The organism is Sphingomonas sp. (genome assembly GCF_965227385.1).
Classification (GTDB): domain Bacteria; phylum Pseudomonadota; class Alphaproteobacteria; order Sphingomonadales; family Sphingomonadaceae; genus Sphingomonas.
The window spans coordinates 752,023-807,586 of record NZ_OZ245750.1; the positions used below are offsets into that span (position 1 = coordinate 752,023).

Genomic DNA, 55,564 nt, shown 5'->3' on the forward strand with positions numbered 1-55,564 from the left:
TGGGACAAGACCGCACATCATTTTCCCGAGTCGCACGAGGGCAAGGCATGAACGCCGATGCCTTGCCCGGCCGGGGTCGGCCCTTGCGCTTTGTCGCGATCGTGGCGGTCGGCTGGGCGGCGATGCGCGTGGTACAGCTGTGGCCCGAAGGCGCGACATTGCCCGAAGCGATCAAGGCCGCGATGCCGCTGCGCCCCGCGACGGCCGCACCGGTCGTGCATGCCCCGACCCCGCCTCCTGACGGAATCGCGCCGCGCATCGCAGCATTGCGCCCGCCGGCACGGCGCCCTGCCCCCGCTGCGGCCATCGTCGCTGCGCCGCCACCACCGACCAGCCTCGCCGTGCTCAATCTGGTCTCGTTCGGCACCGAACGGACCAGCATGGGGGAGGTCGAGCAGCTGCCGCGCATCCCGGCTCCCCCCGCGATGCTTGCCCCGCGTGCGGCCCCCGGCCGCTGGCAGGCCAGCGCATGGTTCGTCACCCGGCGCGGTGCCGGAGCCGGCGGGTCGATGCTGGGCGGCGACCAGGCCGGGCTGCGCATTGCCCGGATGCTCGATCGGCGCGGGCGGTTGGCGCTTGTTGCGCGCGTCACCACGCCGCTGGCCGGAGCCGGGCGTGAGCTGGCGCTGGGCGTGGAGTGGCGTCCATGGCGCGCGCCGATGCGGTTTCTCGCCGAACAGCGGCTGGCGCTCGACGGCGGCAGATCCGGCCCCGCCGTCGCGGTTGTCGGCGGGGTCACCGGCATCGACCTGCCCTTTGCCTTCGCGCTGGAAAGCTATGCGCAGGTCGGCGCGGTCAAGCGCGCGCGGGTCGAACCGTTCGCCGACGGCGCGCTGCGGGTGACCCGCGAGATCGCCGCCGCGGGCGCGGCGCGGCTGGCGCTGGGGGCTGGTGCCTGGGGCGCGGCGCAGCGCGAGTCGGCGCGCATGGACATCGGCCCGACCGCCGTCACCACCGTGCCGATTGCCGGGCAGTCGCTGCGCATCGCGCTGGACTGGCGCGAGCGTGTCGCCGGGGACGCGCGACCGGGGTCCGGTCCGGCGCTGACGCTCGGCGCAGATTTCTAGCGCTGGAATCAGCTTCGCTCAATCGCGTCACCAGCCTTGCTGAAACAAACTATCCGCCGCGCGGCCTTCCGCAGTGCGGCGTGAGGGGCTAGGCAGGACATCCTCATGGACCTGTATCTCCCCATCGCCAGTCTCTCGGTCAACGCGCTGGTCATCGTGTTGCTGGGGCTTGGCGTCGGGATGTTGTCGGGCATGTTCGGGGTGGGCGGCGGCTTTCTGACCACCCCGTTGCTGATCGTCTATGGCATTCCGCCGACCGTCGCGGCGGCATCCGCAGCCAGCCAGGTCACGGGCGCGAGCGTGTCCGGCGTCTTCGCGCATTTCCGCCGCAACGGCGTCGATCTGCACATGGCGTGGGTGTTGATCGGCGGCGGCGTGCTCGGCTCCGGAGCCGGTGCGCTGCTGTTCCGCCTGCTTCAGGCGAGCGGCCAGATCGATACGGTGATCGCGCTGCTCTATGTGGTGATGCTCGGCTCGATCGGCTGGCTGATGCTGTCCGAATCGCTCGGCGCGATCCGCTCGGCGCGGACCGGGGTGACGACACGGGCGCGGCGGCGGCGGCATCACCCGATGGTCGCCGCGCTCCCGCTGCGCTGGCGCTTCTACCGCTCGGGGCTTTACATCTCCCCGCTCGCCCCGCTCCTGCTCGGCTTTGCCACCGGCATTCTCACCATGCTGCTCGGCGTTGGCGGCGGATTCATCCTGATCCCGGCGATGCTCTATCTGCTCGGCATGCCGGCGCAGGTCGTGGTCGGCACGTCGCTGTTCCAGATCCTGTTTGTCAGCGCCGCCGCGACCATGGTGCATTCGGTGACGACCAAGGCGGTCGACATCGTGCTCGCCGCGTTGCTGCTATTCGGGTCGGTGGTCGGCGCGCAGCTCGGCGCACGCTTCGCTGCCCGCGCGCGGCCCGAATATCTGCGCCTGGCACTCGGCGCGATGGTGCTGCTCGTCGCGCTGCGCATGGTGCTCGGCCTCGCCTGGCAGCCGGACGAGATCTATTCGGTCGAGCTGGGATGAGGCGGGCCGCGCTCCTCCTCGCGCTCGCCGCGCCGCTGTTGCTGGGTCAGGCCAAGCCCACGCTGGTCCCAGACGTGTCGCAGCGCGAGATCGAGATCATCTACTCCTTCACCGGCGCAGAGTTGCTGCTGTTCGGCGCGATCGTTCAGCCGGGCAACACCGCGCCGCGCCCGGGCGATCCGCCCACCGACATCGTGGTGGTGGTCAAGGGCCCGACCGAATCGGTGCTGGTGCGCGAAAAGCAGCGGGTCGCGGGCATCTGGGTCAATGCCGACCGCACGCGCTACCGCTCGGCACCGTCCTTCTACGCCATCGCCTCGTCGCGCCCGATCGACCGGATCGTCGATGCGCGCACCCGCGCCATCTACGAACTCGGGCTCGACAGCCTCCAGCTCTCCCCCGCATCCGGCGCCGCGCCGGCGGTCCAGTCGCGCTTCGACGCAGGATTGGTCGATCTGAAGCGTCGCGCCGGCCTCTATTACGAAGCGCCGGGCACGGTCGAGATTACCGACAATGTCCTGTATCGCGGCCGCATCCAGATCCCGGCGCGCGTGCCGGTCGGGCGCTTCACCGCCGAAACCTTCCTGATCCGCGACGGTCGCGTGCTGGCCGCCGCAGTGCGGGAGATCGACATCCGCAAATCCGGCTTCGAGCGCTGGGTCGCCCGCGCGGCGGAGCGCAACTCGATCCTGTACGGCATCGCCGCCGTCCTGCTGTCGATCGGGTTCGGCTGGGCCGCCGGGGCGATCTTCCGAAGATTCTAGCGCTTCCACCAACCACTTCTTTACCCACAGTCCGTAGAAACACCCTGTTTGCAGGGGGAGCAGCTGCGCGTGATGAGTGAAGACATGGGCGGCCAGCGCTTTGACCGCATCCGTCCGGCCAGTGAGGCCAGCAGCGCAGCGGGTGCCGCTGCCGCGCATGGCATCGGTGCGGTGTCGGCGATCGGCGGTGCCTCCAGCGAGGTCGTGTTCGACATGGCCGCGCTCGATACCCTCGCGACCAGCGCCGATCCTGCGGTGGCCGGGGCAGGCACGGTCGGCAGCCAGATCAAACTGCGCGTGGGCAGCAGCTGGCTGATCGCCAATGTCCGCACCCTGCGCCTCGATGACCGCAGCGGCGCGGTGATCGCGCAGGTCGATTTCCTCGGTGAGGGCGATGAGGAAAAGCTGACCGGCAAGCTCTACAGCTTCCGCCGCGGCGTCACCCGCTATCCCGTGCCCGGCACGCCCGTCTTCCCGGTCTCGACCGCCGACCTGAAACAGATCTACGCCGCCGACGACCGCGCGCATATCGAAGTCGGCAATGTCTATCCGACCAAGGACATCCGCGCCGCGCTCTATATCGATTCGATGCTGGGCAAGCATTTCGCGCTGCTCGGATCGACCGGTACCGGCAAGTCGACCGCCGCCGCGCTGATCCTCCACCGCATCTGCGAGCTCGCGCCGCAGGGCCATGTCGTGATGATCGATCCCCACGGCGAATATTCGGCCGCGTTCAAGACCAATGGCGCGCTGTTCGACGTGTCGAACCTTGCCATGCCGTACTGGCTGATGAACTTCGAGGAACATTGCGAAGTGTTCCTGACCACCGACGGATCGGACCGTCAGGTCGATGCCGACATCCTCGCCCGCTGCATCCTGATGGCGAAGCAAAAGAACCGGCTCGCCGCCGAATTCGGCAAGCTGACCGTCGATGCGCCGATCCCCTATCTGCTGTCGGACCTGACCCAGATCCTTCAGCTCGAAATGGGCAAGATGGACAAGGCGACCGACACCGCCCCCTATCTGCGCCTCAAGGGCAAGATCGACGAGATCAAGGCCGACCCGCGCTACGCCTTCATGTTCAGCGGCATGCTGGTGTCGGACACGATGGCGAGCTTCATCAGCCGCATCTTCCGCCTGCCCGGCGACGGCAAGCCGATTTCGATCATCGACGTGTCGGGCGTGCCGAGCGAGATTACCAGCGTGGTCGTCGCGGTGCTCAGCCGCATGGTGTTCGACTATGCGATCTGGTCGCGCGGCGAGGCGCAGCGCCCGGTCCTGCTGGTGTGCGAAGAGGCGCACCGCTACGTTCCCAACGAGCGCAACGCCGATGGATCGTCGGTCGGCCGCATCCTCAGCCGCATTGCCAAGGAAGGCCGCAAATACGGCGTATCGCTCGGCCTCATCACCCAGCGCCCGTCGGACCTGGCCGAAGGCGTGCTGTCGCAGTGCGGCACGATCATTTCGATGCGCCTCAACAACGATCGCGACCAGGCATTCGTGCGCGCGGCCATGCCCGAAGGCGCACGCGGCTTCCTCGACGCCATCCCCGCGCTGCGCAACCGCGAGTGCATCATGGTCGGCGAAGGCGTCGCCACCCCGGTGCGCGTCGCGTTCGACGCGCTCGACGAGGCAAAGCGACCGGCATCGGGCGACCCGCTCTTCTCCGAACTGTGGCGACACATGGGTGGGGAGGACCAGATCCTCGACCGCACCATCCGCCGCTGGCGCGCGCAGGGGCGGTAATCCAACGTCCGTTTGTGCTGAGATTGTCGAAGCACGAAGCGTAGCGCTTCGGCCCTTCGACAGGCTCAGGGCAAAAGGAGGTTAGGAGAGCTTCAGGACGTAGTCGCGCGGCTCCAGCGCCACCCCCCGCGTAAACGCCGCAGCGCGCACCGCCCCCCTGAATGGGCTCACCGCGTTTATCCGCATGCCCACCGACGCCACGCCCGGCGCCTGCGGCACAAAGGCCAACTCCGCCCGCGCCTGCTCCACCCCGTTGACGAAGGCGCGATAGACCCGCCCGTCATAGCTTTGCGCGACATGGTGCCAGCGCCCGACCGGCCAGCGCTTGGCGGGGTCGATCAGCGGCGCGCGGTAGCCGGGGCCGAGCAGGAAGGTGTCGAGCCACCATTCGCTGCCCTCGGTGCGGATTTCGAACAGCATCCGCTGCCCGTCCTTCGCCGTCGCGGCCGATCCGTCGCCGCTTTCCAGGTGGAGCCAGCGCTGCTCGAATGCCCCGCCATCGGGGCGGAACAGCGCCTCGCAGGTGAAGCGCGGCGTGCCGGCAAGCGGGTGGCGCGGAATCAGCAGCTGGTCGCGCACGCCGTCGAACAGCACCGCCTTGCCCAACGGACTGTCGATCAGCCGCGGCGCGCCGATCACGCGCGGCGCAAGGCCGCCGATGCGCTTGAGCGAATCGAAGGTCCAGATTTCGGTGCGGCGTTGGGCGAAGGCCGGCGCGGCGCACGCGAACGCCGCCCCGGCAATCAGCGCGCGGCGACCGATCACTCGGCGGCGTCGGTCTGCGCGGGCTTGCCCCGCGTGCCGCCGACCGGCACCGCGAGCAGCTGCGCCAGTTTCGACTTGAACGCGCGCAGATCGTTGCCGCCCAGTTGCTGGACGACCGAGAAGGAAACCGAACGCGGGTTGATCGCGACGCCGTTGCGATAAAGTTCGTAATGGAGATGCGGCCCGGTCGAGATGCCGGTCGACCCGACATAGCCGATCACCTGACCTCGGCTGACCCGCTGGCCACCACGCACCGCGATCCGGCTCATATGACCATAGCCGGTGCCCATCCCGCCGCTGTGATTGAGTCGCACGAAATTGCCATAGCCGCCATTGCGTCCGGCGAATGCCACGACCCCGTCATTGGCCGCACGGATCGGCGCGCCATGGCCGGCGGCGATGTCCAGCCCCTTGTGCATCCGGGTAAAGCGCAGCACCGGATGGCGGCGCAGGCCAAAGCCCGAGCTGATCCGGCCCGATGCCGGCATCGCCATCGTGCCCTTGCGCTCGCCCTTGCCGGCACCGTCATACCAGCTGACCTTGCCGTCCTCTTCCCACCGGACCAGCTGAACCTTGCCCGATCCGCCGCCATTCAGGCCGGCAAAGAGTAGGTTGCCCATTTGCACTTCGCCGGTCGCGGCGCGCGCCTGTTCGATGATGATGTCGAACTCTGCGTCGGACCCGACCCGGCTGATCGGCACCCGCGTGGCGATCGACCGGATATAGGCCTCGACCGCGCGCGACGGCGCACCTGCGGCGCGCGCCGAGCGGTACAGGCTCTCCCCGACCCGGCCGCGAATACGCAGCGGGGTATGATCGACCGCGATCGGAATTTCGTTGAGGGCCAGGCCAGTCGGCGTGCGCACCAGTTCCAGGCTGAGGTCGAAGCGCGCACGGAACGCCAGCTTTTCCAGCGGACGCGGTGCCGATTTGTCGACCCGGCGACCCAGCGTCAGGTCGAGCTGGGTGCCCGATTTAAGGTCGCCCAGCGCCATCGCATCGCCAATCAGGTCAGCGGCGGTCGCAGCCTCGCTCGCACCGACCCCCGCGCGGGCGAGCGCGGCCTGCAGCCCGCTGCCCGACCCCAGTGTTACGCTGTGCTGGATGATCGGCCGCTCGGGCGTGTCGGTGAGCGGCGTGACGAGCCGGCTGGCGGCAAGCTTCGTGCCGGTCGCCCCGCCCTTGTCCAGCGGCGCGATCGACTGGGCGCGCATCAGATCGGCACTGGCGGCATGCGCCGACGGTACGCTGCCAAAGATCGGTCGTTCGAAACCGGGCGACAGCAGATAGACGAAGGCGCACAGGCCTGCGCAGGTAGCGGCGCCGCGAAACCACTCGCGACTACCGATGCGCGATCCCAGATCGGGGATCAGCTCGAAATCGGGATAACGTTCGTAGAAGCGCTCGACCAAACCGGGCTTGCGCACATCGACGCCGCGGCCGAACGACAATGCCGCCGCGCCGCCCGCCTGGTCCGGTCCATGTTCGCTGCGCAGAAACAAGGCGCGCTGCCCCCAGTCACAATCGTTTGAACGAATTGCCGTTCCCCCGGCACCGGCCCGAACGGTTGTGGACAGCAGATGCTAATGTCAAATTAAGCAGGCCGGAGTCGCGATGGTCTTGCGGCGAGTCGTGCCGGTGCGGGGATGGGGCGTGTTGTTAACCGAAATCGCTAAGCAACCCCCCGCGCAGTGCCTTGCGCTGCCAGCGACTCGGGGCAATCTTGGCGGACGATGACGCGTTCCCCAACCAGTCCGGTCACTGCCGTGCTCGGCCCGACCAACACCGGCAAGACGCACCTGGCGATCGAGCGAATGGCGGCGCATTCCAGCGGCATCATCGGCTTCCCGCTGCGGCTGCTGGCGCGTGAGGTCTATGATCGGATGGTCGCGCTCAAGGGGCCGAAGGAAGTGGCTTTGGTCACGGGCGAAGAGCGCATCGTCCCGCCCGGAGCGCGCTGGTTCCTGTGCACCGCCGAATCGATGCCGCTCGACCGCGAGGTGAGCTTCGTTGCGCTCGACGAGGGGCAGCTCGGCGCCGATCCCGAACGCGGCCATGTCTTCACCGATCGCATCCTGCGCGCGCGGGGCCGCGACGAAACGATGATCCTGGGGTCGGACAGCCTGCGCCCGGTGCTGCGCAAGCTGGTGCCCGACGCGGAGATCATCACCCGCCCGCGCTTCTCGACGCTGTCCTATGCCGGCGCCAAGAAGCTCTCGCGCCTGCCCAAACGCTCGGCCATCGTCGCGTTCAGCGCGGAGGAGGTCTATGCCGTGGCCGAAGCGCTGCGGCGGTTGCGCGGCGGCGCGGCGGTGGTGATGGGGGCGCTGTCCCCCCGCACCCGCAACGCCCAGGTCGCGATGTTTCAGGCGGGCGAGGTCGATTATCTCGTCGCCACCGACGCGATCGGCATGGGCCTCAACCTCGATGTGCGCCATGTCGCCTTTGCCAGCTTCAACAAGTTCGACGGCCGCCGCCAGCGCCGCCTGACCATCGCCGAAATGGCGCAGATCGCCGGGCGCGCCGGACGGCACCAGCGCGACGGCACCTTCGGCGCCTTGGTCGAGGAAGGCCCCGGCGCGTTCACGCCCGAGGAAATCGCGGCGATCGAGGGGCATCGCGTCCCCCCGCTCGAACATCTCTACTGGCGCGAGGGCGAGCCGGACCTGTCCGGCATCGACGCGCTGATCGCCAGCCTCGAGGCCAAGCCCGACCACATGATGCTGCGCGCCGCGCCCGAGGCGACCGACCTGATGGTACTCAAGCGCCTTGCCGACGAGGATTGGGTGCGCGACCGCGTCCGCTCGCCGCGTGCCGTCGCGCGGCTGTGGGCAGCGTGCGGCCTGCCCGATTTCCGCAAGCTCGGCCTCGACCCCCACACCCGCTTCGTGTCGCGCGTGTTCCGCCATCTGAGCGAGGGCCGCGGGCATATCCCGCACATCTGGTTCGCCGACGAGATCGCTCGGCTCGACCGCATGGATGGCGATGTCGAAAGCATCGCCGGGCGGATCGCCGCCGCGCGCAGCTGGGCCTATATCGCGCACCGCGCCGACTGGCTGGAGGATCCGTCGCACTGGGCCGACCGCACCCGCGCGCTGGAGGAAAAACTGTCCGATGCGCTCCACGCCAGCCTCACCCAGCGCTTCGTCGACAAGCGCACCACCGTGCTGCTGCGCCAGATCGGCGCGGACGCCTCGCACCTGCCCGTCGTGATCGGGCCGGAGGGTGAGGTGACGGTCGAGGACCATGTGCTCGGCCAGCTCAGCGGCTTTCACTTCGCGGTGTCGCCCGATGCGCGCGCGGGGGACAAGCGCATGCTGCTCGCCGCCGCCGAGAAGGGCCTCGCCCCCGAACTGCGCCGCCGCGCCGCCGACTTGGCGTCTGCGCCCGATGACGCGCTGTCGCGGGTCGGGGCGGAGGTGCATTGGCGCGGCGCGCGCGTCGCGCATCTCGACGCCACCGCCAACCCGCTGCGGCCCACGCTGCGCCTGTGCCGCACGCTCGACAGCCTGGATCCGCCCGCGCGCAACGCCGTCCGCGCGCGCATCGCCGCGTGGCTCGAGGCGCGCATCGCCGCCGAACTGCCCGATCTCGCCGCACTCGATGCATTGAGCCGCGATGCGACTGCTGGCAGCCGCGTGCGCGCGCTCGCCGGTCAGCTGGCTCAGGCCGGCGGGCTGCTGCCGCGCCGCGCCGCGGGCGCGCTGGTCGAGGCGCTCGACGCCGATGATCGCAAGCGGCTGCGCAAGGCGGGGCTGGTCATCGGCACGCTCGACCTGTTCATGCCCGGCCTGCTCAAGCCGCGCGCCGCCTCCGCGCGCCGCGCGCTGCTGAACCTGGGCGAGGGACCGGCGGATGGCGCCAGTGTGCTTCCCCGCGCCGCGCCCGGCGCCTCGCTCGACCATGGCTATCGCCCGCTCGGGCAGCAGGCTGTGCGCATCGACCTGGCCGAGCGGATCGCCCGCGCCGCGCATGACTCCAGAAAGGGGCGCGCGCCCTTCGCGCCCGATCCCGCGCTCGCCACCTCGATGGGTCTGACCGCCGACACGCTGGCGCGGCTGATGGCGCAGCTCGGCTTTCAGGCGCTGCGCGGACGCGAAGGCCAGCCGCAGCGCTGGGTGTGGAAGGGGCTGACCCCGCTCGCCAAGCCCAAGCCCGCCCCGCGCGACAATGCCTTTGCGGCGCTTGCGGATCTGATCGATGGCTGACGCGATGCGGCTCGACCGCTTTTTGTGGTGGTCGCGCATCTCCGCCTCGCGCAATTTCGCCCGCGCGCTCGCCGAATCCGGGCATTTCCGCATCGATGGGCGCCGCGTCGAGCGCGCGCACCTGCCGGTCCGCCCCGGCAACGTGCTCGCCTTCGTCACCCATGGCGGAAAAGTGCGCGTGGTGCGGATTGAGACGCTACCGCACCGACGCGGCCCGCCCGCCGAAGCGCGCGACTGCTACACCGAACTCACGCCGGGCGCTGCCCCCGCCCAAGATTGAGAATGTATCGCAGAAAGCGCGTCTTGATTGACCTTGCCGAGAGGCTTGCATAGCAGAAGGCGATAGATCACCGCCCGCCAGGGGCGCATGAGGGGCCGTACCTGCCATGACCTATGTCGTCACCGACGCCTGCATCCGCTGCAAATATATGGACTGCGTCGAGGTGTGCCCGGTCGACTGCTTCTATGAGGGCGAGAATATGCTCGTCATCAACCCCAGCGAGTGCATCGATTGCGGCGTGTGCGAACCGGAATGCCCCGCCGAAGCGATCCTGCCCGACACCGAAAGCGGGCTGGAACAGTGGCTGGAGCTCAACAACACCTTCTCGGCGCAATGGCCCAACGTCACGCGCAACGCCGGCCAGACCCCCGAAGACGCCGACGCGCACAAGGGCGAAGAGGGCAAGTACGAGAAGTATTTCTCTCCCGAACCCGGCGCGGGCGACTGAGGGTTCAGCCGGGCCGGACTCAGGCCGGCCACGGCACCCGTCAACAAAGCTGCACCTAAAACAGACACGCCCGCGCACCCTGCAATCCCCATGGATTCCAGGGTGGTAATTTTATTGCATCTGTGTTAAACAGCGCGCCGAACGTGAGGAATCGCGTTTCGGTACTGGAGACCGTTGTTGATTTGCCCCGAACCGGCTTCACCCGCCCGGTAACCGCACCGGGCCCGTGGCGCAATCCCTTCAGGGGCGTGAGTTCAAAAGAAAGGCTTCCCGCACATGGCTGCCAAGGCGCTGTCCTTCGATGTCGGCGATTATGTCGTATACCCCAAGCACGGCGTGGGCCGTGTGATCGAACTCCAGAAACAGGAAATCGCGGGCATGCAGCTTGAGCTGTACGTGCTCCGCTTCGAAAAAGAGAAAATGACCCTGCGCGTTCCGACCAACAAGGCGGAAAGCGTCGGCATGCGCAAGCTGTCGAGCGACAAGACGCTGCGCGAAGCGCTCGACACGCTCAAGGGCAAGCCCAAGGTCAAGCGGACCATGTGGTCGCGCCGCGCCCAGGAATATGAAGCGAAGATCAACTCGGGCGACCTTGTGTCGATCGCCGAAGTGGTCCGCGACCTGTTCCGCGCCGACGACCAGCCCGAGCAGAGCTATTCCGAACGCCAGATCTTCGAAGCCGCCGCCTCGCGCCTCGCGCGCGAGCTCGCCGCGATGGAACAGATCGACGAGAAGGCTGCGCTCGAAAAGCTGCTCGACATCCTGCGCGCCTCTGCCGCGATCTACAACAAGGACAAGGCGAGCGCCTGATCGCGCGACGCCGGTCCGGTAGCGACAAGGGCGGTCCTGCGGGGCCGCCCTTTTCATTTGCCCTATGCGCGCGCAACGTGTATTATCGCACCAATACACATGGGAGAGACCCGATGACCCGCTTCCGCATCGCACTTGTCGCCACCGCCGCGCTGTCGCTGTCGGCGTGCAATTTCGCCAGCGGCATGAGCGGCGATGTCGTTCAGCCGAGTGGCCAGGGCACGACGCGGAGCTTCCAGGTCGCCGACTTCACCGGCGTGTCGCTGCGCGGCGCCGATGATGTCGAAGTACGCACCGGCGCCTTCGCTGTCACCGCCGAGGGTGACAGCGCGTTGCTCGACCGGCTCGAAATCCGCAAGGACGGCGACACGCTGCGCATCGGGCGCAAGGATGGCGATTGGAACTGGGGCGGAAACAAGGGCGCGAAGATCATCGTCACCCTCCCCGCGCTCGCCAGCGCCGACATCGCCGGATCGGGCGACATGACGATCGACCAGGCCAAGGGCGATTTCGATGGCGCCATTGCCGGGTCGGGCAACATGACCATCGCCGCGCTGGCGGGGGGCAAGGCCGATCTGGCGATTGCCGGATCGGGTGACGTGACGATCTCCGGCGGGACCAGCTCCGCGCTCGACATCTCGATCGCCGGGTCGGGCAACGTCACCGCGACCGGCCTCAAATCGGCCAAGGCCGATATCTCGATCGCCGGCTCGGGCAATGTCCGCGCGCAGGTCAACGGCCCGGCCGATATCTCGCTGATCGGATCGGGCGATGTCGAACTGACCGGCGGCGCAAAGTGCTCGGTCAGCAAGGTGGGCTCGGGCGACGCGCGCTGTAGCTGAGTCACGTCACTTGCGCGGGGCGGGCAATCGGTGCGATGCCCGCCTTATGCGCTTGCTTGCTCTCCCCATCCTGTTGCTCGCCTCGGCGGCGGCACCCGTTCCGCAGGCGTCGGAGAGCAACACCGTCATGCTCACCGGCTTCGAACGGCTGCGCGTCGATGGGCCGTTTCTGGTCAAGCTGATCGATGGCCAGCCGCCCAAGGCGGTGATCACCGGCGACCGCCGCGCGCTCGACCAGGTCAGCGTCCGCAACATGGGTGGCCAGTTGGTCATCGGCCCCCGCAACCAGACGTTCGAGGGGTGGAACGAGGCGAGCGGGCCGCTGACGATCACCGTTGGTGCACGCGGGCTGCGCGGTATCAACATCAATGGCGGCGGTTCGGTCGAGGTCGACCGGATCGCGGGGCAGCGGATCGACCTGGGCGTCAATGGCGCGGGGTCGCTCAACATCGCACAGCTCGACGCAGACCAGCTCGCGGTCACACTGACCGGCACCGGCGCGGTGCGAATCAAGGGCGGCATGACCCGCACCGCCCGCTTCGGCAGCTATGGCGCAGGATCGATCGACGCGACCGGCATGCGCGTCAACGATCTGATCATCCAGTCGCAAAGCGCCGGGGACAGCCGCTTCACCGCTCGCTACACCGCCCAGATCGCGTCGCTGGGCACCGGCGCCGTGCGCGTTACCGGCAACGCCGCCTGCCTGATCAGCGGGCCCGGGCCCGCCAGCTGCACCGGCAAGACCGAACGGCGGAGATAATGGCCATCCATCCTCTCCCTGGCGGGAGAGAATAAGATCCACTCACGCCGCAATCGGAAAGCGCAGCAGCCGGTCTTCCAGCGGCACCAGCGCCTGTGCGCCGCGCCCGACTGCGCGGACGATCTCCGGATGGTCGACATCCAGCCCGCCGGTCAGCGCACCGAATGCCGGCAGGATCAGCTTGGTCCCGCTCGCCACGAAACAGCGCCGCGCCACCGCGCGGCCGCGCGCACGAATGCGCAGCTTGGGGTGGAAATGCCCGGACAGTTCGGGCCGTAGCTCGCCCGGCTCGGCTTCGTGCCGCAGCAACAGGCCATCGACCTCGGCCTCGATCGCGACGCGCCCGCCGCAATGATCGATCGCCACCTGTTCGGCCAGCGCCGCATCGTGGTTGCCGGTGATCCACGTCCAGTCCAGCGCGTCGGTCAGCGCCCGCAGCCGCTGCTGCGCCACCTCCGGCAGGCGTTGGCACCCCGCCGAATCATGGAAACTGTCGCCCAGGCACCACAGCTCGCGAGCCTGCGTCCGCGCGACCAGCGCCGCGAGCGCGTCGAGCGTCGCCAGGCTGTCATAGGGCGGCAGCAGCTGCCCCCAGCGGGCGAACCAGCTCGCTTTCTCGAAATGCAGATCGGCGACGATCAATGCCCGCCGCGCCGGCCAGAACAGCGCCGCCTCGGGCAGCGCGCATAACTCATGGCCGGCGAACGAAAAGGGAACCATGCGCCCGCTATCGCGCGCGCGGCGCGGCGCGTCAACCGATCCGCGTGCCGGTTTGCGGCACGCTGCTGCGCGTCATCATGAAGCGCACGCGGCGCGCCGGGAAATCGATCTCGACCCGGCGGAACGCGCGCAGCGCGTCCATGCCCAACATCAATGCCGGGCGCTCCTCCAGGCCGAAATGGGCAAAGGGCGGGATATCGGCAAAGGCGACCGGTACGCCGCTCATCCGCACACCGCCGATGCGGACATCGTCGGCGATGTGATAATTGACCATCATCTTCTCGCCGGTCACGCTGGTCAGCTCGATCGGGCCTTCCATCCTGATCTTGCGCAGCCGGCGCTGCAGCGCCAGGTTGCCCATGCTGATCTGCGACCCGGTGTCCAGGACAACGGTAACGCGCTGTCCCTCGAACTCCGCCTCGGTCACGATCAGCTGGCCCATGCGGCTGCGCGCGACGACGACGATCTCATCTGCATCGCGACTATAGACGCTGGGCCGCGACACGCCGCGCGACGGACGCACCGTCATTTCCTGCCGCGTGAAGTCGATCGCGACCATATGGCCCTGCAACTGATCGACCCCCAACAGCCCATGCGCGCCAAGATGCACGGCCTCCAACGCCGGGGCGTGGAACGCGCCCCGGTCGCGCACCGGCCCGACGCTGAGCGAGGGAACGATGACGGTCGATACCCGCGCGCTCCCGGTCATCGTGGTCAGCCGTACCTGAGGCCCTGCGGCCAGCCGCAACCGCTGCGCCAGCTGGCGCGACACCACCGATCGTTCGGCACCGGTGTCGATCACGAACGGCTGGGTTGCCGCGCCCCCGATCGAAACCGGGACGGTCATGCGCGTCGCGAGCGTCCCCAGCGCGACCATCTCGCCATCCGCCTCAGCCGCCGACGGCGCAGGCGATGCCGTCTCGGGCGCAGGTTGTGCGCCAAAGACTGCAAAAAGCGGCATGAGGAGAAGTGACCGCATCGCGCGATCCTACACCTCCCGATGCTGCGCAGCAATTGCCGTTTGTCGGACCGGCGTTGGCGGGCGCGCGATGCTCAAGGCACGGCGCGAAACCCCGCTCAATCCACCCGCATCGCCTCGACCGCCAGCGCCTCCGCCTCGATCAGCATCGCGTCCTCCGCTGCGCCCTGCGCCACCGTCTCGCGCCCGATCATGATCAGCACCGGCACTGCCATCGGACTGACGCGATCGAGGTCGACATGCACCATCTGCTCCGCCGCGGTATCGAGCAGATGCGCGAGCCGCCCGACATCGGTCATCCGCGCGCGCGCATCGGCCCAGGCGGCTTTCAGCAGCAGATGATCCGGCTCATATTTGCGCAGCACGTCATAGATCAGGTCGGTCGAAAACGTGACCTGCCGCCCGGTCCTCTTCTTCCCCGGCTGCTGCCGCTCGACCAGCCCGCCGATGATCGCCACCTCGCGGAATGCGCGCTTGAGCAGCGCCGACCCCTGCACCCAGTCGACGAACTCATCCTCCAGGATATCGGGCGAAAACAGCGCCACCGGATCGGTGATCGGCTCCAGCCCGTACACCGCCAGCGCATAGTCGTTCGCGACGAACCCGATCGGCTTGAGCCCCAGCGCCTCCATCCGCCGCGTCACCAGCATGCCGAGCGACTGATGCGCATTCCACCCCTCAAAGCTGTACACCACCATATGGTGCCGCCCCTCATGCGGGAAGGTTTCGACCAGCAACCGCCCGGGCGCTGGCAGTTGCGAGCGGCGCTGCTGCACCTCCAGCCATTCGCGCACATCGTCGGGAAAGCGCGCCCACTCCGCCGGATCGGCCAGGAATCGCCGCACCCGCTCCGCCAGTGTCGAGCTGATCGACAGCCGCAGCCCGGTATAGGACACGATCCGCGCCGGTTTCGCGGTCGCGCGCACGATCACATCGGTCAGCTCGACCCGCTCGACCTCGACCGCCATTCCCGCGAAGAAGAAACTGTCACCGGGCGACAGCTGCGACCCGAAATTCTCCTCGACCTTGCCCAGCCGCCGCCCATTCTTGAACCGTACGTCCAGCATCGGCGATTCGACGATGATTCCGGCATTCAGCCGATGCTGCGCAACAAAGGCGGGCTTGGTCACCCGCCACAGCCCGTCCGGCGTGCGCGTCAGACGCTTGAACTTGTCGTATGCCCGCAGCGCATAGCCACCATCGGCAATGAAATTCAGCACGCGGTCGAACGTCTCGGCATCCAGCGCCGAATAGGGCAGCGCGCCCTGCACCTCGCGCAGCAACACCCCGGCCTCGAACGGCGCTGCGCACGCGACACCCATCACATGCTGCGCCAGCACGTCGAGCGCGCCGGGGCGGAAGATATCCGGATCCAGATCGCCCGCCTCGACCGCGTCGAGTGCCGCACGCGCCTCCAGATATTCGAAGCGATTGCCCGGCACGAGCACCGCCTCGCTCGATTCGTCCAGCCGGTGATTGGCGCGCCCGATCCGCTGCAACAGCCGCGAGCTGCCCTTGGGCGCCCCCATCTGGATCACGCAATCGACATCGCCCCAATCGACGCCCAGATCGAGGCTGGCGGTCGCGACCAGCGCGCGCAGCTTGCCGTCGGCCATCGCCTGCTCGGCCTTGCGCCGCGCCTCCAGGCTCAAACTGCCATGATGCACTCCGATCGGCAGCTGCAGATCGTTCGCCTTCCACAGATTCTGGAACACCAGTTCGCACAGGCCGCGCGTGTTGCAGAAGACGATGGTGGTGTTGTGCGTTTCGATCTCCGCCATCACCTGCGGAATGGCATAGACGCCGCTATGCCCCGACCATGGCACGCGCCCCTCTGGCAGCAGGATCGCGATATCGGGGTCCGCTCCCTTCTCGCCCACCACCAGCTCGACCGAATCGATGTCGCCATGCGGCGCGAGCCACGCGCGATAGCCGTCGGGGTCCGCCACCGTCGCCGACAGCGCCACGCGCCGCATCTCCGGCGCAATCACCTGCAACCGCGCCAGCGCCAGCGCCAGCAGGTCGCCACGCTTGCCGGTGGCAAAGGCGTGGACCTCATCCACCACCAGCGTTTTCAGCCCGGCGAACATGCGGAAACTGTCCTCATAGGACAGCAACAGGCTCAACGATTCTGGCGTGGTCAGCAGGATCTGTGGCGGCCGCGCGCGCTGGCGCACCTTCTTCTCATGCGACGTATCGCCCGTCCGCGTCTCGACCCGGATATTCAGCCCCATCTCCTCGATCGGGGTGAGCAAATTGCGCTGTACGTCCACCGCCAGCGCCTTCAACGGCGAGATATAAAGGGTGTGCAGCCCATCGGTCGGCGCTTCGATCAGTTCGCTCAGCGTCGGCAAAAACCCCGCCAGCGTCTTGCCCGCTCCCGTTGCCGCAACCAGCAGCGCATGGCTTCCCCGCCGCGCTGCCGCCAGCATCTCCAACTGATGCCGCCGCGGCGCCCATCCGCGCGCCGCGAACCAGTTCGTCAATGGCGCCGGAAGATCGCTCACGCGCAACGTCTTAGCGCAGGCTTACGGCTCGCGTCGCGTATCCTCTTCATTCTGCGCATCATACATCTCGCGCGTCGCGTCCTCGGTGCGCTGCTTCTCCCGCGCACTCGTGCGATTGTTGAGGATCGCCCACAGGATCACCGCGCCCAGGATGATCGGGCCGAGGATCGTCATTACGCCCCACAGGCCGCCGCCACTGTCCACCATGTCATCATCTCCTTCGCTGCCACCTCAACGAAAGCGGTCCGCGATTGATCCGACTGGAACCGAGCGGCACGCTCGCGCATATCGCATCCATGGCACTGGGCGACTGGATCACTCCGCATCCCGAAGGCATCCATGTCCCTGGCCCGGACATCTGGATCGACCCCTCGCAACCCAAGGCCCGCGCCTTCGTCACCCACGGCCATGCCGATCACGCACGCGGCGGGCATGGCGAGGTATGGGCGACCCCCGAAACCCTCGCGATCATGGAGGCGCGCTACGGCCCACAGACCGGCCGCCCGGTCGCCTATGGCGAAACCGTGAAGGCGGGGGACGTCGAGATCGGCTTCGTCCCCGCCGGCCATGTCCTCGGCTCGGCGCAGATCGTGCTCGACCATCGCGGCGAGCGCATCGTCGTCTCGGGCGATTACAAACGCCGCCCCGACCCGACCTGCGAACCCTTTCGTCCCGTCAAATGCGACGTGTTCGTGACCGAAGCGACCTTCGGCCTCCCCGTCTTCCGCCATCCCGAAACCACCGACGAGATCGACAAATTGCTCGCCGCATTGCGCGCCGAACCCGAACGCTGCGTGCTGGTCGGCGCCTATGCGCTGGGCAAGGCGCAGCGGGTGATCGCCGAACTGCGCGGCATGGGGTTCGACGACCCGATCTACATCCACGGCGCGCTTCAGCGGCTATGCGACCTGTACATCGACCATGGCGTCGCGCTCGGCGAACTGCGCCCCGCCACCGGCGTCGCCAAAAAGGAGCTTCAGGGCCGCATCATCCTCGCCCCGCCCGGCGCGCTCAACGACCGCTGGTCGCGCCGCCTGCCCGACCCGGTCACCGCGATGGCGAGTGGCTGGATGACCGTCCGCCAGCGCGCGCGCCAGCGCAACATCGAACTCCCGCTGATCCTGTCGGACCATGCCGACTGGGACGAACTCACCACGACCCTCCGCGAAATCGCGCCAAAGGAAGTCTGGGTCACCCACGGCCGCGAAGACGCGCTGGTCCACTGGTGCCGCAACCACCAGATCAAGGCGCGCGCCCTCGAACTTTCGGGCTATGAGGACGAGGATGACTGACATCCGCAACATCGTGATCCTCACCGGCGCCGGCATCTCCGCCGAATCCGGCGTCGCCACCTTCCGCGGCCCCGGCGGGCTGTGGGAAGGCCACCGCGTCGAGGATGTCTGCACGCCCCAAGCGCTCGCGCGCGACCCCGACCTCGTCCACCGCTTCTACGACGAGCGCCGCGCCAATCTGGCCACGGTCGAACCCAACGCCGCGCACCACGCGCTCGCCCGGCTCGACGCGCAGTGGCAAGGCGAGCTGCTGCTGGTCACCCAGAATGTCGACGACCTGCACGATCGCGCCGGATCGAAACGCATGCTCCACATGCATGGCGAGCTGAAGTCCGCCCTGTGCGCGCTGTGCGGCGTGCAGAGCGAATGGCCCGACCCGCTCCCGCCCGGCACGCCATGTCCATCCTGCGACGCCCCCGCGCTGCGCCCCGACATCGTGTTTTTCGGCGAGATGCCCTATCACATGGAGGTGATTGACGCCGCGCTGGCCCGCGCCGACCTGTTCGTGTCGATCGGCACGTCGGGCGCGGTCTATCCCGCCGCCGGCTTCGTGCGCACCGCGCGCTACCACGGCGCCGACACGCTGGAACTCAACCTCGACCGGTCGGAGGGCAGCGCGTGGTTCGCGGAAAGCCGCCTCGGCCCCGCAGGCACACTGGTACCTGAATGGGTGAACTCGCTGCTCGTCTAGTCGACCCAATCCAGCCCGATCTCGCGATACAAAGACCGATCCTCTTCCCAGCCCGGCCGCACCTTCACATGCAGGAACAGCTGGACCTTGACCCCCAGCAGGTTCGCCAGTTCGGCTCGCGCGCGCGACCCGATTTCCTTGATCTTCGACCCGCCCTGCCCCAGCACGATCGCGCGCTGCGTCGGGCGCTCGACCAGGATCTGCTGGTAGATCTCGACCGACCCGTCGGGCTTTTCGGTATAGCGCTCGGTCTCGATTGCCGTGGCATAGGGCAGTTCGGCGTGGAGCAGGTGATAGAGCTGCTCGCGCGTGATCTCCGACGCGAGCATCCGGTCGGTCGCGTCCGACACCTGATCCGCCGGGAAATGCCACGGCCCCTCCGGCATGCGCTTGGCCAGCTCCGCCTTGAGCTCCGCTACGCCGTCCCCGGTCGTCGCCGACACGAAGAACGTATCCTCGAACTCGGCCAGCTCATTCAGGCTCGCTGCATGGCCCAGCAGGCGCGGCTTGTCGGCGATATCGACCTTGTTGAGGATCAGGATCTTGCGTTCACGCCGGTCCTTCAGCCCCGCGACGACGCTGCGCACCTTCGGCCCGATCCCGCCCTTGCCGTCGACGACCAGCGCGATCAGGTCCGCGCCCTGCGATCCTTCCCAGGCGGCGGCGACCATCGCGCGGTCCAGCCGCCGCGCCGGATCGAAAATCCCCGGCGTATCGACCAGCAACAGCTGGGCATCGCCCTCAATCGCGATCCCCATCAGCCGCGCGCGCGTCGTCTGCGCCTTGGGGCTGACGATCGCCACCTTCTGCCCGACCAATGCGTTCACCAATGTCGACTTGCCCGCATTGGGCGCGCCGACCACGGCGATCAGGCCGCATTTTTGTGCTTCGCTGTCCAAAACCACTCCGTCCAAAATTCATCGTCACCCCGGCCTTGTGCCGGGGTCCACCCATCCGCGGGCGCATCCATTGACGTTATAGCACAGGCGCCGGACCCCGGAACCAGTCCGCCGAGCCACCTTATTTCTGCAGCACCGCCAGCAACGCCGCCGCCGCGGCAGTCTCGGCTTCCTGCTTGCTCGATCCCGTTCCTTCGGCCTCGGCCAGCTTGGCGATCTCCGCCTTCACGCGAAAACGCGGCGCATGGCCCGGCCCCGATCGTTCGACCAGCACATAGTCCGGCGCGCGGCGGTTGTTCGCCGCCGCCCACTCCTGCAGCGCGGACTTGGGATGCTTGGGCGCCGCCGACTGATTGTCGATCCGGCTGTCCCACAACCGCCGCACCAGCGCCCGCGCCGCGTCGAACCCCTGGTCGAGGAAGGTCGCGCCGATCAGCGCCTCCATCACGTCGCCCAGCACATTGTCGCTGTCCGACGCGCCATCGTCGCGCGCCTGCTTGCCGAGCTTCAGATGGCGCGGCACCCCGATCTCGCGCGCGACCTCGGCACACATCTGCCCGGTCACCAGCGCGTTGAAGCGCCGCGACAATTTCCCCTCGGGCTCCCCCGGAAAGCGCGCATACAGCCATTCGGCCAGCGTCAGCCCCAGCACCCGGTCGCCCAGAAATTCCAGCCGCTCGTAATTGTCCGCGCCCTGGCTGCCATGCGTCAGCGCACGGCGATAGACCGCCAGATCGTCCGGCGCATGGCCCAGCACCCCGGCCAGCCAGCCGGGCAGGTCGTCACTCAAAAGCCTTCCCCGATCCGCTCGAACCGCGCCGCGCTGAACCAGGTCCAGGGCAGCACCCAGCTGGCACTGCCATCGGTCGACCAGAAGCTGACCACCGCCTTGCCCTGGATATTCTCCATGGGCACGAACCGGATGCCGCGCTTGTTCTCGCCATCGATCATCAGCGGCTCGAACCGGCTGTCGCTCGAATTGTCTCGGTTATCGCCCATCAGGAACACATGGCCGGCCGGCACGGTGAAGATTTCGGTATTGTCGCCCTCGCTCCGCCCGGCGTCGAGCACGTCATAGCTCTTCCCGCCCGGCAGCGTCTCGCGATAGCGCGCGATGCGGCACACCGGCGTGCCGTCCGCCGCCATTTCGATCGTCGGCGCGTCGCAATCGGCGTTCGGCGTCATCGGCAGCACGAAATCCGCCACGCGCTGCTTCGGGATCGCCTGCCCGTTCAGGATCAGCTGACCGTTGCGCATCTGCACCGTGTCGCCCGGCACGCCGATCACGCGCTTGATCCAGTCGGTCTTGGCGTCGGGCGGCGCCTTGAACACCACGACATCGCCGCGCGCCGGATCCTTGGCGAACACGCGCCCCGGGATCAGCGGCAGGCTCCACGGCAGCGAATGCCTGGAATAGCCGTAATTCCACTTGGTAATGAACAGATAGTCGCCGACCAGCAGCCGCGGCAGCATCGACCCCGACGGGATGCTGAACGGCGCGAATACGAAACTGCGCACGATGAACACCAGGATTACCAGCTTCACCAGGAAGCTGATCGTATCCCGCAGCTCTGAGCGCGGCTTCAGGGTCTCGGCGGGGGCGGCGGTCTGCGCCGTGGCGGAATCGTCCATGTTGCTGCTGTGCTTTGGGTGTGTGGCATCGTCAAGGCACTCTTGCGGTGCAGTTACGTGGCGCCGTGACTTCTCCCCTCCCTGCAAGGGAGGGGTCGGGGGTGGGTCTAGCGGCGTGCGGGGCTCGACGCCCCGCACGCCGCTTGAGGCGAGCGAACGGGTCTTTTAGGCGCGCAGACGCGCGCACCCACCCCCAGCCCCTCCCTTGCAGGGAGGGGAGTTCCAACTGGCGAAGCCTAAGCCATCACGCTACACGCGCCGCGACCCAAAAGGAGACAGGCACATGGCGACCCCCGACTGGAGCGCGATCGAATCGCTGCCGCGCACCCCGCTCAATGACCTGTTCGCCACTGACGCGAACCGCCTCGCATCGTTCACCACCGATGTCGCGGGCATCCATTTCGACTTTTCCAAGACGCATCTCGACGCCACCGCGCTCGACGCCTTCACCGCGCTGGCCAAATCCGCAGGCTTTGCAGCGAAGCGCGACGCGCTGTTCGCCGGCGATGTCGTCAACGTCACCGAAGGTCGCGCGGTCGAACATACCGCCGAGCGTGGCGAAGGCAGTGAGGACAGCGTCGCGCGCGCCGCCGCCTATCACGGCCGGATGCGCGGCCTGATCGACGCGATCGAGGCGGAGGCACTCGGCCCCATCCGCCACATCCTGCACATCGGCATCGGCGGCTCCGCGCTGGGGCCGGAGCTGCTGATCGACGCGCTCGGCCGGGACATGGACCGCTACGACGTCGCCATCGTCTCCAACATCGACGGCTGCGCGCTGGAGGAGGCGATCGACGCCTTCGACCCGCACGCCACGCTGATCGCGGTCGCGTCGAAGACCTTCACCACCACCGAAACCCTGCTCAACGCCACCAGCGCGCTCGACTGGATGCGCGAACATGGGGTCGAGGATCCCTATGGCCGCGTGATCGCGCTCACCGCCGCGCCGGACAAGGCGGTCGAATGGGGCGTCGATGAAACCCGCATCCTGCCCTTCGCCGGATCGGTCGGCGGGCGCTATTCTTTGTGGTCGTCGATCGGCTTCCCCGCCGCGATCGCGCTCGGCTGGGACGCGTTCGAAGCGATGCTCGATGGCGCGGCAGAGATGGACCGCCATTTCCGCCTGACCGATCTGCGCAGCAACGCGCCGGTCCTCGCCGCCTTCGCCGACCTCTATTACACCCAGAATCGCGGCGCCCAGACGCGCGGCGTGTTCGCCTATGACGAGCGCCTGCGCCTGCTCCCCAGCTATCTGCAACAGCTCGAGATGGAATCGAACGGCAAGTCGGTCACCGCGGACGGCCAGCCCGTCGGCCGCGCCACCGCGCCGATCACCTGGGGCGGCGTCGGCACCGACGCGCAGCACGCGGTGTTCCAGCTGCTGCATCAGGGCACCCACCTGATCCCGCTCGAATTTCTGGCGGTGATCGAGGGCGGCGACACGCTGGCCGAGGATCACCACCGCGCGCTGCTGCTCAACTGCTTCGCGCAGGGTGCGGCGCTGATGGCCGGCCGCGCCAATGACGACCCCGCCCGCGCCTATGCCGGCGACCGCCCGTCGATGACGCTCCTGCTCGACGAACTCGATCCCTACACGCTCGGCGCGCTGATCGCCTTCTACGAACACCGCACCTTCGTCAGCGCGGCGCTGCTCGGCATCAACCCGTTCGACCAGTTCGGCGTCGAGCTGGGCAAGGAAATGGCCAAGGCCGCCGAGCGCGGCGGACAGGATTTCGACCCCTCCACCGAGGACCTCATCCGGCGGGCGTTCGGCTGATGTCCGACGAAGACTATGTCTATGACGAGGCGAGCGGCGAATGGGTCCCCGCCTCGCAGGCGGCTGCGGCTCCGGCGGAGGATGTGGTCGAAGTCCGCGATTCGGTCGGCAACGTGCTTGCCGACGGGGATCAGGTAACGCTGATCAAGGACCTCACCGTCAAAGGCGCAGGGCAAACCCTCAAACGCGGCACCCTGATCAAATCGATCCGACTCACCGGCGACAGCCAGGAGATCGACTGCAAGTTCGACGGCATCAAGGGCCTCGTCCTGCGCGCCGAATTCGTCCGCAAACGCTGACAATCACCCCATCGTCACCCCGGACTTGTGCCGGGGTCCACCGCGAGGCGTTGCACGAAACGCGCGGCTTGAGCGCCGGAAGCGCGGCACCGTGGACCCCGGAACAAGTCCGGGGTGACCAACGGAAGGGTGCAAACCCACCCCCTCCGTTGGCAATCCCACCCCAGCCCCCTATCTCCCGCTCCGACGACCCAACAGGAGCCCGACATGGCCGATTACGACTACGACCTCTTCGTCATCGGTGCAGGCTCGGGCGGCGTCCGCGCCAGCCGCGTTGCCGCCGCGCACGGTGCAAAGGTCGCGATTGCCGAGGAATATCGCGTCGGCGGCACCTGCGTCATTCGCGGTTGCGTGCCCAAGAAGCTGCTCGTCTATGGCGCGCATTTCGCCGAGGATCTGCACGACGCGCGCCGCTTCGGCTGGAACGTCCCCGAATGCGATTTCGACTGGGCGGTGTTGCGCGACAATGTCCTGTCGGAGGTCGACCGGCTGAACGGCGCGTACACCAACACGCTCGACAGCCACGGGGTCGAGATTGTCCACGAACGCGCCACCGTCTCCGGCCCGAACGAAGTCACGCTGGCCAGCGGTCGGAAAATCACTGCAGGCAAGATCCTGATCGCGGTCGGCGCGCGCCCGCTGGTCCCCTCCTGCCCCGGCCACGAACATGGCATCACCTCGAACGAGGTGTTCCACCTCGACGCGCTGCCCAAGCGGGTGCTGATCGCGGGCGCGGGCTATATCGCCAATGAATTTGCCGGCATCTTCAACGAATTCGGCAGCAAGGTGACGCTGATCAACCGCTCCGACGTCATCCTGCGCGGCTATGACGAACAGATCCGCGACCGGCTGCTGCAGATTTCGATGACCAAGGGCATCGATTTCCGCTTCCACGCCGAATTCCGCGGGATCGAGAAGAATGCCGACGGCAGCCTCAAGGTCAGCATGACCAACCATGACGACATGGAGGTCGACTGCGTCCTCTTCGCCACCGGCCGTGTCCCCAACACCGATGGCCTGGGCCTCGCCGAAGTCGGGGTCGAGCTGGATGCCAAGGGCGCGATCGTGGTCGGCGCGGACAACAAGTCGTCGGTCGAGTCGATCTACGCCGTCGGCGACGTCACCAACCGCGTCCAGCTGACGCCGGTGGCGATCCGCGAGGGTCAGGCGTTCGCCGACACCGTGTTCGGCAACAAGCCGACCACCGTCGACTATGGCTGCATCCCCTCGGCCGTGTTCAGCCACCCGCCGATCGCCGGCGTCGGCATGACCGAGAGCGAGGCGAAGCAGAAATTCGGCGCGGTCAAGGTCTATACCTCCGACTTCCGCGCGATGAAGAATGTGCTGGCGGGCCGCAACGAACGCGCGCTGTACAAGATGATCTGCGAGCCCAATTCGGGGAAGGTCCTCGGCCTCCACATGATCGGCCCGGACGCCCCCGAAATCCTTCAGGCGGCGGCAGTCGCGGTCAAGGCGGGCCTCACCAAGGACGATTTCGACCAGACCGTCGCGCTGCACCCGTCGATGGCGGAGGAACTGGTGTTGATGAAGTAGGCTCGACTCGGCGCGTCAGGCATAGGTCTTGTCGCCTAACGCGGCGTTGGTGATCGACTCCAGCATTGCGTGGCTCATTCCGGTGCTCCCGCCGAAATGCCACCAATTCAGCCCCGCGATCCGCCCGAAATCCCGCCAGCCTGCCAGAAACTCGTCCAGCTTCGCCTCCGCGGCCGCCTGACTGAACCCGCTCTCGCCCCAATAGGCCTGGCCCGTCAGGATCAGCGGTTTGGGCGACGTCGCCGCCAGCCGGGCCCAGCGGTCCAGGCAGAGTTCGGCATAGCCATGCGCCTTGCCGATCGGATAGTTCGTGCCGTCAGGCCGCTTGAACTGCTGCACCATCTTCGAGTTGGGATAGTTGAACCAGTAGATTTGCGGTGCGAACGCGTCGACATGGGGCAAGGCTGCGGACATCAGCTGCGGTTCGTGCCAGTCGACCAGCGCAAAGGAAGATACCGCAAAGGACCCGACGACACCCTTGCGCACCGCCGCGCAAAAGGCATCGACCTCCAGCGAGGTCCAGACCGAGTTGTTATGCCCCGGCTCGATGTCCGCGATATAGTCCTTCAGGCCATAAGTGTTCAGCGCCTTCAGCGCGATCGCCGCCTCCCCTTTAGGATCTTCGCCCTGCACCCAGCCCCATCCGGCGACTGCGATGCCTGCACTCTGCAACGCCGCAATCAGTGATTTGCTCGCGGCCTGCGTCGGCGCGGCATCGGCCTTCCGCCCGTGGATCCGCACCCAGGCGTGGGACATCCCCGCGCGCACCATGGCCGCCGCGACATTCGCCGGACTGCCATAGTCGGCGATCGTCGCGGCGGAATTGTAGATGAAGGTGCCATGTTTCCGGAACGCCTTGGCCAGCCCGCCCGCGACCGCCTCCGCCAGCGGATCCGCATCGCCGGCATCGCCCTTCAACGTCTCGATCACGCAGATATAGGGATTGGTCGCACGCTGCCTCACCAGTCCCGCCGCCGTCAGTTCGATTTCGGTGCGACCAACCGAATTGCCTTCGTTGCCACCGACCGTGACGGCATATGTCTTGCCGTTGCGCCGGACCAGATCGACGACGATCGCGCTGTGCGACGCATAATTGTCACTCGCCCGCGCATCGGCGAAGCCCTTTGTTCCGCCCATGCGGTTGGCGACGATCAGGTCGCCGATTTGCGGAGGCCGCGCGTCGATCGGTCTCCCCCGGAACACACCCGTGCCCGCATCGGCGTTCAGGATCGCGCGTTGCGTGAACACGGCGTGCCGAATCGAAAAGTCGAACTCGGCCGACGTCGCACCTGCGCGCAAGACGCACCACGATACGAATGTGGCAGACCACGCCCAGCTCGAAATGTCCTGAGACATCTTCCAGCCGAGCCTGTCGGCGGGGTCCGCGACGGCAAGGTCGGCCAGATAGGTTTTGTAGATCCGGTCGCGCAGTCGCCTGTCGGATTCAGGAACGCCGCCATAATCCTGATATTCGCGGCGCGCAACGGATGCGAGCATTTGTGCATAAGCTGTCGATGGCATCGCTTATCGTCTCCGTAAAAGACAAGATACGCATACCTAAATATCGATCAAAGAACACACGTTGCGACATTCGACAGGATCACATCCGAATCTGCCGGACTTAACGACTATTACTATAGCCGAAACGATTTTGGAAGCATTCAAGCCCCCTCGCGCAACAACGCATCCGCTTCGCTGTCCGCCTCGCCCTCACCCGCAATCGCCCGCGTCGCGCCGACATCCATCGCGACATTGCCCAGCGTGCGGAAGATGTCCGGAATCGTCTCCACCGCCACCAGCAGGCCCAGCGGCGCGATCGGCACGCCCATCGCGATCGCGATCGGCGCGATCGACGACACGAAGCTGATCGTCCCGGGCAGCCCCACCGCGCCCATCGTCGTGATCGCCGCCGCGGCCCAGCCCGCCGCGATCTGCCCCGCGGTCAGCTCGATCCCGAACCAGTGCGCGACATAGATCGCGACGGCAAAGTTCATCGCCGGCCCGGTCCAGCGGAACAGCGCGACCGCCAGCGGCAGCACCACCCCCGCACGCGCCACCGGCACGCCGAGCGACTCGGTCGAGCGCAGCATCGCGGGAAGGCTGGCAAGCGAGCTTTGCGTCGACGCCGCGACCACCTGGCTCGGCAGGATCGCGCGGATGAACCGCCCCGGCGTCACCTTCGCCACGCCCCAGGCAAAGGGCACGGCGAGCAGCCACAGCACGATGCCGACGGTGCACAGGATCGCGACATAATGGAGCAGCGCTCCGAACGCCGCCGTCCCCGCCCGCGCGCCGACGACATAGGCCAGCGCCCCGACCCCGATCGGCCCCAGCCACAACACCCAGTTGATCACGACCAGCATCGCATTGCCGATCGCCTGGAAAAACCCGGTCAGCCGCTCGCGCTCCTCGACCGGCAACCGCGTGATCGCAAAGGCGAAGACGGTGGTGAACAGGATCATCGGCAGGAACGCGTCATTGACCGCCGACGCGATCGGGTTGGACGGCACCAATGCCACGAGGAAGGCAGAGAAGGGCGGAATCTCGCCGGTCGGCGGCGCCGTGCCCAGTGCCTCACTCAACGCGGTGCCGAGATCGGCCCCCAGCGGAAACACCGACAACAGCCCCAGCGCGATCGCCCCGCCCAGTGCCGACGAAATCCACAACAGCACAATGAAGGTGATGAACGCCCGCGTCGCCAGCGTGCTCGCCCGCGCCGCCTCCGCCGTCGCGGCAATGCCGGTGATCAGCAGCGAGACGACCAGCGGCACGATCGTCATCTGCAGCGCGTGCAGCCACATTGTGCCGATCGGCTGGACCCAGTCGGCGGCGACCAGCGCGCGGTCCGGCGCAATCGCGGCGGCGCCAACCCCGATGGCAAGCGCCAGAATGAGTGCAACGAAGATACGGGTTGCTTGCGACATGCTCGCCCTTGCGAAAAAGCGGCGCTATGACCGCGCCCCGGGAATTGGCTTGTATCGAGATTCAGTTCAGGCTGAGCCGAAAGTGGTGGTTCTGTACGACCCGGAGCGCAGCGTACTCAAGGTACGTGAGCACCGGAAGCGTGCAGAGCCGCCACTTGCAGGCCAGCATGGACTGAAGGTCGATGCAAGCCGGGGCAACGTCGCAAAGCGGGCAGATATGGCAAGAAAATATTTCGGCACCGATGGAATTCGCGGCAAGACCAATGCCGGGCACATGACCGCGGCGATGGCGATGAAGGTCGGCATGGCCGCCGGAAAGCATTTCGTGCGCGGCGATCACCGGCACCGCGTGGTGATCGGCAAGGACACCCGCCTGTCCGGCTACATGATCGAAAATGCACTCGTCGCAGGATTCACCAGTGTCGGAATGGACGTCACCCTGGTCGGTCCGATGCCGACGCCGGCGGTGGCGATGCTCACCCATTCGATGCGCGCCGACCTTGGCGTCATGATCTCCGCCAGCCACAACCCCTATGCCGATAACGGGATCAAGCTGTTCGGCCCCGACGGCTACAAGCTGTCCGACGCGGATGAAGCGGCGATCGAGGCACTGATCGATGCCGATATCGATCTCGCGCCCTCGACCGACATCGGCCGCGTCCGCCGCGTCGACGACGTCAAGGGCCGCTACATCCACTTCGCGAAGGCAACCTTCCCCGAGGATCTCAGCCTCGACGGGCTGAAGGTCGTGGTCGATTGCGCCAACGGCGCCGCCTATCAGGTCGCACCTTCGGCGCTGTGGGAACTGGGCGCCGAAGTGGTCGCGATCGGCGTGACGCCCAATGGCAAGAACATCAACGACCAGGTCGGCTCCACCGCGCCGCTCACCTTGTGCGAAACCGTGGTCGGGTCCGGCGCGCATATCGGTATCGCGCTGGACGGCGACGCCGACCGGCTGATCGTAGCGGATGAACGCGGCCAGGTGATCGACGGCGATCAGCTGATGGCGACCATCGCCGGCGGCTGGGCACGCCAGGGCCGGCTCGCGGGCGGCGGGCTGGTCGCCACCGTCATGTCCAACCTCGGCCTCGAACGCCATCTCGCCGCGCAGGGCCTGGGCCTTATCCGCACCAAGGTCGGCGACCGCCACGTCCTCGAAAAGATGCGCGCCTCGGGCTATAATGTCGGCGGTGAACAGTCTGGTCACATCATCCTGTCCGACTATGCCACCACCGGCGACGGCCTGATCGCCGCGCTGCAGGTGCTCGCCGAAATCGTCCGCGCCGGTGCGCCCGCGAGCGAAGTGCTGCACCGCTTCGAACCGCTCCCGCAATTGCTGAAGAATGTCCGCTTCTCGGGCGGCAAACCGCTCGAACATACCGCCGTGCAGCAGGTCATCGCCGCCGCAGAGGCCGAACTGGCCGGCACCGGCCGCCTCGTCATCCGCCCGTCGGGCACCGAACCGGTGATCCGCGTGATGGCGGAGGGTGAGGATATGGCGCAGGTCGAGGCCGTGGTGGACCGCATCTGCGACGCGGTGCGCGCGGCGGCGGCGTGACCGCGACGGCCGATCCCATCGCCCCCGGCACCGTGCATGCGGTGTCGAGCGATGTCGCGGCGGCTCTGCGCGCGGATGCCGACCTGCTGGCGCGATGGGATGGCCTGACTCCGCTTGGGCGCAACGAATTTCTCTGCTGGGTGGAGGATGCGAAGCAGGCCGCGACCCGCGCGCGGCGCATCGAACGGATGGGCGAGGAACTGCGCGCGGGCAAGCGCCGCCCATGTTGCTGGGCGGGGTGCATCCATCGCACCGACAAGGCGCCGGGAAAATGGCAACAGGCGGTGCTGATCGACGGCAAGGCGCCAAAGCCGCAGTGATCGCCGATCCGCGGCCGGCCTTGCACGGGCGCCGCGCTGCCCTAAGCTGGGGCCATGCTCGAAATGCGCCCCGACTGCGAACGCTGTGGCACCGAACTCCCCGCCGATCAGGGCGGGGCGTTCATCTGCTCGTTCGAATGTACCTTCTGCGCCAACTGCGCGGATGACCTTGACGAGACCTGCCCGAATTGCGGCGGCGAACTGCTCGACCGCCCGGCGCGGGTCGGGGACGCGCTCAGGAAAAATCCGGCCAGCACCGCGCGGCGCTTCAGCGGCAACGACAATTGACCCGCATCGCCGTCGTCGGCACCGGCGCGGTCGGGGCGAGCATCGCCGCCTGGCTGATTGCCGCGCCGGAGCATGCCGTCACCCTCTGCGCGCGCACCCCGTTCGCCAGACTGCGGGTGGAGACGCCCGAGGGCGTGCTCGAAAGCACCCCGCGCCTCCTGACCGACCCCGCCAATGCCGCGCCCGTCGATTGGGTGCTGGTGGTAACCAAAACCTATGACGCCCCCGGCGCGCAGGCTTGGCTCGACCGGTTGGTCGGTCCCGACACGAATGTCGCGATCCTGCAGAACGGGGTCGAGCATCGCGACCGTTTCCCCGCCCTCGACCCCAGCCGGACCGTCCCCGTCATCGTCGACATCCCCGCCGAACGCCGCGCCCCCGGTGATGTGGTTCAGCGGCGCAACGGCAGCCTCACCGTCCCCGATGACGCCGCCGGTCGCGCTTTCGCGGCGCTGTTCGCGCACAGCCCGATCGACACGATCCTGACCGACGATTGGCTGACCGCAGCGTGGCGCAAGCTCGCGGTCAATTGCGCAGGCGCGGTCAACGCGCTCACGCTCCAGCCCGCCGGCATCGCCCGCGACGCCGAAGCGGCCGATCTGATGCGCGCACTGATCCGCGAATGCATCGCGGTGGGCCGCGCCGAGGGCGCCACGCTCCCCGACGACCTGCCCGACAGCATCGTCGACGGCTATCGCGCCGCCCCGGCGGACTCGATCAACTCGATCCATGCCGACCGCCTCGCCGGCCGCCCGACCGAAGCCGATGCCCGCAACGGCGTGATCGCGCGGCTGGGCGCGCGGCACGGCATCGACGCCCCGCTCAACCGCATGGCGGATGTGGTGCTGCGGAAGAATGGTCCCGACAACTAGAATGCGGAGCAATTCCTCCCCTGCCGCGCAGGGGAGGTTGCAGCGAAGCTAACGGAGGGGCCGCCCCGTAGCGGGCGGAATTTTCCCGAGAGGCTACCGGTCGTCGCGCGGACGGTGCTCCACCACCGCCTCCGGCGGCGGTCCCCCTCCCCTGAGACACGCTCAGGGGAGGAATCGCGACCCACCCTTTCCTACAGCCCCCCGCCTGTGTCATGGCTTGACCGCAATGTCCGCGACCACCCAACCTCGACCCGATCGGCCTGACTCCCGCGTCGCGCTTCGGTCGCGTTACTGTCCAGCGACGGTCGCTTCCCCGGCGCAAACCAGTCGCCCACCCGTTGTCAGCCTGTCGCGTCGGCGTTGCGCATCGGTCGCCCGGATGTCGCGCCGGTGTCGCGTCGGTGTCGCGTCACCGTCCCGAACCCGCCCCGTCGCAGTCGACTCCCCCCTACACACCCCCCTTTTCGTCAGCATCGTCCGGACAGTCGCGCCATGAGCATTCCCCGCATCCTCATCATCGCCGGCTCCGACTCCGGCGGCGGCGCGGGGATCCAGGCCGATATCCGCACCGTCACCATGCTCGGCGGCCATGCGACCACCGCGATCACCGCGATCACCGCGCAGAACACGCTCGGCGTCACCGCCATCCACCCGGTTCCGGTCGAGATCGTGCTGGCCCAGATCGACGCGGTGACCTCCGACATCGGCTGCGACGCGGTGAAGATCGGGATGATCGGATCGGCGGAGATCGCCCATGCCGTGGCCGACCGGCTGGAAGCGCTCGACTGCCCGATCGTGTTCGATCCCGTGATGATCGCGACCAGCGGATCGGTGCTTGCCGACCCCGAAACCATCGTCGCGTTCGAACGGCTGATGACGATCGCGTCGGTCGTGACCCCCAACCTCCCCGAACTCACCGCGCTCGGCGGGCGACAGGCGGTGCTGGCCTATGGCTGCCACCTCGCCGAAAAGGGCGGACACAAGGAGGGGCCGACGATCCTGGACCAGCTCTACGCCCCCAAGGACCGGCTGGTGATGGAGATCGAGGCAGAGCGGATCGATACCCCCGACACGCATGGCACCGGCTGCACCTTCGCCGCTGCGCTCGCCACCGGACTCGGCTCGGGCCTGTCGATCGGGGAGGCGTTCATTCAGGCGGTGCGCTTCGTCCGCCTCGCCATCCTCAATGCCCCCGGATTGGGCGAAGGCCATGGCCCGGTCGGCCATGCGCTCGGCATGGTGCCGTTCGACGTGGTCGATGGAGAGGGTGAGGACGACGATGCCTGACCTGACGTTCGAGCTCCGCCACGCCGTCCGCGGCCCGGTGGCCGGCGTGGACGAGGCCGGTCGCGGTCCGCTCGCCGGCCCGGTGGTTGCCGCCGCCGTGATCCTCGACCCCGCCTGCATCCCCGACGGCATCGACGATTCAAAGGCGCTGACCGCAGCCAAGCGCGCCGCCCTGTGCGAGGCGATCCTCGGCTGTGCCCGCGTCGGCATCGGCATCGCCAGTGTCGAGGAGATCGACCGGCTCAACATCCTGTGGGCAACGATGCTCGCAATGACCCGCGCCGTTGCCGCGCTCGACCTGTCCCCCGCCTATGTGCTGGTCGACGGCAATCGCTGCCCCGACTGGCCCCACGCCAGCGAGCCGGTGATCGGCGGCGACGCGCTCTGCCTGTCGATCGCCGCCGCATCGATCGTCGCGAAGCACCGCCGCGACTGCATCATGGCAGAACTGGATGCGCTCCACCCCGGCTATGGCTGGGCCAGCAACAAGGGCTACGCCGCCCGCGTGCATCAGGAAGCGCTGCGCACCCTAGGCCCCACCCCCCACCACCGCCGCAGCTTCGCCCCGGTGGCACAGGCGGAACTCAATTTCGGACCCGTGGTCCACGCTCTTTGACATAAGGGAAAAGGCCCGCCGCCGCACCTGAGTGCAACGACGGGCCTCCTTTCCTCCCCAGGAAATGGTGACGGCGTTTACGCCGCGAACTGATTCATCGTGTTGTGGACCCCGCCGGCCTTCAGCGCGGCCTCGCCAGCGAAATACTCCTTGTGGTCGTCACCAATGTCCGACCCGGACATGTTCTGGTGCTTCACACAGGCGATACCCTGCCGGATCTCCTGCCGCTGCACACCCTTGACGTAGCCGAGCATCCCCATCTCGCCGAAATACTCCCTGGCGAGATTGTCGGTCGACAGTGCCGCGGTGTGATAGGTCGGCAGGGTGATGAGGTGGTGGAAGATGCCGGCCCGCGCCGCCGCGTCCTTCTGGAAAGTGCGGATCTTCTCATCCGCCTCGTCCGCCAGTTCGGTGCCGTCATAGTCGACGCTCATCAGCTTGGCCCGGTCATAGGCTGACACGTCCCGACCCGCCTCCGCCCAGGCATCGAACACCTGCTGGCGGAAGTTCAGCGTCCAGTTGAAGCTCGGCGAATTATTGTAGACCAGCTTGGCGTTGGGCACGACCTCACGGATCCGGTCCACCATCGACGCGATCTGCTTGATATGGGGCTTCTCGGTCTCGATCCACAGCAGGTCGGCGCCATGCTGGAGGCTGGTGATGCAATCGAGCACGCAGCGATCCGCCCCGGTCCCCTCGCGGAACTGGAACAGGTTGCTGGGCAGCCGCTTCGGCTTCATCAGCTTGCCGCCGCGGTTGATGACGACATCGCCATTGACGCCCGACAGGTCGGTGACCTCCTCGCAATCGAGGAAGGCGTTATACTGGTCACCGAGATCGCCCGGCTCCTTCGAATAAGCGATCTGCTTGGTCAGCCCGGCGCCGAGCGAATCGGTCCGCGTGACGATGATCCCGTCATCGACGCCCAGTTCCATGAAGGCGTAGCGACAGGCGCGAACCTTCGCCAGGAAGTCCTCATGCGGCACCGTGACCTTGCCGTCCTGATGCCCGCACTGCTTCTCGTCGCTCACCTGATTCTCGATCTGGAGCGCACAGGCTCCGGCCTCGATCATCTTCTTGGCGAGCAGGTACGTCGCCTCGGCATTGCCGAAGCCCGCGTCGATATCGGCGATGATCGGCACGACATGCGTCTCGTAATTGTCGATCGCATTCTGGATCCGCGCCGCCTCGACTTCATTGCCGGCATCCCGCGCCGCATCGAGATCGCGGAACATCATCCCCAGTTCCCGGGCATCGGCCTGTTTGAGGAAGGTGTAGAGTTCCTCGATCAGGGCCGGGACGCTGGTCTTTTCATGCATCGACTGGTCGGGCAGCGGCCCGAAATCGCTGCGCAGCGCCGCGACCATCCAGCCGGAGAGATAGAGGTAGCGCCGCTTGGTGCTGCCGAAATGCTTCTTGATCGCGATCATCTTCTGCTGCGCGATGAAACCGTGCCAGCAGCCGAGCGACTGGGTGTAGGCTGCCGGATCGGCGTCATAGGCCGCCATGTCGCGGCGCATGATCCCGGCGGTGTAGCGCGCAATGTCGAGGCCAGTGCGGAACCGGTTCTGCAGCCGCATTCGCGCCACCGATTCGGCATCGATGCCATCCCAGCGGCCCTGCTGCGCGTCGATGGGCTTCGCCGCCCGGGCAATCTCGTCTTGGTAGGTCATTGCGTCACCTCGCTTGGATTGCGAGTGTGACTATTCACTTGTTTTGCGAATTTCCGACCAAATCGCCCGCCGAACCGGTCGCACAGTCGTGTAGCCGCACGAGAACGGTCGTCGTTTTGTAAATTTGTGACACCGCAACGGCGGCCGGAATCATCATCGGCGAGTCTTTTTTGCCACACCCCAAACCTAGTGCCTGTGGATAACTTCCAGACTCAACATGTGGATAAGTCCCGAAATGTTCCGGCAAGTTAACGGAATCCCAAGCCTTTTCGTTAACCAATGTTCGCTTGACGGAGTCCACCGTTCGTGGCGTTTCACCGGTTCAACGGGGTTTGGAGTGGTTAATGGGGGTCATCGAAAAGGTCGCTGAGGCGACGCAGGCAGCGGTCGAGGTGCGCACCCGCAGCTGGGTCGACGTGCTCCCGCTCGATTCGATCATCCAACAGGATTGTATCGAAGCGATGCGCGCCCTTCCCGCCGCGTCGGTCGACATGATCTTCGCCGACCCGCCCTACAATCTCCAGCTCGGCGGCGACCTCAACCGCCCCGACGGCAGCCATGTCGACGCCGTCACCGACGACTGGGATAAGTTCGATTCGCTGTCCGCCTATGACGCCTTCACCCGCGTCTGGCTGGCCGAGGCGCGCCGCGTGCTCAAGCCAAACGGCACGATCTGGGTGATCGGCAGCTATCACAACATCTTCAAGGTCGGATCGGCAATCCAGGATCTGGGCTTCTGGATCCTCAACGACATCATCTGGCGCAAGGCCAACCCGATGCCCAATTTCAAGGGCACGCGCTTCACCAATGCGCATGAGACGCTGATCTGGGCGTCGATGGGCGAGAAGTCGAAATATACCTTCAACTACCGCAGCATGAAGACGCTCAACGACGAGCTTCAGATGCGCAGCGACTGGGAATTCCCGATCTGCGGCGGGCAGGAGCGGCTCAAGAAGAACGGGACCAAGGTTCACCCGACCCAGAAGCCCGAGGCGCTGCTCTACCGCGTGATGCTCGCCTGCACCAAGCCGGGCGACATCATCCTCGACCCGTTCTTTGGCACCGGCACCACCGGTGCGGTGGCCAAGCGCCTGCGCCGTCACTGGATCGGGATCGAGCGCGAGGGGAATTATGTCGAAGCGGCGCAGGAGCGCATCGCCGCCGCGCTGCCGCTCGACGAGAGCGCCCTCACCACGATGATGGCCCCGCGTCAGGCACCGCGCGTCGCGTTCGGCACGCTGATCGAAACCGGCTATCTGAAGCCCGGCACCGTGCTGAGCGATGCCAAGCGCCGGTGGCGCGCAGTGGTGAAGGCCGACGGATCGCTGCTGACCGATTGCGGTGTGGCCGGGTCGATCCACAAGGTCGGCGCAACGCTGCAAGGGGCGCCGTCGTGCAATGGCTGGACCTTCTGGCACCATCAGGGGGCCGAGCGTCTTGAGCCCATCGATACGCTGCGCCAGACCTATCTGCTCGCGACGCAGCCCTGATCCGCGCTAGAGGGGGAGCATGACGATCTCCCCCGCCGCCCGCCTCTACCTCCGCCCCGTCGCGCCGGTCGACAGCCCGATCGGCTATGACGGACAGGTGGCCCGCCTCGCCGGAGGGCTCAGCTGGTTCGCGGCCTATGAGCTGATCGCGACCGAAGGCGGACGGCGCGTCGCGCAGCAGCTGGTCCCGGTCGAGCGCCTGCCCGGCCTGCTCACCCAGCTTCCCGACGCGCAGGCCGAACGCCTTCGCACCCTCGCCGCCGCCATCTCCGCGCCGCGTCCGGTGATCCGCGCGGGCGAGCGGACGCTGCGGCTCGATCAGCCCCTGGTCGCGGGCATTCTCAACGTTACACCCGACAGCTTCTCCGATGGCGGGAAGCATGGCGACGACCCCGAAGCGGTCGCCCAAGCCGGGTTCGACATGGGTCTGGCGGGCGCGTCGCTGGTCGACGTCGGCGGCGAATCGACTCGCCCCGGTGCCGAACCGGTGTGGGAAGGCGACGAGATCAAGCGCGTCGTTCCGGTGATCGAACGACTGGCCAGAGCCGGCGTGCCGGTGTCGATCGACACGCGCAAGGCATCGGTGATGGAGGCGGCGCTGGCCGCAGGGGCGCATATCGTCAACGACGTCGCCGCGCTTGCCTATGATCCACGCGCGATCGAAGTCGTCGCCAATGCCGGCTGCCCGGTGATCCTGATGCACTCGCCCGATCCGGCACAGTCACTCCATGGAGGCACCGGCTATCGCGACCCTCTGATCGACGTGTTCGACTGGCTGGAGGCGCGGGTCGCGGCGGTGATTGCGGGCGGCATCCAGCGCAGCAATATCGTGATCGATCCCGGCATCGGCTTTGGCAAATCGCTCGCCGACAATCTTGCGCTCATCAACGGCCTGACGCTGTTCCACGGGCTCGGCCTGCCGATCATGCTTGGCGCGAGCCGCAAGCGGATGATCGGCGCGCTGGACCACGAGGCACCGGTCGAGCGGCGACTTGGCGGATCGCTGGCGCTGGCGCTCAAGGGTGCGGACGCGGGATGCCAGCTGCTGCGCGTCCACGATGTGCCCGAGACGGTGCAGGCGGTGCGCATTTGGCGCGGGATGAAGGACCACGGGCTGGTCGGCCAGCAGCGTTAAGCAGGACTAGATCCAGCCTGTCTCGCGCAGCGCTGCCACCCGCTCACGCGACACCGGCGCGCGCAGGCCGTTGCTCAGCTCCAGCCGGACATTGCGCCCGTCGCGCTCGACCGCGGCGACCGCCGTTTGGGCGACCCACCAGCTGCGATGCACCTGCATCCCGGGAACCCCGGCAAGCTCACCAATCGCATCGCGCATCCGCATCAGGATGAGATCGCTGCCCACCGCGGTATGCGCGCGGACATAATGATCCTCCATCTCCAGCGCGATCAGCGTGGTTCCCAGATGCGGCGGAAGCCGGTCGAGAAACGGCGAACCCGGCATCGCCGCAGCGGAGGCCGGTTCGGGAGGGGAGTCCGGTGAACGCTCCTCCGCCGGCAACGGAGCGGCCGCCCCGCGCGGGCTGCGCAGGTACAGTAGAAACGTCACCGCGCCCCCGATCACCAGCACCTGCCCGTACCAGATCAGCGCGCGGTCGATACTTTCGGGCGGCCTGCATATGCCCGAGCAGCCCGTCGCCCAGACCAGCATTGTCATTGGCACCGTCGCGACCAGCGTCGCCACCAGCCACATCGGGCCGATCGGAAGCTGCAGCCGGTGTCCGAGCCAGCTCGCCGCCGCACCGATCGGGCGATAGATCAGATAGCCGGCGACGATCACCGGCACCCAGTAGAGCAGACGCCACCCGAAACTCGCGGCGAAGCTGCCGAACGGGCCGATCAGCGCCAGCACGACGCCGATCGCGACCATAACAGCAAGCTCGATCAGTATCTGACGCACCGTCGACATTGCTTTCCCTTTGCTCACCCCACGCCTCTTATCGCCGGTTCACGATGCGTGAACAGGCATTTGCGTCACCGTCCACGAAAGGCGCGCCCCGCTTACGCAACCGCGATTGCGATGCCAGCCCGGTCGGGCGAGGCCCTGTCTCGACAACCAGACGGAGCCTTTCATGCACGCCGCCATGACCAACCCCACCATCCATCGTCGCCCCCCGCAAGCCGGCGGCTTCGACCTTTCCCCGACCTGGCGCGCGCTGGTGGCGCTCAGCGGTGGCGCGATGACGCTTGCGATCGCGATCGCGCTGGCGCGGTGGACGCTGGGCCTGACCATCGACCATTACTCGGCGCGTCAGCTCGCCGTGATCGTCCATGTCGCGACGGTGATCCCGGCCGTGCCGCTGGGCCTTTACCTGATGCTGACTCGCAAGGGCGGCGCGCGGCACAAGCTGCTCGGTCGGATCTGGATCGCGCTGATGGTGACGACCGCGCTGGCCGCGCTCTTCATCCGCCACATGAATAACGGACAGTTCAGCTTCATCCACCTGTTCGTGCCGCTGACCCTGATCGGAGCATGGCAGACGGTTGCCAGCGCGCGCCGTGGCCAGCTGCGCAAGCACCGCAACCACCTGCTCGGCCTCTATCTGGGCGCGCTCATCATTCCGGGCATCTTCGCCTTTGCCGGCAACCGGCTGATGGGGGCGTGGCTGTTCGGCTAGTTTAATGGTCCCGGACGGGTGCGCTGGTCGACATAGGTGCGCTGGACGTTGAACGCGCTGACCCGACCGTCGCGAAAGCGGTCGCGGCGGCGCTCGGCCTCCGCACCGATCTTTTCGAGGCTTTCGACCAGATCGTCGAGGTTGCGGCGGCGTTCGACCGGGGTCGCGTCAGCGCATTCATCCATGCACGCGGCAACCAGATCGGGGACGCGGCGGCGGATCACATTGGCCCAATCGACCGCATCGGTCGCGAGCGGATCGGCGTCGGCAATGGCGAGCAGGCGCGCGCAGCTCGTGCGTGCCGCTGCAACCCGGCTCACCGCCCAATCTGCCTCGGTCGCCGTACGCGTCCACGCCGCCTCGAGCGGATCGGCGGGATCGACCGTACGGGCGCGCCGCAGCCGATAAGCATCGATCTTGCCGCGCAGCCGCCGGATCCCGAACCACGCGCCGATCGCCGCCGCACCGGCAGTGACCAGAATCACCGCGAACACCGCAAGGGCGAGAAACGCGGCAGCAAAGACCAGAAAACGCAGCATCACCCGACTATATGGGACGCCCGGCTCGCTTCGCCAGTGTCACAGCGTGTAGCCGCCGTCCGCCAGCAACGTCGTACCGGTGATCAGCGCCGATTGGTCGCCGAGCAGAAATGCGATCTGCTCCGCCACTTCCTCCGCCTTGGCATAGCGGCCCAATGGCGTCGCCATCGCGGCAAGTTCGGCGAAGGCGGCATCGCGACCGATCTGCGCGACACGATCGGCGAACATCGGCACTGCGTCCCACACGGGCGTCTCGACGCCGGCGGGCGCGATGGCGTTGACCCGGATGCCGTCCGCCGCGCCCTCCTTCGCCGCGACCCTGGCCAGATGGAGCAACGCCGCCTTGGAACAGCCATAGGCGGCGACGCCGGGCTCGGCCTTGATCCCCGCCGCCGACCCGGTCAGCACGATGCTGCCCCCGCGTGCCGTCATCGCCCGCATCGCCGCGCGCAGCGTCAGGAACGCGCCATCCAGATTGACCGACAGGATGCGCCGCCACTCTGCAAAGTCGAGCGCAGCAATTGCCCCCGCGCCCGCAACCCCGGCGTTGACCACGGCGTGATCGATCCCGGCGAGGTCGACGCCATCCCACAGCGCCGCGTCCGCGACATCGCCGACGACGCGATGACAGGTCGCGTCGACCTGCGCCTCCTCCAGCGCGGCCGCGTCGCAATCCACCAGGATGAGCCGCGCCGCACCCTCTGCCGCCAGCAGTTGCGCAATCGCCAGTCCGATGCCCGAAGCCGCGCCCGTTACGAGCGCGCAACGTCCTTCAAATCGTTCTGTCATCGCGCTAGCATAACGGCATCCGGCGGTTCGACGAAGCGCCCTTGCCCATGGAGACCAGCATGACCGCTTCTGCAAATCGCTATTCGGGCGGCGCGATCCTGCTCCACTGGCTGATCGCCGCATTGCTGCTCGCCAATGTCGTCATCGCCTTCACGATGGAGGATGTGCGCGGCCTGATGCCGCTGCACAAGTCGATCGGGATCACCGTGCTGTTGTTGACGCTGGTGCGGATCGGGTGGCGACTGACCCATGCTGCCCCGCCGCTGTCCGCAGCGCTGGCGCCATGGGAGCGGCTGGCCGCGCGCGTCACGCATGGCGGCTTCTACCTGCTGCTGCTGGTCATGCCCCTGCTCGGCTGGGCGGCGGCTTCATCGGGCTCGCGCGGCACCGGAGCGCTGTTCGGGGTGATCCCGTGGTTCGACCTGCCGATCGGCAAGTCGCACGATCTGCATGAAGCGATGGGCGAAGCGCATGAGCTTGCCGCCTATCTGACGATCGCGCTGATCGTCCTGCACGTCGCTGGCGCGCTCAAGCACCAGTTCGTTGACCGCGACGGCACCCTCGGCCGTATGCTGCCGGGCCGCTAAGACTCACGCCGCGTTCTGGTCGATCCCCAGCTCACCAAGCTTGCGGTAGAGGGTCGAACGACCGATGCCGAGCCGGCGGGCCACTTCGGTCATGCGACCGCGATAATGACCGATGGCGAGGCGAATGACGTCCGCTTCGATCTCTTCCAGCGCGCGTAGGTTTCCGTCAGGCTTGAACAGTGTCACCCCCGCCCCCTGCGCCGCGCCGCCATGCGATTGCGCGCCGGCAGGCGAGCGTCCGCCCGCCAGCTGCGCGATCTGCGGGAAATCGGCGCGGGTCAGCGCGTCGCCGTCGCACAGCACCGCCGCACGAAACAGCGCATTCTGCAGCTGCCGCACATTGCCCGGCCAGTCATAGCCGCCGAGCAACGTCAGCGCATCGTCGGTAATGCCCAACGGCCGCAGCCCCGGCTGTTCCGCGATCCGGGCCAGCAGGTGCCGCGCCAGCGGCGCGATGTCGCCGGCACGGTCGCGCAGCGGCGGGATCGTCACCTGCACGACGTTGAGCCGGTAATAGAGATCCTCGCGGAACCGCCCTTCCTCGACCTCGGTCAGCAATGTCTTGTTGGTCGCCGCAATCACGCGGACATCGACCTGCGATGCGTGGCGCGCACCGATCGGCTGGACCTCGCCCGACTGGACGACGCGCAGCAGCTTGACCTGCGCCTCCAGCGGCATTTCGCCAATTTCGTCCAGGAAGATGGTGCCGCCATCAGCCTCCTGGAACCGCCCGATCTTGCGTTCGAAGGCGCCGGTAAAGGCGCCCTTTTCGTGCCCGAACAGTTCGGATTCGACGAGGTTGGCGGGGATTGCACCGCAATTCACGCGCACGATCGACTTGGTGTGGCGCGGCGATGCGGCGTGGATCGCCTCGGCCACCACTTCCTTGCCGACCCCGCTCTCGCCCTCGATCAGCACCGGCACGCGCGCCCGCGCCGCCTTGGCCGCGATTGCGAGCGCGGCACGGAACTGCGGCGCCGACCCCACGATCTCGTCAAAGGCGAGATGCGCGGACATTTTTTCGGTCAGCGGGCGCAGCTCGCCCGCCACCTTGGCCCCGACCGCACAGTCCAGCGCGGCGAGCAGCCGTTCGGCGGCCAGCGGCTTCACTAGAAAATCGGTCGCACCTGCGCGCATCGCGCTGACGGCAGCCGCGACCGAGCCGTTGGCGGTCAGCAGCAGGATCGGGAGCATCGGTCGGTTGGCGCGCAGCTCGGCAATCAGCGACGCCGCGTCGAAATCGGGCGCCCAATGGTCAAGGATGATCGCATCGAGCGCCATGCCATCGGGCGTGCCCAGGGTAGCGACCGCCGTTTCATGATCGCTGGCAAAGATCGTGCGCCAACCCCGCCGCGCGGCAATCGCGGCGATCAGCCGGCGCTGCGCCGGTTCCTCGTCGATCAGCATCAGCTGGCGCTGTCCGTTGCGCGTCATGCTCGCCCCCAAAACCTGTCTCGGTTGTCCCTGTTTCGGTCACTTGCTTACGATGATCGGGTAAAGACGGGCTTAAGCCTGACTAAAGCGCAGAGGGGTTGAGGGTCGGGCGGCGGCTGTCTAAGACGAGCATCAGAACAGCGTTACGAGGGGAAGACGCATGGCCCAGAGCGGCGACATGAAGGCACATGAAGCGACCTATGGCGGGTTCATGCGCCTGTTGAAGGTCGGGACGATCGTCAGTGTGATCGTCACCGCGTTCGTCATCTGGCTGATCGCAGCCTGAGGTGAAGATCGCGGTCCTCAAGGAGACCGCCGCTGGAGAGCGGCGCGTCTCCGCGACGCCGGAAACCGTCAAGAAGTTCGTTTCGCTGGGCGCCACCGTCGCGGTCGAAAGCGGAGCGGGTGACACCGGTTTCCTAAACGATGCCTCCTTCGAAGCGGCGGGTGCGACCATCGGCTCGCGCGCCGATGTTCTGGCCGATGCCGACATCGTGCTGGGCGTGCAGGGTCCCGACCCCGCGACGCTGGCGGGGATCAAGCCGGGTGCCTGGCTGGCAGCGGGGCTGAACCCCTTCGGCGAGCGCGCCCGCGTCGATGCCTATGCGGCGCTGGGGATCGAGGCGCTGGCGATGGAGTTCATGCCGCGCATCACCCGTGCGCAGTCGATGGATATCCTCTCCTCGCAGTCGAACCTGGCGGGATACAAGGCGGTGCTCGACGCCGCGTCCGAATATGGCCGCGTCTTCCCGATGATGATGACCGCAGCGGGCACCGTGTCCGCCGCCAAGGTGTTCGTCATGGGTGTCGGCGTCGCCGGGCTTCAGGCGATCGCCACCGCCCGCCGCCTCGGCGCGCAGGTATCGGCGACCGACGTGCGCAGCGCGACCAAGGAGCAGATCCAGTCGCTCGGCGCCAAGCCGATCTTCGTCGAGAACGTCGCGGGGATCGAGGGCGAAGGCTCGGGCGGCTACGCCACCGAGATGAGCGACGAGTATAAGGCCGCGCAGGCCGAACTGGTTTCGTCGCACATCGCCAAGCAGGACATCGTCATCACCACCGCACTGATCCCGGGGCGTCCCGCGCCCCGGCTGATCAGCGACGCACAGATCGCGTCGATGCGTCCGGGCAGCGTCATCGTCGATCTCGCAGTCGAAGCCGGCGGCAATGTCGAGGGCGCGGTCGCGGGCGAGGTGGTGGAACGCCACGGCGTCAAGATCGTCGGCCACCGCAACACCACCTCGCGCCTGTCGAGCGACGCCTCGGCCCTGTTCGCGCGCAACCTCTACAACTTCCTCTCCGCCTTCTGGGACAAGGAAGCGGGGAAGCCGGTGCTGGACGAAGAGATCGGCGATGCGATCCGGCTGACCCAAGGCGGCAAGGTCGTGCATGCGAGGCTGCTCGGGTGAGCGCGATGCGGCTGCGGGCGCTGATCGTGCGCCACCGCTGGCCGCTGGCGCTCATCGTGGTGGTGAGCTTCGGCTATCAACTAGGCAAGGATGCGGCGATGCGTGAGAATGCGCGCGACCGCATCGAACGGGCGGGGAGCCTGATCTGATGGACTTCATCTCGATCCTGTCGATCTTCGTGCTGGCGTGTTTCGTCGGCTATTATGTCGTGTGGTCGGTGACCCCGGCGCTGCACACTCCGCTGATGGCGGTGACCAATGCGATTTCATCGGTGATCATCGTCGGCGCGCTGATCGCATCGGCCGCTGCCGGCAGCCCGACCGCCAAATGGCTGGGGCTGATCGCGGTGGCGCTGGCCAGCGTCAACATCTTCGGCGGGTTCGCCGTGACCGAGCGGATGCTCGCCATGTACAAAAAGAAGGGCTGAGCCGATGCATGAAGCTGCTCCGCTGAACCCCTGGGTTGCGCTCGCCTATCTGGTCGCGGGCGTGTGTTTCATCGTCGCGCTGCGCGGCCTGTCCTCGCCGGCGACCAGCCGTCGCGGCAACCGCTTCGGCATGGTCGGCATGCTGATCGCGGTCGTGACGACGCTCGTCACGCACGAGATAGCGTCGCTGCCCGAGATCATCGGCGCGATCGCCATCGGCGGCGGGTTCGGTTGGATCGTCGCGCGCAAGATCAAGATGACCGACATGCCGCAGCTGGTGGCGGGCTTTCACTCGCTCGTCGGCCTTGCCGCGGTGCTGGTCGGCGTCGCCGCCTATCTCAACCCCGAAGCGTTCGGCATCGTCTTCCCCGCCGGATCGCCCGACGCCGGCCTGATCCTGCCGGTCAGCCGGATCGAGCTGGGCCTGGGCGTTGCGATCGGTGCGATCACCTTCTCCGGATCGGTCATCGCCTTCCTCAAGCTCAACGGCAATATGGGCGGCGCGCCGATCATGCTGCCCGGGCGGCACGTCATCAACCTTGGCACGCTGGCCGCGATCCTCGGCCTCATCGCGTTCCTGACGGTCGAGCTGCGCGCGCCGGAATGGGTGTTCTGGACCGTGCTGGTCCTGTCCTTCGTCATCGGCTTCCTGCTGATCATCCCGATCGGCGGCGCGGACATGCCGGTGGTGGTGTCGATGCTCAACAGCTATTCGGGCTGGGCAGCGGCCGCGATGGGCTTCACGCTCGGCAACACCGCGATGATCATCACCGGCGCACTGGTCGGCAGCTCCGGCGCGATCCTGTCCTACATCATGTGCAAGGCGATGAACCGCAGCTTCATCAGCGTGATCGCGGGTGGCTTTGGTGGCGACAGCGGCGGCGGTGCTGCTGCGGCCAAGACCGACCGCCCGTGGAAGCGGGGCAGCGCCGAGGACGCCGCCTTCCTGATGCAACAGGCCGAGCAGGTCATCATCGTCCCCGGTTACGGCATGGCGGTGGCGCAGGCGCAGCATGTGCTGCGCGAAATGGGCGACAAGCTGAAAGAGCATGGCGTCCGCGTGAAATACGCGATCCACCCGGTCGCGGGGCGCATGCCCGGTCACATGAACGTGCTGCTCGCCGAAGCGAACGTCCCCTATGACGAGGTGTTCGAGCTGGAGGACATCAACAGCGAGTTCGCCCAGACCGACGTCGCCTTCATCATCGGCGCGAACGATGTGGTCAATCCGGCGGCGAAGACCGACAAATCCTCGCCCATCTACGGCATGCCGGTGTTCGACGTGAACAAGGCCAAGACGGTGCTGTTCATCAAGCGCAGCATGGGCGGGGTCGGCTATGCCGGCGTCGACAATGACGTGTTCTACCAGGACAACACCATGATGCTGCTGGCGGACGCGAAGAAGATGGTCGAGGAAATCGTCAAGTCGCTCGACTGACCGCGTTCCGGACCGCCCGCGCGTAATCGCTTGATCTGTACGCGCAACCGCGACAGCATCGCCCGGCAACCTAGGGGGGTGGGCGATGCTGAGCGTGGGGCGGATTCTGGAAGGCGCGTTCGGGCTGGTGCGCGAACGATTGGCGGCGGTGGCGATCTGGACCGCCATCTATCTCGCCGGCAACATCGCGCTGATGCTGTCGTTCGGCTCGATATTCGGGATCGCGACCAATCCCGCCACGGCAGCCGATCCGAGTGCGGTCATCGGCGTGATGATTCCGGTCTATCTGATCAGCTTCGTCATGGGTCTGGTCGGCATCATCCTCTACGCCGCCGCGATGCGCGCCGTGCTGCGGCCTGATGCGGGCGGCTTTGCCTATCTGCGGCTGGGGATGGACGAATTGCGGCTGCTGGGCCTTCTGATCCTGTTCAGCATCGTCGGTTTCGTGCTGATGGTCGGCTTCATGATCCTGCTCGGCCTGCTCGGCGTCGGTGCGGCAATGGGAAGCCAGTCGAGCGGTGGCACGGTCATCGTGATGATCGTCGGCATGATCGCGATGTTCACGGTCATGCTCTACTTCATCGTCCGTTTCTCCCTCGCCTTCCCCCTGACGCTCCACCGCGGCCGGATCACGCTGGGCGAAGCGTGGCGGCTGAGCCGGGGACGGTTCTGGACGCTTTTCGGGGCGGCAGTCGTGATCACGGTGCTGGTTTCCGTGCTCAATATGGCGGTCTCGCTCGTCACCATGGGTAGCTATATGTTCGATGTGATGGCCGCCGCAGGCAACCCGGAAGCTGCCGCCCGGGCCATGGAATCGCAGACGCGGTCCTTCGGACAACTCGGGCCGATGATGATCCTGTCTTCGCTGGGCGGCGCCATCGTCGCGGGGCTGTGGGTGGCGCTGAGCGGCGGCAGCATCGCCACTGCCGCCAAGCTTTTGCTCGCCGACGAGAACGAAGACGCCGAGGATGTGTTCGGCTGACCGCTTGCCATAGTGGATCCATTGTGGAGATAACGCGTGGCAGACCGGTTTAATTTGGAGCCGCCTTGTGCTGACGCGTCGCCCCGCCCCGCGATTACATCCGCAATGCAGCGCAAAGCGGAGGGATTGCGATGAATGACGCCATGCCGGTTGCCGGGCTTTCTGCCGACGCCGCCCGCGTCGTCATCGTAGCGCCGGCAGCGGCGCAGGAGCGCCATGACGCCGCTGTCACGGCAAGCGGCGCGCGCGTACTGGGGATGGTTGCGCCGGACGCGGTCGGGGCGGCGCTCGATACCCTGGTCGCTGCCGATCTGATCGTGATCGACGGTACCGGCGTCGACCCCGATCGGGTCGCGGCGAGCGCCGCACGGGTTGCCGACTGGACGCGTGACGGCGACTGCGGGATCGTCGCATTGCTCGACGCGCAGGCGCTCGATGTTGCCGCGCCGGTGTTGATGGATGCCGGTGCGACGCTGCTTTGCGATCCGGCGGCCGCGGACTATGCCGCGGCGCTGGCCCGCGCCCTGACCCCGCCCGGCGCGCGGCTGCACGATGCGACCCGCGAGCGCGAGGCCGAGCGGCTGCGCCTGCTCAATGAGGAGGTCGCGCGGCTCGCTGCCGTGCTGTCCGACTTCGCCGCCGATCCGGTCCGGCGCGAACTGCGCGAACCCGGCCGTGGCTATCGTTCCGAACCCAGCGGCGAACCCGATCCGACACCGCGCACCGTCCGTGCCGTGATCCGCGCCCGGCGATTGCGCGACCAGCATTTCACGCCCGAACTGTTCGCAGACCCCGCCTGGGACATGCTGCTCGACCTATATGCCGCGCGGCTGGAGCAGCAACGGGTATCGGTTTCGAGCCTGTGCATCGCCGCCTCGGTACCGCCCACCACGGCACTGCGCTGGATCGGCACGATGCACGATGCCGGGCTGTTCGAGCGCGAAGCCGATCCCGGCGACCGGCGTCGCGCGCACATCACCCTGTCAACGCGCGCAGCGGAGGCAATGCGCGGCTATTTCGCCGCGGCTGCACGGCTGGGGATGATGCCAATTTGAGGTGGTGAGCCCTGATGGATTCGAACCATCGACCTACTGATTAAAAGTCAGTTGCTCTACCGACTGAGCTAAGGGCCCCCGATGCTGGGTCAGGCGCTGCACCTAGGGGGCGATGCGCGGCGGGTCAACCGGGCAAGGCGGGTGGCGAGTTGACGCACGGTGCGACCGGTCAGCGGATCGCGCCAGTCGGGGGCGATGGCGGCCAGCGGGCGCAGGACGAAGTCGCGCTGGCGGAACAGCGGGTGCGGGACGGTCAGGCCGGGACCGCTCCACGCTCCGCCCGACCACAGGATCAAGTCGAGGTCGACCACCCGTGCGTCCCAGCGGCGACCACGCCGACGACCGAAGCTGCGCTCGATCCGCTTGAGGCGGGCGAGCAGCTCCGGCGGAGATTCAGCGCTTTCGATCAGGATCGCGGCATTGACGAAGCGGCGGCGCGAGGGGCCGAGCGGGGCGGTTTCGATGACCTGCGACTGCATGACCGCACCGCCGATCGCCGCGACCGCCGCTGCCAGCTCCTGTCGCGGCGATCCATGGCGACCGCGCCGGTTCGATCCCAGCGCGATAACATAATGGTGGGTTGAGGCGCTCACCCGCCCCGCCTATCCCGGAGCGATGATCCCGCCAAGTCCGTTGCCCGATACCGAGCCGCCGCGCGATTGCCCGCGCTGTCCGCGCCTTGTCGCGCTGCGGCAGGAGCTGCGCGCCGAATATCCCGACTGGTGGAACGCGCCGGTGCCCGCATTCGGCGACCCCGAGGCCTGGCTGGGCATTATCGGGCTGGCACCCGGCAAGCATGGCGCGAACCGGACCGGGCGGCCCTTCACCGGGGATTTCGCGGGCGACCTCATGTTCGCGACGCTCGCCAAGTTCGGGTTCACCAGCGGGACATATGAGAGCCGGCCGGACGACGGGCTGCAGCTGCACGGCACGATCATCGTCAATTCGGTCAAGTGCTTGCCGCCCGAGAACAAGCCGACACCGGAGGAGGCACGAACCTGTCGCCCCTTCGCCGAAGCCCAGGTCGATGCGCTGCCCAATGCGCGCATCTTCATCGCTTTGGGCCAGATCGCCCACCAGAGCGCGGTCAAGATCCTGGGCGGCAAGCTGCCCAAATGCCGGTTCGGACATCTGGCGGAGCATCGCATGCCGGACGGGCGGGTGCTGATCGATAGCTATCACTGCTCCCGCTACAACCAGAATACCGGGCGGCTGACGGCGGAGATGTTCGAGGCGGTGTTTGCCCGGGCGCTGGAGCTGCGCGGGACGGTGTGAGCGTCCGACGAAGCTGACGTTTTCGACGGGGTTTCCGAGTGAAGCGACCGCGAAGCGACCGGTTTGCGCCTGTGACGCGACACCGACGCGATCGTGTCGCGACGCCGGGTGGCCGGGTGTCAGGCTGGGTGCGAAGGGCATGATGGCCGTCCCGATCGGTTGAGGGGACAGATGAGATATGCCTGATCGGGGTCTGTAGGAAAGCGGATTATCGAGGGAACCGCCGGGCATGGCTCCCCTCCCTGAAAGGGAGGGGTCGGGGGTGGGTTGGCGGGCGAAGCACGCCATCCTAAGCTCACCTCATGCGACGCCGGATCGACCCAGAGCTGACCCGCAGGGCGCGTGAGCTGCGCAATAATCCGACGCCAGCCGAACAAGCGGTCTGGCATCGTATCGCGCGCTATCGCCCCGCCTTTACCCGACAGCTCGTCGTCGAGCCGTTCATCATTGACCTAGCCTGCCGACAGGCACGACTTGGCGTCGAGTTCGACGGCAGCCACCATCTGGATGCGTTGGATGCCGATACGCGTAGGACGCAGTATCTGAAAGCCCAGGGCTGGCGAATCATCCGGCTGTGGAATTCGGATGTGCTTGCGAACCCGGACGGTGCCGCCCTGCATATTCTGGCGACAGCCGCCGAGTGCCTCGGCGGCACCCACCCCCAACCCCTCCCTTCCAGGGAGGGGAGAGAAAGACGCCGTCGCTTCGACTGATCACACGTCCTCGACCATGCGCCGGTACAGCTCTGGCCTGCGGTCGCGGAAGAAGCCCATGCCGGCGCGGTGTTTGCGCGCGCGGTCGAGGTCGAGGGTGGCGGTGAGGACGCCGGTTTCCTCTGCGCCGAATTCGGCGAGGATGTCGCCCCATTCGTCGCAGATGAAGCTGTGGCCGTAGAAACGCTGGTCGCCCTCGGTCCCGATGCGGTTGCTCGCGATGACGGGGACGACGTTGGACACGGCATGGCCGATCATCGCGCGGCGCCACATGCGGCTGGTGTCGAGATCGGCGTCATAGGGCTCCGACCCGATCGCGGTGGGGTAGAACAGCAACTGCGCGCCCATCAGCATCATCGTGCGCGCGGTTTCGGGATACCATTGATCCCAGCAGATGCCGACGCCGAGCGCCGCGTCGTCGGCGGGGCCGTCCCACACCTTGAACCCGGTATTGCCGGGGCGGAAATAATATTTCTCTTCATAGCCGGGGCCGTCGGGAATGTGGCTCTTGCGATAGACGCCCGCGACCTTGCCGTCGGGGCCGATCATCGCGAGGCTGTTGTAGAAATGCGGCCCGTCCGCCTCGAAGAAGCTGGTCGGGATGTGGATCTGCAGCTCCGCCGCGAGCTTCTGCATCGCGGTGACGGCGGGGTGGCTGGCGAGCGGCTTGGCGGTCGCGAACAGCGCCTCATCCTCGACCCGGCAGAAATATTCGCCTTCGAAGAGTTCGGGCGGGAGGACGACCTGCGCGCCCTTCCCCGCCGCCTCGCGCACGAGGTCGGTGACGTTGGCGATATTCTGCGCCGTGTCGGTGGTGAAGGCAAGCTGGAGCGCGGCGACGGTGATCTGGGTCATGTGGGGGTATTTAGGGGGTGAGCTTCGTTGGCGGAACCACCTTCTCTTCCGTCATGCTGAACTTGTTTCAGCATCCACCGTTCCAAAGGCCGCTGAGCCGCGGGTGGCGCGGTGGATGCTGAAACAAGTTCAGCATGACGGTGGCAGTGGGACTACCACCGCATCGGCGCGGGGGTTACGACCGTCACGCATATTCAGATCAGCCACCGGAAGAGCGCGCCAATGCCGATCCATCCGGCAACCACCGCCAACATGGCGACAGCTCCGGCGGCGCTGCCCTTCCCCCACATTTTCAAAAGACCGTCCCCGCGAGCGACGCTGCGGCGTTGAGCCTCAGCGCTCGCAATCAAGGCCGCGAACAACGCGGAAAAACCGATGATCAATGCGCCGAAAGCTTCCACTTCGGTCTCCCGGATCGCCTTATCGTCACTTCGGAATCTGCTGCGAGATGCAGTGGAAGCTGCCGCCCCCGGTCAGGATATGATCCGCGCGCAGGCCCACGGCCTCGCGGCCGGGGAAGAGCGCGCCGATCGTCTCGACCGCCTTGCGGTCATTGGGCTGGCCGTAGACCGGGACCACTACGGCGGCGTTGCCGATGTAGAAGTTCATGTAGCTTGCGGGCACGACCTCGCCCCCCTGGATAACGCGCCCGGGTGAGGGGATGGGGACGACGTCGACCCCCAGCGCCTCGGCGCGACGTTTGGCGTCAGCGTAGACGAGCCAGTTGGGGTCGTTTTCCTCCGGCACCGGGATCGCGAGGCGGTTTTCGCCGACGAAGCGGGCGAGGTTGTCGACATGCCCGTCGGTGTGATCGTGGGCGAGGCCGTTGCCGAGCCACAGGACGCGATCGAAGCCGAGATCCTCGCGCAGCCGCCGCTCCGCCTCAGCCTGTGACAGGCCGGGGTTGCGGTTGCGGTTGAGCAAACATTGTTCGGTCGTGACGACGAGGCCGGTGCCGTCCCAGTCGATCGATCCGCCCTCGAGGATCCAGTCATGCTCGACCACGTCCATGTGGCGCTTGGCGGCGAGGCGACGGCCGATATCCTCGTCGCCATCATATTCGTACTTTCCGCCCCAGCCGTTGAAGCCGAAGGCGTGGCCGGTCCCGGCGCGGTCGACGATCACGCCGGTGTCGCGCAGCCAGATGTCGCCGAACGGGGCGACCACGACCTTGGCCGTGTCGCCGACGAGCAGCGCGGCCGCTCCGGCGGCTTCGTCATCGGCGGCGACCAGCAGCACCTGCTCCCCCGCCCCCCCGGCATGGACCGCACGGGCGAAGGCGGCGACCTCGGCCCGGGCGGCGCCGAGCGACTCCCACAGATCGGGATGGCTGGGGAAACCGATCCAGACGGCGTTGTGCGGCGCCCATTCGGGGGGAAGGTGCGTGGTCACGGTATCACTTGGCTCCTGCGCGGGATTTGTCGCGGGCGGCGCGGAATTCGTCGCCCTCGACCCAGTTTGGCCAGGCGGCGGTCATCGCGAGCATGCGGCCCACGGCGTAATAGACCTGAAGATCCTTTTCCGCACCCGCCCAGTTCCAGTTGGGGTCGAACTCGTCCTTCGGGCCGTGGTAGCGGTTCTTCTCATAATCGGCAGCGGCGGCGCGACCGGCATCGCGGCCACCCTCGACCAGATCGTCGCCGGCATCGAAATAGAGCATCGGCACACCGTGCTTCGCCAGCATGAAATGGTCGGAACGGTAGTAGAAGCCCTTTTCCGGGGTCGGTTCGGCATTGGCCATGCGGCCCTGCTTCGCGAGCGCAGCCTTGAGGTAATCGTCGAGCTGCGACTTGCCCATGCCCATGACGACGACATTCTTGGCCGGCGGCGTCAGGTTCATCGCGTCGATGTTCACGCCGCCCACGGTCTTGGCCAGCGGATAGACGGGGTTGTCGCCATAATATTTGGAGCCGAGCAGGCCCGATTCCTCGGCCGTAACGGCGAGGAAGACGAGGCTGCGGTCGGGGGCGCCGGCGTCCTTGTTCGCCTTGGCGATCGCGACCAAAGCAGCGGTGCCGGTGGCGTTGTCGACCGCGCCGTTGCAGATGTCGTCGCCATCGGGCGCGGCTTCGCAGCGGCCGAGATGGTCCCAGTGCGCGGTGTAGAGGACATATTCGTCCGGGCGCTTGGCGCCGGGGAGGATGCCGATGACATTCTTCGACGCGTGCTTGCGGATCACATTGTCGAAGCTGACCGAGGCCTTGACGTTACCGAGCGGGACGGCCTTGAAGCCCTTCACCTTCGCGGCGGCGGAGAGCTTGTCGAAATCCTGACCCGCGCTGGCGAACAGCGCTTTGGCCTTGTCGAGCTGAATCCAGCCATTGGCGGCAGTCTGGTCGGCATGGCCGTTGGCGGCGTCGGCGACCTGCTGCTCGCCGGTCCAGCTCGACTGGACGACGTTCCAGCCATAGGCGGCGGGCTGAGTTTCGTGGACGATCAGCGCGGCGGCGGCGCCCTGGCGCGCGGCCTCCTCGAACTTGTAGGTCCAGCGGCCGTAATAGGTCATCGCCTGACCCCCGAAATCGCCCTGAAGGCCCGCAGTCTCCCAGTCGGGATCGTTGACGAGGATGACGACGGTCTTCCCCTTCACGTCCACCCCGGCATAGTCGTTCCAGCCCTTTTCGGGCGCGTTGATGCCATAGCCGACGAACACGACCGGGCTGTCCTTGACCGCGATGTTCGGGGTCACGCGATAGGTGCCAGCGACGAATTCGGGGCCGTATTGGAGGCTCATCGCCTGCGTGCCGCCGGTGAAGGTCAGCGGCGAGACATTCTGCGCGGTGATCGCGACCAGCGGCACGTCCTGGAACCAGCTGGGGCCGTTAGGTCCATTGGGGTTGCCGGGCTGAAGCCCCGCCTTCTGGAACTGCTCGACGAGATAGGCGAGCGTCTTGGCCTCACCCGGGGTGCCGGGGGCGCGGCCTTCGAATTCATCCGACGAAAGCGTGCGGGTCGCTTCCTTCATCACGTCCATCGGCATCGCGGGAAGCGCGACGTCGGGCAGCGCGGTCGTGTCGGACGCTGTCGAACAGGCGGCAAGGCCCAGCAGGGCGAGCAGCGCAAGGCGCATGGGGCATCGTCTCCACGGATACGAGTGATGCGGGGACTATTGGCAGGGGGAGGCAGCCGGAGCAAGCAAACCCGCTTGCGACGTCCCAGGACGCTGCTTAGGCTTTACGGCAATGGGGGTGAATATGCTGAAATATATGACGATATCGGTCGCCATGCTGGTGGCGATGCCGAGTGCCGCGCAGAGCGTGGACGCCGCGGCGATATTCGGCGCGCGGGAATCGGTCGAACAGGCCAGCCTGTCGCCCGACGGCACCAAGCTTGCCTATATCGGCCCCGGTGCCGGGCAATCGAGTATCATCTATGTGGTCAGGCTTGGCGATGGGGCGACGTCGAAGCCGATCATGCGGGCCGACGGAAAGCCCAACCGGCTGAGCGGGTGCAGCTGGACCAGCAACACCCGGCTGCTGTGCGGAATTTACGGCATTACGCGATTCGAACACGACATCGTCTATGCGACCCGGATCGTGGCGATGGACGACGACGGGTCCAACCTCAAGGTGCTGCAGCAGCGTCGGTCGAGCGGCATGGCGCTGGAAGCGTCGTTCGGCGACGGCGACATCATCGACTATAACCCGGGCGAGCCCGGCCATGTGCTGCTCATGCGCTATCAGGTCAAGGAGAGCGGCGCCGGCACGCGGCTGGCGCAGAAGGGCGGGACCGTGGTCGAGCGGCTCGACACCGCCACCATGCGGACGCGGATCGTCGAGCCGGTACGTCCGGACGTCAACGAGTATATCACCGACGGCAAGGGCAACCTGCGTATCCAGGGCCGTCTCGAGGTGACGAACGAAGGGTTCTCGACCGGCATCGTTCGCTATTTCTACCGACGGAAGGACGGCGGCGACTGGGCTCCCCTGAGCGTCGTCGGTCCCGATGGTGCGGGGTTCGAGCCCTATGGCGTCGATCCGGATGCGGACATCGCCTATGGCATGAAGAAGGTCGACGGACGGATGGCGGCGTTCAGCCACGCGCTCGACGGATCGGATACCGAGAAGCAGCTCTATGCCGACCCGCGCTTCGATGTCGGGGGGTTCAAGCGCGTCGGGCGCAGCCGCCGGATCATCGGAGTCGCATCGGAAGGGGGCGAGCGCTATTTCGACCCGGCGTTCGAGAAGATGCTCAACACGCTCGGCAAGGCACTCTCGGGCTATGCGATCCGGGTGGTGGATTCGAGCGAGGACCTGCAGACTCTGCTGATCCTCGCCGCAAGCGATACCGATCCGGGCCGCTATTACCTGTACAATCGCAAGGCAGGAACGCTCAACGAGCTGATGCTGGCACGCCCGCCGCTTGAGAAGGTGCCGCTCGCGCCGATGAAGTCGATCGAATATCGCGCGGCCGATGGAACGATGGTGCCGGGTTACCTGACCCTCCCGGTCGGATCGACCGGCAAGGGCCTGCCCGCGATCGTGCTGCCGCATGGAGGCCCCGAGGCGCGCGACCATTGGGGGTTCGACTGGCTGGTGCAATTCTTCGCCAATCAGGGCTTTGCGGTGCTTCAGCCCAATTTCCGGGGATCGACCGGCTATGGCGACGCGTGGTTCCAGCGCAACGGCTTTCAGGACTGGAAGATCGCAATCGGCGACGTGACCGATGCGGGCAAATATCTGGTGCGCGAAGGCATTGCCGACCCGAACCGGCTGGTCGCGTTCGGATGGTCCTATGGCGGCTATGCCGCCCTGCAATCGGCCGTGGTCGAACCGACCTTGTTCAAGCGCGTCGTCGCCGTCGCCCCGCTCACCGACATGGACCGGTGGAAGAAAGAGCGGGTCGGCTGGAGCGATTACGAGCTCACCGTGAAGCGCGTGGGAACGGGTCCGCATATCGTCGAGGGATCCCCCGCCCAGCAGGCCGCCCGCATCCAGGTGCCGGTCCTGATGTTCCACGGCGACCTGGATCGCAACGTATCGGTCGAGCAGGCGAAGTTCATGCAGGAGCGGCTGAAGAACGCCGGGAAGCAGAGCGAGCTGATCCTGTACGAGGGCCTGGACCATTATCTCGAGGACGGCGCAGCGCGGAGCGACATGCTGCGCCGCAGCGGGGCGTTCCTGTCGATCAAATAGCTGTCGACCGCTGATGCGCGATCCATCGCGGCGCCGGTGGATCGCGAATTGGCCGACCCCCGCATCGCGCGGCACCGGCACAAACGAAAACGGGCGGCCCGATGGGACCGCCCGCTTTTCGTTCGACCGAAGCCGGACCTTAGCGCGAATAGAATTCGACGACCAGGTTCGGTTCCATCTTCACCGGATAGGGCACTTCGTCGAG

The 55,564-nt window shown here is 67.1% G+C and carries 58 protein-coding genes and 1 tRNA gene (2 of these 59 running past the window's edge); 36 read left to right on the top strand and 23 right to left on the bottom strand.

Annotated elements, in window-relative coordinates; genetic code table 11:
- From ACO05N_RS03525 to ACO05N_RS03545, 5 genes are all read left to right on the top strand, one after another.
- A protein-coding gene (locus tag ACO05N_RS03525) for a glycosyl transferase family protein (RefSeq protein WP_422055806.1) crosses the window boundary here: on the top strand, positions 1-51 show its end. It extends 1,326 nt beyond the left edge of the window; the window shows 51 of its 1,377 coding nt (coding positions 1,327-1,377); its start codon lies beyond the left edge, outside the window; the stop codon is at positions 49-51.
- Complete coding sequence (locus ACO05N_RS03530) at positions 48-1,067, top strand: hypothetical protein (RefSeq protein ID WP_422055807.1); 1,020 nt, start codon at positions 48-50, stop codon at positions 1,065-1,067. The genes ACO05N_RS03525 and ACO05N_RS03530 overlap by 4 nt, the downstream gene beginning before the upstream one ends.
- A 105-nt stretch (positions 1,068-1,172) precedes the next feature.
- On the top strand, positions 1,173-2,087 hold the full coding sequence (locus ACO05N_RS03535) for a sulfite exporter TauE/SafE family protein (RefSeq protein WP_422055808.1): 915 nt from the start codon (positions 1,173-1,175) through the stop codon (positions 2,085-2,087).
- On the top strand, positions 2,084-2,851 hold the full coding sequence (locus ACO05N_RS03540; RefSeq protein WP_422055809.1) for a TIGR02186 family protein: 768 nt from the start codon (positions 2,084-2,086) through the stop codon (positions 2,849-2,851). Before ACO05N_RS03535 ends, ACO05N_RS03540 begins: the two co-directional genes overlap by 4 nt.
- Before the next feature lie 72 nt (positions 2,852-2,923).
- Positions 2,924-4,597 carry an ATP-binding protein gene (locus ACO05N_RS03545; protein WP_422055811.1) on the top strand — a complete coding sequence of 558 codons (1,674 nt, stop codon included), beginning with the start codon at positions 2,924-2,926 and terminating at the stop codon, positions 4,595-4,597.
- Positions 4,598-4,678: 81 nt separating this feature from the next.
- Here the strand turns inward: ACO05N_RS03545 and ACO05N_RS03550 are convergent, their stop codons facing one another.
- Both ACO05N_RS03550 and ACO05N_RS03555 read right to left on the bottom strand, forming a co-directional pair.
- Positions 4,679-5,362 (bottom strand): LamG-like jellyroll fold domain-containing protein, encoded by a 684-nt coding sequence (locus tag ACO05N_RS03550; RefSeq protein WP_422055812.1) that lies wholly within the window; start codon positions 5,360-5,362, stop codon positions 4,679-4,681.
- Positions 5,359-6,864, bottom strand: a complete 1,506-nt coding sequence (locus tag ACO05N_RS03555) for a peptidoglycan DD-metalloendopeptidase family protein (protein WP_422055813.1) — start codon at positions 6,862-6,864, stop codon at positions 5,359-5,361. The genes ACO05N_RS03550 and ACO05N_RS03555 overlap by 4 nt, the downstream gene beginning before the upstream one ends.
- A 231-nt stretch (positions 6,865-7,095) precedes the next feature.
- On the opposite strand from ACO05N_RS03555, the gene ACO05N_RS03560 reads away from it, so the two are divergent.
- From ACO05N_RS03560 to ACO05N_RS03585, 6 genes are all read left to right on the top strand, one after another.
- Entirely contained in the window at positions 7,096-9,570 is a 2,475-nt protein-coding gene (locus ACO05N_RS03560) for a helicase-related protein (RefSeq protein WP_422055814.1), read from the top strand.
- Positions 9,571-9,574: 4 nt separating this feature from the next.
- Positions 9,575-9,850 carry a S4 domain-containing protein gene (locus ACO05N_RS03565; RefSeq protein ID WP_422055815.1) on the top strand — a complete coding sequence of 92 codons (276 nt, stop codon included), beginning with the start codon at positions 9,575-9,577 and terminating at the stop codon, positions 9,848-9,850.
- Between the two features lie 106 nt (positions 9,851-9,956).
- Entirely contained in the window at positions 9,957-10,298 is a 342-nt protein-coding gene (fdxA, locus tag ACO05N_RS03570; RefSeq protein ID WP_327516958.1) for a ferredoxin FdxA, read from the top strand.
- Positions 10,299-10,574: 276 nt separating this feature from the next.
- The gene (locus ACO05N_RS03575; RefSeq protein ID WP_422055816.1) at positions 10,575-11,108 is read left to right on the top strand and encodes a CarD family transcriptional regulator; all 534 of its coding nucleotides are present in this window, start codon (positions 10,575-10,577) and stop codon (positions 11,106-11,108) included.
- A gap of 113 nt (positions 11,109-11,221) precedes the next feature.
- The gene (locus ACO05N_RS03580) at positions 11,222-11,950 is read left to right on the top strand and encodes a head GIN domain-containing protein (RefSeq protein WP_422055817.1); all 729 of its coding nucleotides are present in this window, start codon (positions 11,222-11,224) and stop codon (positions 11,948-11,950) included.
- A gap of 46 nt (positions 11,951-11,996) precedes the next feature.
- The gene (locus ACO05N_RS03585; protein WP_422055818.1) at positions 11,997-12,710 is read left to right on the top strand and encodes a head GIN domain-containing protein; all 714 of its coding nucleotides are present in this window, start codon (positions 11,997-11,999) and stop codon (positions 12,708-12,710) included.
- Between the two features lie 42 nt (positions 12,711-12,752).
- Here ACO05N_RS03585 and pdeM read toward each other — a convergent pair whose 3' ends face one another.
- The 4 genes from pdeM to ACO05N_RS03605 form a co-directional block, all read right to left on the bottom strand.
- On the bottom strand, positions 12,753-13,430 hold the full coding sequence (gene pdeM / locus ACO05N_RS03590; protein ID WP_422055819.1) for a ligase-associated DNA damage response endonuclease PdeM: 678 nt from the start codon (positions 13,428-13,430) through the stop codon (positions 12,753-12,755).
- A 31-nt stretch (positions 13,431-13,461) separates the two neighbouring features.
- A complete protein-coding gene (locus ACO05N_RS03595) occupies positions 13,462-14,409 on the bottom strand; it encodes an aspartyl protease family protein (RefSeq protein WP_422055820.1) in 948 nt (315 codons plus the stop codon).
- 98 nt (positions 14,410-14,507) lie between these two features.
- Entirely contained in the window at positions 14,508-16,916 is a 2,409-nt protein-coding gene (locus tag ACO05N_RS03600) for a ligase-associated DNA damage response DEXH box helicase (protein WP_422055821.1), read from the bottom strand.
- 21 nt (positions 16,917-16,937) lie between these two features.
- Positions 16,938-17,123: a hypothetical protein gene (locus ACO05N_RS03605; protein WP_422055822.1), complete on the bottom strand. Its 186-nt coding sequence runs from the start codon at positions 17,121-17,123 to the stop codon at positions 16,938-16,940.
- Positions 17,124-17,212: 89 nt separating this feature from the next.
- Here ACO05N_RS03605 and ACO05N_RS03610 point away from each other — a divergent pair, with 89 nt between their 5' ends.
- Positions 17,213-18,208, top strand: a complete 996-nt coding sequence (locus ACO05N_RS03610) for a ligase-associated DNA damage response exonuclease (RefSeq protein WP_422058698.1) — start codon at positions 17,213-17,215, stop codon at positions 18,206-18,208.
- A complete protein-coding gene (locus ACO05N_RS03615; protein ID WP_422055823.1) occupies positions 18,201-18,899 on the top strand; it encodes an NAD-dependent deacylase in 699 nt (232 codons plus the stop codon). The genes ACO05N_RS03610 and ACO05N_RS03615 overlap by 8 nt, the downstream gene beginning before the upstream one ends.
- Here the strand turns inward: ACO05N_RS03615 and era are convergent.
- The 3 genes from era to lepB all read right to left on the bottom strand — a co-directional run bounded on the left by era (position 18,896) and on the right by lepB (position 21,430).
- The gene (era, locus tag ACO05N_RS03620) at positions 18,896-19,798 is read right to left on the bottom strand and encodes a GTPase Era (RefSeq protein WP_422055824.1); all 903 of its coding nucleotides are present in this window, start codon (positions 19,796-19,798) and stop codon (positions 18,896-18,898) included. The two genes, ACO05N_RS03615 and era, sit on opposite strands and share 4 nt — an antisense overlap.
- A 121-nt stretch (positions 19,799-19,919) precedes the next feature.
- The gene (rnc, locus tag ACO05N_RS03625) at positions 19,920-20,588 is read right to left on the bottom strand and encodes a ribonuclease III family protein (protein ID WP_422055825.1); all 669 of its coding nucleotides are present in this window, start codon (positions 20,586-20,588) and stop codon (positions 19,920-19,922) included.
- On the bottom strand, positions 20,585-21,430 hold the full coding sequence (gene lepB, locus ACO05N_RS03630; RefSeq protein ID WP_422055826.1) for a signal peptidase I: 846 nt from the start codon (positions 21,428-21,430) through the stop codon (positions 20,585-20,587). Before lepB ends, rnc begins: the two co-directional genes overlap by 4 nt.
- Positions 21,431-21,713: 283 nt before the next feature.
- On the opposite strand from lepB, the gene pgi reads away from it, so the two are divergent.
- From pgi to gor, 3 genes are all read left to right on the top strand, one after another.
- Complete coding sequence (pgi, locus tag ACO05N_RS03635) at positions 21,714-23,207, top strand: glucose-6-phosphate isomerase (protein ID WP_422055827.1); 1,494 nt, start codon at positions 21,714-21,716, stop codon at positions 23,205-23,207.
- The gene (locus ACO05N_RS03640; RefSeq protein WP_422055828.1) at positions 23,207-23,506 is read left to right on the top strand and encodes an alkylphosphonate utilization protein; all 300 of its coding nucleotides are present in this window, start codon (positions 23,207-23,209) and stop codon (positions 23,504-23,506) included. The genes pgi and ACO05N_RS03640 overlap by 1 nt, the downstream gene beginning before the upstream one ends.
- A 207-nt stretch (positions 23,507-23,713) precedes the next feature.
- A complete protein-coding gene (gene gor, locus ACO05N_RS03645; RefSeq protein WP_422055829.1) occupies positions 23,714-25,060 on the top strand; it encodes a glutathione-disulfide reductase in 1,347 nt (448 codons plus the stop codon).
- A gap of 15 nt (positions 25,061-25,075) precedes the next feature.
- Here gor and ACO05N_RS03650 read toward each other — a convergent pair whose 3' ends face one another.
- Both ACO05N_RS03650 and ACO05N_RS03655 read right to left on the bottom strand, forming a co-directional pair.
- On the bottom strand, positions 25,076-26,557 hold the full coding sequence (locus ACO05N_RS03650; protein WP_422055830.1) for a DUF2272 domain-containing protein: 1,482 nt from the start codon (positions 26,555-26,557) through the stop codon (positions 25,076-25,078).
- Positions 26,558-26,721: 164 nt separating this feature from the next.
- On the bottom strand, positions 26,722-27,984 hold the full coding sequence (locus ACO05N_RS03655) for a dicarboxylate/amino acid:cation symporter (RefSeq protein ID WP_422055831.1): 1,263 nt from the start codon (positions 27,982-27,984) through the stop codon (positions 26,722-26,724).
- A gap of 217 nt (positions 27,985-28,201) precedes the next feature.
- Between ACO05N_RS03655 and glmM the strand changes: the two genes are divergently transcribed.
- The 6 genes from glmM (at position 28,202) to ACO05N_RS03685 (ending at position 32,925) form a co-directional block, all read left to right on the top strand.
- Positions 28,202-29,542, top strand: a complete 1,341-nt coding sequence (glmM, locus tag ACO05N_RS03660; protein WP_422058699.1) for a phosphoglucosamine mutase — start codon at positions 28,202-28,204, stop codon at positions 29,540-29,542.
- Positions 29,539-29,862, top strand: a complete 324-nt coding sequence (locus ACO05N_RS03665; RefSeq protein WP_422055832.1) for a YdeI/OmpD-associated family protein — start codon at positions 29,539-29,541, stop codon at positions 29,860-29,862. The genes glmM and ACO05N_RS03665 overlap by 4 nt, the downstream gene beginning before the upstream one ends.
- Positions 29,863-29,916: 54 nt before the next feature.
- Positions 29,917-30,150 carry a DUF1272 domain-containing protein gene (locus tag ACO05N_RS03670; RefSeq protein WP_422055833.1) on the top strand — a complete coding sequence of 78 codons (234 nt, stop codon included), beginning with the start codon at positions 29,917-29,919 and terminating at the stop codon, positions 30,148-30,150.
- Positions 30,147-31,022, top strand: a complete 876-nt coding sequence (locus ACO05N_RS03675; protein WP_422055834.1) for a 2-dehydropantoate 2-reductase — start codon at positions 30,147-30,149, stop codon at positions 31,020-31,022. Before ACO05N_RS03670 ends, ACO05N_RS03675 begins: the two co-directional genes overlap by 4 nt.
- A 492-nt stretch (positions 31,023-31,514) precedes the next feature.
- Positions 31,515-32,309 carry a bifunctional hydroxymethylpyrimidine kinase/phosphomethylpyrimidine kinase gene (thiD, locus tag ACO05N_RS03680; protein ID WP_422055835.1) on the top strand — a complete coding sequence of 265 codons (795 nt, stop codon included), beginning with the start codon at positions 31,515-31,517 and terminating at the stop codon, positions 32,307-32,309.
- The gene (locus tag ACO05N_RS03685) at positions 32,302-32,925 is read left to right on the top strand and encodes a ribonuclease HII (protein ID WP_422055836.1); all 624 of its coding nucleotides are present in this window, start codon (positions 32,302-32,304) and stop codon (positions 32,923-32,925) included. The genes thiD and ACO05N_RS03685 overlap by 8 nt, the downstream gene beginning before the upstream one ends.
- Before the next feature lie 77 nt (positions 32,926-33,002).
- Here ACO05N_RS03685 and ACO05N_RS03690 read toward each other — a convergent pair whose 3' ends face one another.
- Positions 33,003-34,598 carry an isocitrate lyase gene (locus tag ACO05N_RS03690; RefSeq protein WP_422055837.1) on the bottom strand — a complete coding sequence of 532 codons (1,596 nt, stop codon included), beginning with the start codon at positions 34,596-34,598 and terminating at the stop codon, positions 33,003-33,005.
- A gap of 344 nt (positions 34,599-34,942) precedes the next feature.
- Between ACO05N_RS03690 and ACO05N_RS03695 the strand changes: the two genes are divergently transcribed.
- Positions 34,943-36,088 carry a site-specific DNA-methyltransferase gene (locus ACO05N_RS03695; RefSeq protein WP_422055838.1) on the top strand — a complete coding sequence of 382 codons (1,146 nt, stop codon included), beginning with the start codon at positions 34,943-34,945 and terminating at the stop codon, positions 36,086-36,088.
- Between the two features lie 19 nt (positions 36,089-36,107).
- Positions 36,108-37,223: a dihydropteroate synthase gene (gene folP, locus ACO05N_RS03700; protein ID WP_422055839.1), complete on the top strand. Its 1,116-nt coding sequence runs from the start codon at positions 36,108-36,110 to the stop codon at positions 37,221-37,223.
- 6 nt (positions 37,224-37,229) lie between these two features.
- Here the strand turns inward: folP and ACO05N_RS03705 are convergent, their stop codons facing one another.
- Positions 37,230-38,012: a LytTR family DNA-binding domain-containing protein gene (locus tag ACO05N_RS03705; protein ID WP_422055840.1), complete on the bottom strand. Its 783-nt coding sequence runs from the start codon at positions 38,010-38,012 to the stop codon at positions 37,230-37,232.
- 175 nt (positions 38,013-38,187) lie between these two features.
- On the opposite strand from ACO05N_RS03705, the gene ACO05N_RS03710 reads away from it, so the two are divergent.
- A complete protein-coding gene (locus ACO05N_RS03710) occupies positions 38,188-38,721 on the top strand; it encodes a DUF2306 domain-containing protein (protein ID WP_422055841.1) in 534 nt (177 codons plus the stop codon).
- Here the strand turns inward: ACO05N_RS03710 and ACO05N_RS03715 are convergent.
- Complete coding sequence (locus ACO05N_RS03715; protein ID WP_422055842.1) at positions 38,718-39,260, bottom strand: hypothetical protein; 543 nt, start codon at positions 39,258-39,260, stop codon at positions 38,718-38,720. The two genes, ACO05N_RS03710 and ACO05N_RS03715, sit on opposite strands and share 4 nt — an antisense overlap.
- Before the next feature lie 39 nt (positions 39,261-39,299).
- On the bottom strand, positions 39,300-40,049 hold the full coding sequence (locus tag ACO05N_RS03720) for an SDR family NAD(P)-dependent oxidoreductase (protein WP_422055843.1): 750 nt from the start codon (positions 40,047-40,049) through the stop codon (positions 39,300-39,302).
- Positions 40,050-40,108: 59 nt separating this feature from the next.
- Between ACO05N_RS03720 and ACO05N_RS03725 the strand changes: the two genes are divergently transcribed.
- The gene (locus ACO05N_RS03725) at positions 40,109-40,636 is read left to right on the top strand and encodes a cytochrome b (protein ID WP_422055844.1); all 528 of its coding nucleotides are present in this window, start codon (positions 40,109-40,111) and stop codon (positions 40,634-40,636) included.
- A gap of 3 nt (positions 40,637-40,639) precedes the next feature.
- Here the strand turns inward: ACO05N_RS03725 and ACO05N_RS03730 are convergent, their stop codons facing one another.
- Positions 40,640-42,070 (bottom strand): sigma-54-dependent transcriptional regulator, encoded by a 1,431-nt coding sequence (locus ACO05N_RS03730; RefSeq protein ID WP_422055845.1) that lies wholly within the window; start codon positions 42,068-42,070, stop codon positions 40,640-40,642.
- A 160-nt stretch (positions 42,071-42,230) separates the two neighbouring features.
- Between ACO05N_RS03730 and ACO05N_RS03735 the strand changes: the two genes are divergently transcribed.
- The 7 genes from ACO05N_RS03735 (at position 42,231) to ACO05N_RS03765 (ending at position 47,381) form a co-directional block, all read left to right on the top strand.
- A complete protein-coding gene (locus ACO05N_RS03735; RefSeq protein WP_422055846.1) occupies positions 42,231-42,356 on the top strand; it encodes an aa3-type cytochrome c oxidase subunit IV in 126 nt (41 codons plus the stop codon).
- A gap of 1 nt (position 42,357) precedes the next feature.
- On the top strand, positions 42,358-43,479 hold the full coding sequence (locus ACO05N_RS03740; RefSeq protein WP_422055847.1) for an NAD(P) transhydrogenase subunit alpha: 1,122 nt from the start codon (positions 42,358-42,360) through the stop codon (positions 43,477-43,479).
- A complete protein-coding gene (locus ACO05N_RS03745; RefSeq protein ID WP_422055848.1) occupies positions 43,476-43,628 on the top strand; it encodes a hypothetical protein in 153 nt (50 codons plus the stop codon). The genes ACO05N_RS03740 and ACO05N_RS03745 overlap by 4 nt, the downstream gene beginning before the upstream one ends.
- Entirely contained in the window at positions 43,628-43,906 is a 279-nt protein-coding gene (locus ACO05N_RS03750; RefSeq protein WP_066579070.1) for an NAD(P) transhydrogenase subunit alpha, read from the top strand. Before ACO05N_RS03745 ends, ACO05N_RS03750 begins: the two co-directional genes overlap by 1 nt.
- Positions 43,907-43,910: 4 nt before the next feature.
- Positions 43,911-45,344, top strand: coding sequence for an NAD(P)(+) transhydrogenase (Re/Si-specific) subunit beta (locus ACO05N_RS03755; protein WP_422055849.1), 1,434 nt, complete (start codon positions 43,911-43,913; stop codon positions 45,342-45,344).
- A gap of 85 nt (positions 45,345-45,429) precedes the next feature.
- Positions 45,430-46,326 carry a hypothetical protein gene (locus ACO05N_RS03760; protein ID WP_422055850.1) on the top strand — a complete coding sequence of 299 codons (897 nt, stop codon included), beginning with the start codon at positions 45,430-45,432 and terminating at the stop codon, positions 46,324-46,326.
- A gap of 131 nt (positions 46,327-46,457) precedes the next feature.
- Complete coding sequence (locus tag ACO05N_RS03765) at positions 46,458-47,381, top strand: hypothetical protein (RefSeq protein ID WP_422055851.1); 924 nt, start codon at positions 46,458-46,460, stop codon at positions 47,379-47,381.
- A 2-nt stretch (positions 47,382-47,383) separates the two neighbouring features.
- Here the strand turns inward: ACO05N_RS03765 and ACO05N_RS03770 are convergent.
- Positions 47,384-47,459 (bottom strand) — tRNA-Lys (locus ACO05N_RS03770).
- A gap of 11 nt (positions 47,460-47,470) precedes the next feature.
- The gene (gene folK, locus ACO05N_RS03775; RefSeq protein ID WP_422055852.1) at positions 47,471-47,974 is read right to left on the bottom strand and encodes a 2-amino-4-hydroxy-6-hydroxymethyldihydropteridine diphosphokinase; all 504 of its coding nucleotides are present in this window, start codon (positions 47,972-47,974) and stop codon (positions 47,471-47,473) included.
- Positions 47,975-47,996: 22 nt separating this feature from the next.
- On the opposite strand from folK, the gene ACO05N_RS03780 reads away from it, so the two are divergent.
- Both ACO05N_RS03780 and ACO05N_RS03785 read left to right on the top strand, forming a co-directional pair.
- Positions 47,997-48,656 (top strand): uracil-DNA glycosylase, encoded by a 660-nt coding sequence (locus tag ACO05N_RS03780; RefSeq protein ID WP_422055853.1) that lies wholly within the window; start codon positions 47,997-47,999, stop codon positions 48,654-48,656.
- Between the two features lie 302 nt (positions 48,657-48,958).
- On the top strand, positions 48,959-49,369 hold the full coding sequence (locus tag ACO05N_RS03785) for an endonuclease domain-containing protein (RefSeq protein ID WP_422055854.1): 411 nt from the start codon (positions 48,959-48,961) through the stop codon (positions 49,367-49,369).
- Here ACO05N_RS03785 and aguB read toward each other — a convergent pair whose 3' ends face one another.
- The 4 genes from aguB to ACO05N_RS03805 all read right to left on the bottom strand — a co-directional run bounded on the left by aguB (position 49,370) and on the right by ACO05N_RS03805 (position 53,294).
- Positions 49,370-50,224 carry an N-carbamoylputrescine amidase gene (aguB, locus tag ACO05N_RS03790; protein ID WP_422055855.1) on the bottom strand — a complete coding sequence of 285 codons (855 nt, stop codon included), beginning with the start codon at positions 50,222-50,224 and terminating at the stop codon, positions 49,370-49,372. It lies immediately after the preceding gene.
- A gap of 194 nt (positions 50,225-50,418) precedes the next feature.
- Entirely contained in the window at positions 50,419-50,625 is a 207-nt protein-coding gene (locus ACO05N_RS03795; protein ID WP_422055856.1) for a hypothetical protein, read from the bottom strand.
- A gap of 25 nt (positions 50,626-50,650) precedes the next feature.
- Positions 50,651-51,616: an agmatine deiminase family protein gene (locus ACO05N_RS03800; RefSeq protein WP_422055857.1), complete on the bottom strand. Its 966-nt coding sequence runs from the start codon at positions 51,614-51,616 to the stop codon at positions 50,651-50,653.
- Between the two features lie 4 nt (positions 51,617-51,620).
- On the bottom strand, positions 51,621-53,294 hold the full coding sequence (locus ACO05N_RS03805; protein ID WP_422055858.1) for a M28 family metallopeptidase: 1,674 nt from the start codon (positions 53,292-53,294) through the stop codon (positions 51,621-51,623).
- 124 nt (positions 53,295-53,418) lie between these two features.
- Between ACO05N_RS03805 and ACO05N_RS03810 the strand changes: the two genes are divergently transcribed.
- The gene (locus ACO05N_RS03810) at positions 53,419-55,359 is read left to right on the top strand and encodes an alpha/beta hydrolase family protein (protein ID WP_422055859.1); all 1,941 of its coding nucleotides are present in this window, start codon (positions 53,419-53,421) and stop codon (positions 55,357-55,359) included.
- 139 nt (positions 55,360-55,498) lie between these two features.
- Here the strand turns inward: ACO05N_RS03810 and rpsD are convergent, their stop codons facing one another.
- On the bottom strand, positions 55,499-55,564 hold the final stretch of the coding sequence (gene rpsD, locus ACO05N_RS03815) for a 30S ribosomal protein S4 (RefSeq protein ID WP_422055860.1). It continues 549 nt past the right edge of the window; 66 of the gene's 615 nt are visible here — the last part of the coding sequence; the start codon falls outside the window, past its right edge; it ends in the stop codon at positions 55,499-55,501.

Bases quoted from the DNA above. Each gene is read 5' to 3' on its own strand.
- ACO05N_RS03785 (WP_422055854.1), top strand. From the start codon at position 48,959: ATGCGACGCCGGATCGACCCAGAGCTGACCCGCAGGGCGCGTGAGCTG.
- ACO05N_RS03580 (WP_422055817.1), top strand. From the start codon at position 11,222: ATGACCCGCTTCCGCATCGCACTTGTCGCCACCGCCGCGCTGTCGCTG.
- ACO05N_RS03810 (WP_422055859.1), top strand. From the start codon at position 53,419: ATGCTGAAATATATGACGATATCGGTCGCCATGCTGGTGGCGATGCCG.
- ACO05N_RS03560 (WP_422055814.1), top strand. From the start codon at position 7,096: ATGACGCGTTCCCCAACCAGTCCGGTCACTGCCGTGCTCGGCCCGACC.
- ACO05N_RS03735 (WP_422055846.1), top strand. From the start codon at position 42,231: ATGGCCCAGAGCGGCGACATGAAGGCACATGAAGCGACCTATGGCGGG.
- ACO05N_RS03565 (WP_422055815.1), top strand. From the start codon at position 9,575: ATGCGGCTCGACCGCTTTTTGTGGTGGTCGCGCATCTCCGCCTCGCGC.
- ACO05N_RS03760 (WP_422055850.1), top strand. From the start codon at position 45,430: ATGCTGAGCGTGGGGCGGATTCTGGAAGGCGCGTTCGGGCTGGTGCGC.
- fdxA (WP_327516958.1), top strand. From the start codon at position 9,957: ATGACCTATGTCGTCACCGACGCCTGCATCCGCTGCAAATATATGGAC.
- ACO05N_RS03595 (WP_422055820.1), bottom strand. From the start codon at position 14,409: ATGCGGTCACTTCTCCTCATGCCGCTTTTTGCAGTCTTTGGCGCACAA.
- aguB (WP_422055855.1), bottom strand. From the start codon at position 50,224: ATGACCCAGATCACCGTCGCCGCGCTCCAGCTTGCCTTCACCACCGAC.
- ACO05N_RS03780 (WP_422055853.1), top strand. From the start codon at position 47,997: ATGATCCCGCCAAGTCCGTTGCCCGATACCGAGCCGCCGCGCGATTGC.
- ACO05N_RS03750 (WP_066579070.1), top strand. From the start codon at position 43,628: ATGGACTTCATCTCGATCCTGTCGATCTTCGTGCTGGCGTGTTTCGTC.
- ACO05N_RS03535 (WP_422055808.1), top strand. From the start codon at position 1,173: ATGGACCTGTATCTCCCCATCGCCAGTCTCTCGGTCAACGCGCTGGTC.
- ACO05N_RS03805 (WP_422055858.1), bottom strand. From the start codon at position 53,294: ATGCGCCTTGCGCTGCTCGCCCTGCTGGGCCTTGCCGCCTGTTCGACA.
- ACO05N_RS03690 (WP_422055837.1), bottom strand. From the start codon at position 34,598: ATGACCTACCAAGACGAGATTGCCCGGGCGGCGAAGCCCATCGACGCG.
- ACO05N_RS03650 (WP_422055830.1), bottom strand. From the start codon at position 26,557: ATGCTCGCATCCGTTGCGCGCCGCGAATATCAGGATTATGGCGGCGTT.
- ACO05N_RS03585 (WP_422055818.1), top strand. From the start codon at position 11,997: ATGCGCTTGCTTGCTCTCCCCATCCTGTTGCTCGCCTCGGCGGCGGCA.
- folP (WP_422055839.1), top strand. From the start codon at position 36,108: ATGACGATCTCCCCCGCCGCCCGCCTCTACCTCCGCCCCGTCGCGCCG.
- ACO05N_RS03670 (WP_422055833.1), top strand. From the start codon at position 29,917: ATGCTCGAAATGCGCCCCGACTGCGAACGCTGTGGCACCGAACTCCCC.
- ACO05N_RS03720 (WP_422055843.1), bottom strand. From the start codon at position 40,049: ATGACAGAACGATTTGAAGGACGTTGCGCGCTCGTAACGGGCGCGGCT.
- ACO05N_RS03685 (WP_422055836.1), top strand. From the start codon at position 32,302: ATGCCTGACCTGACGTTCGAGCTCCGCCACGCCGTCCGCGGCCCGGTG.
- ACO05N_RS03655 (WP_422055831.1), bottom strand. From the start codon at position 27,984: ATGTCGCAAGCAACCCGTATCTTCGTTGCACTCATTCTGGCGCTTGCC.
- gor (WP_422055829.1), top strand. From the start codon at position 23,714: ATGGCCGATTACGACTACGACCTCTTCGTCATCGGTGCAGGCTCGGGC.
- pdeM (WP_422055819.1), bottom strand. From the start codon at position 13,430: ATGGTTCCCTTTTCGTTCGCCGGCCATGAGTTATGCGCGCTGCCCGAG.
- ACO05N_RS03530 (WP_422055807.1), top strand. From the start codon at position 48: ATGAACGCCGATGCCTTGCCCGGCCGGGGTCGGCCCTTGCGCTTTGTC.
- ACO05N_RS03640 (WP_422055828.1), top strand. From the start codon at position 23,207: ATGTCCGACGAAGACTATGTCTATGACGAGGCGAGCGGCGAATGGGTC.
- ACO05N_RS03605 (WP_422055822.1), bottom strand. From the start codon at position 17,123: ATGGTGGACAGTGGCGGCGGCCTGTGGGGCGTAATGACGATCCTCGGC.
- ACO05N_RS03575 (WP_422055816.1), top strand. From the start codon at position 10,575: ATGGCTGCCAAGGCGCTGTCCTTCGATGTCGGCGATTATGTCGTATAC.
- ACO05N_RS03715 (WP_422055842.1), bottom strand. From the start codon at position 39,260: ATGCTGCGTTTTCTGGTCTTTGCTGCCGCGTTTCTCGCCCTTGCGGTG.
- ACO05N_RS03695 (WP_422055838.1), top strand. From the start codon at position 34,943: ATGGGGGTCATCGAAAAGGTCGCTGAGGCGACGCAGGCAGCGGTCGAG.
- ACO05N_RS03725 (WP_422055844.1), top strand. From the start codon at position 40,109: ATGACCGCTTCTGCAAATCGCTATTCGGGCGGCGCGATCCTGCTCCAC.
- ACO05N_RS03730 (WP_422055845.1), bottom strand. From the start codon at position 42,070: ATGACGCGCAACGGACAGCGCCAGCTGATGCTGATCGACGAGGAACCG.
- ACO05N_RS03615 (WP_422055823.1), top strand. From the start codon at position 18,201: ATGACTGACATCCGCAACATCGTGATCCTCACCGGCGCCGGCATCTCC.
- ACO05N_RS03540 (WP_422055809.1), top strand. From the start codon at position 2,084: ATGAGGCGGGCCGCGCTCCTCCTCGCGCTCGCCGCGCCGCTGTTGCTG.
- ACO05N_RS03765 (WP_422055851.1), top strand. From the start codon at position 46,458: ATGAATGACGCCATGCCGGTTGCCGGGCTTTCTGCCGACGCCGCCCGC.
- ACO05N_RS03710 (WP_422055841.1), top strand. From the start codon at position 38,188: ATGACCAACCCCACCATCCATCGTCGCCCCCCGCAAGCCGGCGGCTTC.
- ACO05N_RS03705 (WP_422055840.1), bottom strand. From the start codon at position 38,012: ATGTCGACGGTGCGTCAGATACTGATCGAGCTTGCTGTTATGGTCGCG.
- ACO05N_RS03755 (WP_422055849.1), top strand. From the start codon at position 43,911: ATGCATGAAGCTGCTCCGCTGAACCCCTGGGTTGCGCTCGCCTATCTG.
- thiD (WP_422055835.1), top strand. From the start codon at position 31,515: ATGAGCATTCCCCGCATCCTCATCATCGCCGGCTCCGACTCCGGCGGC.
- glmM (WP_422058699.1), top strand. From the start codon at position 28,202: ATGGCAAGAAAATATTTCGGCACCGATGGAATTCGCGGCAAGACCAAT.
- lepB (WP_422055826.1), bottom strand. From the start codon at position 21,430: ATGGACGATTCCGCCACGGCGCAGACCGCCGCCCCCGCCGAGACCCTG.
- ACO05N_RS03610 (WP_422058698.1), top strand. From the start codon at position 17,213: ATGGCACTGGGCGACTGGATCACTCCGCATCCCGAAGGCATCCATGTC.
- ACO05N_RS03545 (WP_422055811.1), top strand. From the start codon at position 2,924: ATGAGTGAAGACATGGGCGGCCAGCGCTTTGACCGCATCCGTCCGGCC.
- pgi (WP_422055827.1), top strand. From the start codon at position 21,714: ATGGCGACCCCCGACTGGAGCGCGATCGAATCGCTGCCGCGCACCCCG.